Origin of the sequence: Azospirillum tabaci, assembly GCF_014596085.1 — a bacterium.
Lineage (GTDB): Bacteria > Pseudomonadota > Alphaproteobacteria > Azospirillales > Azospirillaceae > Azospirillum > Azospirillum tabaci.
Genome location: NZ_JACCJY010000040.1, coordinates 1 through 53,066, shown reverse-complemented (window position 1 = coordinate 53,066; position 53,066 = coordinate 1). Strand labels below are relative to the sequence as shown.

Below are 53,066 nucleotides of genomic sequence, written 5' to 3'. Positions count from 1 at the left end.
ACCGGCGGCGCCCGCTACATCGAGACCGTCTACGGACGCGGCTACAAGTTCGAAGCCCCGCCCGAGCATGAAGAGGCCGCTTCGGCCGCTGCACCCGCGACCGCCGCCCGCCGCTTTCCGGCCATCCCCTTCGCCGCGTCCGGCCTGCACCCCGGCTGTCTCGTCGCCGCGGAGTGACGGCGTCTTAATTTCAAAGTCCCCTTCGATTCGCAGTCCTGCCCGACGCTCTGCTTCCGACATTTGAAAGACGCCACGGCCGCAGCCCTTCGGGGCACGGCGGCTGAGCCGCCCTGTGCGGTCGCCGCATTTTTATAAAATGCGCGATTACTTTTAAAAGATACCCATCTTTGAAAGACGAATGCGCCACCTTGGAAATGCTGCGGTTTTTTACTCCGGTTTAAACGAGGTCGGTCACAGTCGAATGGTCGGTTGCGCGCCCATAAAAACCAAGTGGGAAGGCCCGCGCAGCCCGGCCCCAGCGTCAGAAAGGCGCTCTGCATCTCGCGAATGGAGATACACATGGCCTCGATCATGACCAACACCTCGGCGATGACCGCGCTGCAGACGCTGCGCCGTGTGACCGACGATCTGGCGACCACCCAGGATCGCATCTCGACCGGTCTGAAGGTCAACAACGCCAAGGACAACGCCGCCTACTGGTCGATTGCGACCACCATGCGCGCCGACGTCGCCGGCTTCAAGGCGGTGAAGGAATCGCTGGAGCTGGGCTCGGGCACGACCAACACCGCGTCGGTTGCCTCCAAGAACATCGTCGAGAACCTTCAGACGCTGAAGGCCCGCGTCATCGCCGGCCAGACCAACGGCGTCGACAAGTCGCTCATCCAGAACGACATCGACCAGCTCGTCAAGCTGGTGAAGGGTGCCGCCGCCGACGCCTCCTTCAACGGCGACAACCTGCTGCGCATCACCTACTCCAACGACGGCACGGCCAAGGACCAGAACGTCGACATCCTGGCGTCGCTGAGCCGCAGCGCCGGCACGGTCGATCCGAGCTACATCAGCTTCCAGCGCCAGGACATGCAGGTCACCTCGATCGTCGGCAAGGCCACGATCGAGCAGCAGGTGGACTCCACCAACGACCTGAAGGCCAGCGTCGGCATCGCCATCGGCGCGCCGGACACCACCTTCATCGACGGCCAGAACCTGGGCCTGGGCAACCTGACCCTGAACGTCACCAACGAGGCGGGCACGAAGACCGCCGTGACGGTGGACCTGTCGGCCATCGACTACACCACGGACCTGGCGACCACCCAGGGCCTGATCGAGACCGCGGTCAACGCGGCCCTGACCACGGCCGGCGGTGACTTCCAGGTGGCCTTCAACGGCGACAAGCTGGAGTTCACCGACCAGGACCTGAACACCGACGGCAACTTCACCGCCAAGGTGGACAGCCTGTGGGTCGGCTCGAAGGAAAGCGACGCCTTCGGCGGCCTGGCCGACCTGACGCAGATCGACGTGACCTCCAACGCCACCAAGTCGCTCGAGGTCATCAACGGCCTGCTCGACAAGGCCATCGGCAAGGCCGCGGTGATCGGTTCCATCGAGAACCGCGTGTCGGTGCAGAACGACTTCGTGTCGAAGCTGACCGACTCGATGAACAAGGGCATCGGCTCCCTGGTGGACGCCGACATGAACGAGGAATCGAGCCGCCTGCAGGCCCTCCAGGTCCAGCAGCAGCTCGCCACCCAGGCGCTGTCGATCGCCAACCAGGGTCCGCAGAACATTCTCTCGCTGTTCCGCTAACCCGGTCCGGCCGGCGCCCCTCTCCCGAGGGGGCGCCGGCCTCTTTCTCCTTTCCGATCCAGCCCAAGCCCCATTCCGGCGCCCCCGTGCGCGTTGCATAAGGTGCGACCATGAGCATCGCCGCCTACCAGCAGACGATGGCCGAGTGCGAAGACCCGCGCCGCATCGAATATCTGGTCTTCCTCCGCATCACCCTGGACCTGGAGGCCAACCGCGACGCCGGCTGGCGGTCGGCGGCGCTGAAGGACGCGCTGTGGCGCAACCTGGAACTCTGGAACACGCTGCGCGCCGACCTGCTGGAGGACGGCAACGCGCTGCCCGAGGCGCTGCGCGCCGGGCTGGTCTCGCTGTCCTTCTCGGTGGCCCGGCAGACCACCCAGGTGCTGCGCGGCGAGGCCGACGCGGGCACGCTGATCGACATCAACCGGTCGGTCATGCGCGGCCTGCAGGGCGTCGCCCGGACGGAGGCCCCCGCTCCGATGGAGGCCGCCCATGGCGCTTAAGCTCCGCCTCAAGCCCTGCGAGCGCGTGGTCATCAACGGCTGCGTCGTGCAGAACGAGAACCGCCGCTACACGCTGACCGTCAGCAATTTCGCCCAGATCATCCGCGGCAGCGACATCATGCAGGAGGACGAGGCCGACACCCCGGTCCGCCGCGCCTACTTCGTGATCCAGAGCATGCTGCTGGACCCCCAGGCCGCGGAGGAGTACGGCAGCGTCGTCGCCGGCATGATGGCGAAGCTCTACACGGCCTTCATGCATCCGGAGATGCAGGACCGCATCATGCAGGCGATGCGCAACGTCAGCGATCGCGACTACTACAAGGCGCTGGCCTGCCTGCGGCCCGTGATGGCCTATGAGGACGGGCTGCTGAACGCGCAGCGCCCCCCGCGGGAGGAGCGCGCTCCCGAGACTCGCGTGGAGGCGTGACCGCCATGCCCGCACCCATCCAGGGACTGACCGGCGGCGTGTCCGGCGTCAACGGCGAGCGCGGCACCGCCAGCGCCGACCTGATCGCCGAAGCCCGCCAGCGCCAGGCCGACCGGCTGCGCGCCGCCCAGGCCGAGGCCGCCAAGGCCACCGAGGTGGTCGAGGAAGCCCGCGCGTCGGCGGAATCCGACAACCGCCGCCAGCCCGACCCCATCCCGCCCTACCGCGTCAACCTCGACCCCGGCACGGGCCGCCTGTCCACCGAGGTGCTCGACACCCACACCGGCGAGGTGATCCTGCGCATCCCGCCCTCCTACGCCGACCCGGCGGAGGATGCGGCGGAGGAGAGCGGGCGGCCAAAGGCCCCGGAGGTGAAGGCATGAGCACGCTCCAGGACTATCGCCAGATCGTCCGCAACCAGGACCGCCACGACGCGATGATCCGCTCGCGGCCCGACGTGAAGCGCAACATCGCCTATTTCGAGGCCAACATCGGCAAGATATCCAGCGCCGAGGAACTGCTGAAGGACGACAAGCTCTACCGCTTCGTCATGGTGGCCTTCGACCTGGAAAGCCAGACCTACGCGCGCGCCCTCATCCGCAAGGTGCTGGACCAGGGGGTGCAGGACCCGGAGGCGCTGGCCAACCGCATGAACGACGCCAAGTTCAAGGAGATGGCCACCGTCCTGTCCTTCAAGGAGACGGGCGGCGCCACGCTGAAGGAGCCGGCGATCGTCAAGGCCATCGTGGACCGCTACGTCGACGTGTCGCTGGAGGTGAAGGCGGAGGAGAGCAATCCCGCCGTCCGTCTGGCGCTCTACTTCGACCGCAAGGCGCCGCGCATCACCAACTGGTATCAGGTGATGGCCGACCGCGCGCTCCAGAAGGTGGTCTTCACGGCGCTCGACATCCCCGAGCAGTCGGCGCTGGGCGACCTCGACCGGCTGGTCGACAAGCTGAAGAAGCGCTTCGACATCGCTGACTTCAAGGACCCGGCCAAGCTCGGGAAGTTCCTGGACCGCTTCTCGGCCATGTACGACCTGAAGAACGGCGCGCCCGCGGGAGCCTCGACAAACCTCCCCTACATCGGGCCGATCAGCAGCCGCGGACGCTCCTCGATCATCGCCATCGACCCGTCCATCACCATGTCGCTGCTGAACTTCCCGCGCTTCTGAGCGGCGGCGTTCCGGCAGGGCGAATTCCAGGAGACTGGCTGTGCAGCCGAGCCGACAGGCCAGGCCGCCGGGTGCCTGGCCGCACGTCGTGGCCCTGCTGCCCGGTCCGGACGACCGGGACGAGGACACCGCCCGCGACTCCCTTCATATCCTGCCGATGACCATCCTGCCGCTGGAGACTCCGGGCTTGCGCCGAGCGCGGCTGATCAAGAACGTCCGGCTCCAGACGGTGGTGGAGCTGTTCAACGACGTCCACGCCGGCAGCGGGCAGGTGATGCCCAGCCAGCTGCCGCTGCATTTCGGCAACCGCTCGCCCGAGCTGGACCGCGACCTGCTGATGATCGGGCAGATCGCCCAGGCCGCCAGCTTCGACGTCTATTCCCTGCGCATCGAGCTGCGCCGCCTGAAGATCGCGGTGGACGAGCACGCCGCCCTGCGCCTGTCGCAGCGCCGGAAGGACCAGCTCACCCGCTACATGCGCGTCTTCACCCGGCCGCTGATCGAAAGCGTCTACGGCAGCGACGACGTGCAGGTGCAGAATGTCGAGGACCTGATCCGCCTGTTCGCCGAGCCCGATCTGGCGGAGGTGCGTCGCCGGCTGACCATGATGGCCGACCGGCTGGACATCGCCATGGCCGACATCCCGGCTTTCCTAGAGGAATACGGCGACATCTTCCTGTCGCTGGCCTATTTCAAGCAGTGCCTGGACGAGATCGTGCCCGACGTGCAGGCCTTCCTGGCCTGGATGGACGCGGTGCGCGGCTTCAGCGAGGTCCGCCGCGACGCCCGCCACGCCCGGATGCTCGACGAGGTGGGGCGCGACCTGACGGAGATCGCCGCCTCGATCACCGGACGGTTCGAGAGCTTCGACAACCGCTCCAAGGACTTCTGGCGCAACATCAACGCCCAGAGCTTCCGCAGCATCCGCGACCTGATCACCAACCATCACGTCACCATCGGCGGGGTGCTGTGCGGGCTGGCGGTGAAGATGGCCCTGTGGAAGGCCCGTTTCTCCAGCGGCGGCGGCCCGGTGCGCCGGCTGGAGTTCATCCGCTCCGAGATCCTGCCGGGTCTGTCCCACATCCGCTCCCTGGAACGCTCGGCGCGGAGCGGGGGGCGCTGAGGCCCCCGGCATTCCACAGATCTCCTACCGGCGCCGCGCGGCGAGCTGGAGGGCGGTGGCCGCCGCGGCGACGGCGATGCCCAGGCCGGTCACCGCGGTCCAGCCCCCGGCGTTCCAGGCCAGCGTCGCAGCGCTCGACCCCAGCGCGCCGCCCAGGAACATGCCGCCCATGAAGATGGTGTTCAGCCGGGCGCGGGCCTCGGGGCGCAGGGCGTAGACGATGTGCTGGTTCGACACGAGGGCCGCCTGGACCGCGAAGTCGAGCAGGATCACCCCGGCGACCAGACCGGCGACCGACGTCCACAGCCCGAACAGCAGCCAGGAGGCGAGCGTCAGCAGCGTGCCCAGCAGGATCACCCGGTGCGGCCCGCTGCGGTCGGCGATCCGCCCGGCCATCGGGGCCGCCAGGATGCCGACTGCGCCGACGACGCCGAACAGCCCCGCCGCGTCGGCGCCCAGGCCGAAGCGCGGCTCGGCCAGACGCAGCGCCAGGATGGTCCAGAAGGTGGTGAAGGCGGCGAACAGCAGCCCCTGGGTGACGGCGGCCAGCCGCAAGGCCGGAAACTCCCGCCACAGATCGACCAGCGAGCGCATCAGCGCCGGGTAGCGCAAGGTGGCGTTCGGGTGGCTGCGCGGCAGCATGACGGCCATCAGCGCGGCCGCAGCCAGCGCCAGCGGCACGGCCAGCCAGAACATCGCGCGCCAGCCCTCGTGCGTCCCGACGAAGCCGGCCAGCGTGCGGCTGAGCAGGATGCCGGTCAGCACCCCCGACATGACGGTTCCCACCGCCGCCCCGCGCCGTTGCGGCGAGGCGAGATGGGCGGCGAAGGGGACGATCTGCTGCGCCACCGTGGCCGAGACGCCGAGCAGCAGCGAGGCGGCGACCAGCAGGGCGGGACCCTGCGCCAGCGCTGTCGCGACCAGCGCCGCGGCCAGGAGCAGGAACTGCCCGACAATCAGCCGCCGCCGCTCCACCAGATCACCCAGCGGCACCAGCAGAAGCAGGCCGGCGGCGTAGCCCAACTGCGTGGCGGTTGGGATCATGCCGGTCAGCGGGCCGGGCAGGTCACCCTCGATCAGGCCCAGCATGGGCTGGTTGTAGTAGATGTTCGCGACGGCCAGCCCCGCGGCGGTCGCCATCGCGAAGGTCAGCCCTCGGCCGAGCCGGGTCTGCTCCGGTGCGTGGGAGGAAACTGTGTCGGCGATGCTCATAATCCACAATCCTTTCCCAAGATCCCCTCTCCCCTCTGGGGAGAGGGTTAGGGTGAGGGGGTTGCGCGTGTTGGTGTGTTCGGCAAAAGCGCATCCCCCTCACCGGCCCTGCGGGCCACCCTCTCCCCGCTTTCGGCGGACCAAAGGTCCGCCTGTCGCGTCAGCGCAAACGAAGTTTGCGCGTGAGCAGAGGGGAGAGGGTTACGGAAGTCCAAGACGATGATTTCTGAAACAGACCCTATCGCACTTTCACAATCCGCATCAGTCATGCAGAATGAATGGCCTGTATGTCGGAATGTGAAGCAATGGACCTTGCCGGACTCGCCGTTCTGGTGGAAGCCGCCCAGGCGGGCAGCTTGGCCGGGGCCGCCCGGCGGCTGGGCATCTCGCCGCTGATGGCGACCCGGCGGCTGGCCGCGCTGGAGGAGGCCATGGGCGCGCGGCTGATGCAGCGGACCACCCGCTCCCTCGCCCTGACGCCGGAGGGGGAGGCGATGCTGCCCTTCGCCCAGGCGATGCTGGAGAACGAGGCGGCGGCGCGGGCCAGTGTCCGCCCGTCCTCCGCCGGGGCGTCGGGGCTGCTGCGGCTGACCGCCTCCGCCGCCTTCGGGCGCAAGGTGGTGGTGCCGGTGGTCGCGGACTTTCTGAAGGACAACCCGCAGGTTTCGGTCGATCTGCTGCTGACCGACACGGTGGTGGACATCGTCGGGCAGGGGATTGACCTCGCCATCCGCATCGCGAGTCTGAAGGACAGCGCGCTGATCGCGCGGCGGCTGGCCGACAACCCGCGGGGGCTCTACGCCACGCCCGGCTATCTGGCGGCGCGAGGGACGCCCGCCGCCGTCGCGGATCTGGTGGAGCACGAGTGCCTGTGCCTGTCCGGCGCGACCCACTGGAGCTTCGTGGGCGACGGGCGGGAGCGGCGCATCCGGGTGCGCGGCCGCTTCACCGCCAATTCCATCGAGGGGTTGCGGGACATCTGCCTCGCCGGGCTCGGCATCGCGGTGCTGTCCGAGTGGGACGTGCGGGAGGAGGTGGCGCGCGGCACGCTGGCAGCGCTCCGCCTGTCCGACGGAGCGTTGGAGCCGCTGGCGGTCTGGGGCGTCCACCCCTCCGCGCGCTTCGTGCCGCCGAAGGTGCGGCTGTTCATGGACGCGCTGGCGAGGGCGCTGCGCTGACCGGGGTCAGAGCCGGACGGCCGGGCGGTCCGCCGGCTGGGTGGCGTGCAGCTCATAGAGCTTCGCCAGGATTTGCGGGGCGGGCTGCTCGGCCTTGGGCACCGGTGCATCCGCCGTGGCGTCGGTGCTCGGCGTCTTGCGGGCGAGCGCTTCCGCCAGCACGGCGGGGGACGGGCGATGATCCGCCGTCGGCTCCTGCGCCGGACCGGCGAGGAAGGGCAGGGGCGGGGCGTTGGGAGGCGTCTCCTTCGCCGGGGCCTTCGTCTCCTCCGCGCCGCCCTCCGCCAGCGTGACGAGGTGGCCCAGCGGATCGTCGCCGGTCACCGCCTCGAAGGCGGCCATGGCGGCGCTGCCCAGCAGGCCGATGGGGCCGCCGAACAGAAAGCCGCCGGCCAGCCGCGCCGGCAGGCCGATCTCGTCGCCGGTGGCGTGGCGGTAGACCTGCGACACCCCCGGCAGGTGTTGAAGGGGATTCACCGCGTCCAGCAGGTCGCCGAAACCCAGGCTGAGGTCCGCCTCCGGCTTGGCGGCGGCGGGCTTGGCCGGAACGGTGGTCGGGGCAAGCGCGCGGGCGGCGAGCGTGGTGGCGTTGGTCATGGGACGACTCCGGTGGGGGCGGTGAGAATGCGGTCGAGGAGGCGGAAGGAGTCGAGGGACGGCGTGGCGTCGTCCTTGCCCTGGCGCAGGAACTCCTCCAGCGCCGGGTTCAGCGCGACGGCACCGTCCACCTCCGCGTCGGTGCCCTGCTTGTAGGCGCCGATGCGCACCAGCTCCCGCATGTTGTCGTAGGTGGCGGCGAGGCTCCGCGCGCGGCGCAGCAGGGCGTTCTGCTCCGCCGTGTGGCAGCCGGGCAGCAGGCGCGACACGCTGCGCAGCACGTTGACGGCGGGGTAGCGCCCCTGCTCGGCGATGCGGCGGTCCAGCACGACGTGGCCGTCGAGGATGCCGCGCACCGCGTCGGCGATCGGCTCGTCATGGTCGTCGCCGTCGACCAGCACGGTGAAGATGCCGGTGATGTCGCCCTGGCCCTCCCGTCCCGGCCCGGCGCGCTCCATCAGCTTGGGCAGTTCGGCGAAGACGCTGGGGGGGTAGCTCTTGGCGGTCGGCGGCTCCCCGGCGGCCAGCCCGATCTCGCGCTGGGCCATGGCGAAGCGCGTCACGCTGTCGATCAGGCAGAGGACGTGCAGGCCGCGGTCGCGCAACTCCTCCGCCACGGTCAGGCAGAGATAGGCGGCCTGCCGACGCATCAGCGGCGGCTCGTCCGATGTGGCGACCACGACGACGGAGCGGGCGAGGCCGTCCGCCCCCAGATCGTCCTGGATGAACTCCTGCACCTCGCGCCCACGCTCCCCGACCAGCCCGATCACGATGGCGTCGGCTCCAGCGTGGCGGGCGAACATGGACAGCAGCGTCGATTTGCCGACGCCCGACCCGGCGAAGACACCCATGCGCTGGCCGCGGCAGATCGGCGTGAAGACGTCGATGGCGCGCACGCCGGTGTCCATCTTCGCCCCGACCCGGCGGCGCGCGTAGGCCGGCGGCGGGGCGGCGCGCAGCGGGCGGGCGTGGTGGCCGTTGCGCAAGGGGCCATGCCCGTCGATCGGTTCGCCCAGCGCGTTGACGACGCGGCCCAGCCAGCCGGGGCCGGGGCGCAGCGTGAAGGCGGTGTCGTCGGTGACGGCGGCGCATCCCTCCGCCACGCCGTCCAGATTGTCGAAGGCCATCAGCAGCGTGCGGCCCTGGCGGAAGCCGATCGTCTCGCACAGCAGCCGCTGGCCGCGCGCCGTCTCCGCCCAGCATTTGTCGCCCACCGCCAGCACGCGGCGCAGCCCCTCCACCTCCAGCGTCATGCCGGTGGCGCTGCGGATCTCGCCGCGCCAGGATCGGGTCGGCATCCGCTCGATCTCGGACAGAAGGTTGGAAAGCACGCGCATTGCCGGGACGTCTCCGCCGTGTCGGAACGGCTCGATCCTGACACGAGGATTTTAAATCCGGTTTTAAACGCCGGGAGTCATCTTGGCCCTGCCTTGCTTTCCGGCTTCGCGATAAGGCCGTTCCAATGGATTTTAGCAATATTTCGGTGTTCCGGCTGACCGGTGCGCGCCTCGATTACTTGGCGGAGCGGCAGAAGCTGATCGCTGCCAACGTCGTGAACGCGAACACGCCCGGCTATCAGCCGAAGGACCTGAAGCCCTTCGCGGCGCTGATGGACGGCCAGCAAGCGGTGGCGCCCGCGCTCACCTCGCCCATGCACCTGACCGGCTTCAACCCGTCCGGCGCGGTGCAGGAGGCGCGCAAGCCCGAGCAGTGGGAAACCACGCCGGACGGCAACGCCGTGTCGCTTGAGCAGGAGATGACCAAGGGCAGCGAGACGCGCGACGCCTTCGCCCTGACCGCCGGCCTGTTCCAGCGCAACCTGCAAATCCTGCGCGCCGCCTGGCGCGCCGGCTGACGATATCCGGAGTCCTTCCCATGCTCACCGATCCCCTGGCCGCGACGATGCGGATCGCCAGTTCGGGCCTGCAGGCGCAGGGCACCCGGCTGCGCGTGGTCGCCGAGAACATCGCCAATTCCGATTCCACCGCCATGACGGCGGGCGGCGATCCCTACCGCCGCAAGACCGTCTCCTTCGCGACCACGATGGACCACGCCGCCGGCTCGGAACTCGTGAAGGTCAAGCAAATCGGGCGCGACCGCAGCGACTTCCAGCTCGTCTACGAGCCTTCGCACCCCGCCGCCGACGAGAAGGGCTACGTCAAGCGCCCGAACGTCCAACCGCTGATCGAGATGATGGACATGCGCGAGGCCAGCCGGTCCTTCGAGGCGAGCGTCAACGTCATCGAGCAGTCGCGCAGCATGATGAGCCGCATGATCGACCTTCTGCGCGGCTGAGGAGACCCAAGAGCATGATCGAACCCATCGGCCGCGCCGCCGCCGCCTACAACCTCCACCGCGCGCCCCTGGCCCAGCCGGCGCCCGCCGCCTCGCTCGCCACCCCGCCCACCGCGGCGGCTTCCGCGGCATCGCCGTCCGCCGAGACGGCGGCCTCAGCGTCGTCGGCGGCGGAGAGCAGCTTCGGCGCCTTTCTCGACCGTCAGGTGTTGCAGGCGGTGGAGACGCTGAACGAGGGCGAGCGCATGTCCGTCGCCGCCGTCGCCGGCAAGGCCGGCACGCACGAGGTCGTGCGCTCCGTGCTCGCCGCCGAGATGACCGTGCAGACGGTGGTGTCGATCCGCGACCGCATGGTGCAGGCCTATCAGGACGTCATGCGGATGGCGATTTGAGCGCATTCGTCGGGACGTATTGCCCCCACCCCGGCCCTCCCCCGCTGAGCGGGGGAGGGAAGGGGCCCGCGAAGCGGGAAGGGTGGGGGCAACCGCTCCCCAGGAGAACCCCCATGAACGAAGCCGACGTGCTGGAAGTCCTGCGCACGGGCATCTGGACGATGCTGCTGATCGCCGCCCCGCCGCTGGTCGTTGCGGTCCTGGTCGGCGTGGCGATCTCGCTGGTCCAGGCGCTGACCCAGGTGCAGGAGATGACGCTGACCTTCGTCCCGAAGATCGTCGCCATCCTGGTCACCACCGTGCTGGCGCTGCCCTTCATGTACGGTGCGCTCACCACCTACGCCGACCGGCTGGGCAGTCTGATCGTCTCGGTGCGGTGACATGCGCCGGCTGGCCGGACTGGCGATGCTGCTCTTGGCCGGGCTCCTGGCCGGAACCGCGACCGCCGCGGACGTGAAGCCGCCGGCCGCGCAGATCGGGACATGGTCCACCGCCCTCTACGCGCCGCGTGCCCTCCCTGCTCGCAGCCTGCCGCCGGAGGCCGCCTGCATCGACGCCATCCTGGCGGCGGAGCGCGAGGCGGGGGTGACCGACCACATGCTGCTCGCCATGGGTTTCACCGAGGCCGGGCGGATGACCACGGACCGCCTGTTCACCGTCTGGCCCTGGACCGTCAACACCGAAGGCGCCTCCCACTATTTTCCGACGCGGGAGGAGGCCATCGCCTTCGTGCGCGCCGCGCAGGCGCGGGGCACGCGCTCCATCGACGTCGGCTGTCTCCAGGTCAATCTGAAATGGCACCCCGACGCCTTCCCCGACCTGGAGACAGCCTTCGACCCGCGCGCCAACGCCCGCTACGCCGCGCGCTTCCTCGGCGACCTGCACCGCGCGCAGGGATCGCTGGACGCCGCCATCGCCCGCTACCACTCCGCCCAGTCGGAGCGCGGGGCGGCCTACCGCGAACGGGTCGGCGGCAACCGGCGCTGGGTGGCCGGTGCCATGGATTACCTGAAGGCGCTGGCCGCCGGTCCCCAGGCCGCCGCATCCCAGGCCGCCCCCGGCGCGCTGCCCGCCTGGGGCAAGGCCGAGCTTGGCCGCCTGTCCTTCCTGTCCAGCCTCTACGCCAACGCGGCGGTGCGGCCGCTGCTGCCAACAGCCGAGTAGCGCAGACTTAAAAGCCGGTTTTACCGCGGGGCGCTAGCGTACCAACGGTGCCGCACCCTGGAGTTCCCGCATGGCTTTCACGGACACCCTTCGGAACCGGATGACCAGCCTCGGCGATGCCGGGCTCGCGAACCGCGACGTGCTGTTCGCGCTGGGCATCCTGCTGGTGCTGGCCGTGCTGTTCCTGCCGGTGCCGACCTGGTTCCTCGACCTCGGGCTGACGCTGTCGCTGGCGGTCAGCGTGCTGATCCTGATGGTCTCGCTGTGGATCAGCAAGCCGCTGGACTTCTCCTCCTTCCCGACCGTGCTGCTGGTCGTCACGGTGCTGCGGCTGGCGCTGAACATCGCGTCCACCCGCCTGATCCTCAGCCACGGGCACACCGGCCCGTCCGCCGCCGGCCATGTGATCGAGGGCTTCAGCCAGTTCATCATGGGCGGCAACTTCGTGATCGGCGTGGTGATCTTCGCCATCCTGATCGTCATCAACTTCGTGGTCATCACCAAGGGCGCCACCCGCATCGCGGAGGTCGGCGCGCGCTTCACGCTGGACGCCATCCCAGGCAAGCAGATGGCCATCGATGCCGACCTGTCCGCCGGCATGATCGACGACGTCGAGGCCCGCCGCCGACGCAAGGAGCTGGAGGACGAGAGCACCTTCTTCGGCGCCATGGACGGCGCGTCGAAGTTCGTGCGCGGCGACGCGGTGGCCGGGCTGGTCATCACCGCCATCAACGTGCTGGGCGGCATGGCCATCGGAATGGCGCAGCAGGGCATGTCCTTCGAATCCGCGGCGTCGGTCTACACCATCCTGACGGTGGGCGACGGTCTGGCGACGCAGATCCCGGCGCTGGTCGTCTCGCTGGCCGCCGGCCTGCTGGTGACCAAGGGCGGCAACGTCGGTTCCGCCGATCAGGCGGTGCTCGCCCAACTCGGCGGCTATCCCAAGGCGCTGATGGTGGCGGGCGGGCTGCTCTGCACGCTGGGCGTGACGCCGGGCCTGCCGGCCGCCCCCTTCGTTCTGCTGGGCGGCGGCTTCGGCGCGGCGGGCTGGTACGCGATGCGCGGCAAGATGCGTCGCGCCGCGCTGGCCCGGCTGGAGGAAAGCCGCAAGGCGCCCACCGCCCCCGCCGAGGAGGCGGTGGAGGACATGCTGAAGGTGGACGAGGTGAAGGTGGAGGTCGGCAACCACCTCGTCCCGCTGATCCTCAACAAGAACGGGCCGCTGACCGGCAAGGTGAAGACGCTGCGCAAGCGCTTCGCCAAGGAGTTCGGCTTCATCCTGCCGTCGGTGCGCATCAAGGACAGCAGCTTCCTGCCGCCCAAGGGCTACGTCGTCAGCGTCATGGGCGTCGAGGTGGCGAGCGGCGAGGTGCGGCCCAAGCAGTTGCTCGCCATCGACCCGTCCGGCGGGGCGGCCCCCGACCTGCCCGGCGAGGCGACGCGGGAGCCGACCTTCAACCTCCAGGCCCGCTGGATCGACCCGGCGCGGCACGAGGAGGCCATCGCCAAGGGCTACACGGTCGTCGACCCGGAAAGCGTCATCACCACCCACCTGACCGAGGTCATCAAGGACCACCTCTCCACCCTGCTGACCTTCGCCGCCATGCAGAAGCTGCTGGACGGGCTGGGGCGGGAGTACCAGAAGCTGATCTCCGACATGGTGCCGTCGCGCATCACGCTGGTGGTGGTGCAGCGCGTGCTCCAGGCGCTGCTGGCGGAGCGGGTGTCGATCCGCAACCTGCCGGCCATCGTCGAGGCCATCGCCGAGGCGGTGAACTGGACGCGCAACATCACGCTGGTCACCGAGCATGTGCGGGCGCGGCTGGGCCAGCAGATCTGCCAGTCGCTGACGGCGCCCGACGGCTTCGTCCCGGTCATCGTCCTGACCCCGCGCTGGGAGCAGGCGCTCCAGCAGAGTGTCATCGCGGAGGGCGAGGACCGCCGCTTCGCCATGCCGCCGACCCAGGTGCAGGAGTTCCTGACCGCGCTGCGCATCACCATCCAGAAGCACGCCACGCCGCAGGTCTGGCCGGCGTTGCTGGTCGGGGCGGAGGTGCGGCCCTTCGTGCGCTCGCTGCTGGAGCGGGTCAGCCCGATGACCCCGGTGATCAGCCACGCCGAGCTGCACCGCAAGGTGTCCGTCAAGACGATCGACCAGGTCTGAAGGAGCGGTGATGGACACGCTCGCCGACCTGCTCAGCCTGGAGGTCTACCGCGCCTTCCTGGTCTTCGCCCGCGTCGCCGCGGCGGTCAGCCTGCTGCCGGGCTTCGGCGAGCTGGCGGTGCCGCCGCGCGTCCGGCTGTGCATCGCGATCCCGGTGGCGCTGGCGCTGACCCCGACGGTGCCCGGCCTGCCCGACCGGCTGCCACCGGACGCCGCGGTGATGCTGGAGCAGATCTTCGCCGAGACGGTGGCCGGCGCCTTCCTCGGGCTGGGGGCCAAGCTGTTCCTGGCGTCGCTCCAGGTCGCCGGCAACATCGCCGCGCAGGCGATGGGGCTCAGCAACCCTTTCGGGACCGACGCGGCGGGGTTCGAGAGCGGGTCCATCCTGTCGGGCACGCTGGTCATCGCCGGGCTGGCGCTGCTGTTCGCGCTCGACCTGCATTACCTGATGATCGACGCGCTGGTGCGCTCCTACGGAAGCTGGCCGGCGGCGACGCTGCCCGATCCCGGCATGGTGGCGGGGCGCTACGCCCAGCTCGTCGGCGTCACCTTCCGGCTGGGGGTGCAGATGGCCGCACCCTTCCTGGTCTTCGGCATGATCGCCAACATGGCGCTGGCCCTGGTCAACCGGGTGATGCCCTCCATGCCCGTCTATTTCGTCGCCACCCCGGCGATGGTCGGCGGCGGGATGCTGGTCTTCCTGGTGACGGCGGGGGCCATGGTCACCGCCACGCTGGCCGCGTTGGCCGGCTGGCTCGGCGGGCGGTGAGGGGGCGGCGATGTCCGACAGCCAGGACGAGGAACAGAAAACCGAGGAGCCGACCGAGAAACGGCTGCGCGAGGCGATGGAGAAGGGCGACGTCCCCCGCGCCCGCGACGTCGGTCTGGCCGCCACGATGGCGGCGGCTTGGCTGATCGCCGCGGCCGGCGGGCCGCTCGCCGCCTCGCGCATCGCCGAGGTGCTGCTGCCGCTGATCGAGAATCCGAACGACATCCGGCTCGACGGCGGTCCCTTCGACGTGATGAACAGCCTGCGCTGGCTGATCGGCGGGGTGGCGGTGGCGATGCTGCCGGTGCTGGGCCTGCTGGTCGGCGGGGCGGTGGTGTCGGCGGTGGGGCAGGGGCCGCTGTTGGCCGCCAGCGACCGCATCCGGCCCAAGCTGTCGCACCTGTCGCCGCTCAGCGGCTGGCGCCGCATCTTCGCGCGCCACGCGCTGGTCGAATTCGTGAAGAGTCTCGTGAAACTGGCGATCATCGCCTGCGCCGTCTGGTTCGCCGTGGCGCCCTACATCGATTGGACGGAGGGGATCGTGGGCATGGACGTTGCGGCGCTTCCCGACCTGCTGCGGGACCTGACCCTGCGGCTGCTGCTGGCCGTCCTCCTGGCGACGGTGGTGATGGCCGCGGTGGACGTGCTGTGGAACCGGCTGGAATGGCGGCGCCGCCTGCGCATGACCTTCCAGGAGTTGAAGGACGAGTTCAAGCAGACCGAGGGCGACCCTCATCTGAAGGCGAAGCTGCGCGAGATCCGGCGCGACCGCTCGAAGCGCCGCATGATGGCGAACGTGCCGCGCGCCACGGTGGTCATCGCCAATCCGACCCACTTCGCGGTGGCTCTGGAGTACGACCGCGCGAAGATGCCGGCGCCGGTCTGCCTCGCCAAGGGGGCCGACCTCGTGGCGCTGCGCATCCGCGCGGTGGCCGAGGAGAACGGCGTGCCGGTGATCGAGAACCCGCCGCTGGCCCGCGCCCTCTACGCCGCGTCGGAGGTCGATGCGGTGATCCCGCTCCAGCATTACCAGGCGGTGGCGGAGGTGATGATGTATGTGCTGCGCCTGAAGAACGGAGGGACCGCGCAACCGGCGCAACGGGCGTGATCGGGCGGGAGCCGGATGGTTTGGAATTTCGCTTAATGTCTTCTCAACGGGTTTGGCGGTAGACGAAGGAACTCACCACCTTCCGCGGCGCATCACGGCAATGAGTGACAGCGACGACCTGTTCGAGATGTACCGCTCCGACCGCGCCGCCTCCGGCGCGCCGAAGGGGGAGGCGCTGGCCAGCGCGCTGGCCGACAACGTGCGGCGCAGCTTCGCCGAGATGGACCGGCTGATCGCGGAGGTGACCCAGGCGCTGGCGCAGGCCCGCTACGCGTTGCGCCTCGCCCCCGCGGTGGTGGACCGCAGCGCCTACGTCCAGCACGACCGCTCGTCCGAGAGCTTCCGCGATTACCTGCGCCTGTGGAGCCACCGCCGCGCCGAGGCGGGCAGCGGCGGCATGCATTGGGAAGCGAAGATCCTGGTCACCGACAGCCGCCGCCGCACGGCGGAGATCGGGCTGGGCGTGGCCGTCGAATGGCCGACCGCGGATCGCGCGGCCGATTGCGCCTTCGTGGAGTTCTGGACGACCGGCCAGGGCGTCAACCTGCCCTCTGAGGGCCGCAACTTCCAGCGCGCCCTGGTCGCCTGCCTGCGGCGGCTGGAGGAAGCGGGGGAGATCACCCCCGCCGTGAGGCGCAGAAGGTCCTGAAGCGCCGACCAGGGGGACCCCCCCCCCCCCTCCGGGGAGAGGGCTAGGGTGAGGGGGTTGCGCGTGGCGCAACGTCCGGCAAAAGCCCAACCCCCTCACCGGCCCTTCGGGCCACCCTCTCCCCGGAGGGGAGAGGGTTATGACGGTCGAATATGAAGACCGTTCGTCACGAACGGACCAGCGCCTCGACCTCCTTGATCGCTGCGTCGGCGGGAATGCGCTCCATCTCGCGGCCGCCGAAGGCGGAGGCCGTCAGCACGGCTCCGCGCGTCACCTTGGGGCGCAGCTTCTCCGCGGTGGTCGGGCCGTAGAGGGTCAGCAGCGGCACGTCGGCAAGGCCGAACAGGTGGCTGGTCCCGCTGTCGTTGGCGACCGCCGCGGCGCAGCGCCGGGTCAGCGCGATGGTGCGGATCGGGGAATAACGCGGCTCCGCCAGCTCGGCGTCCTGGAGCGGGAACAGCGCCTGGGGCACGGCGGCGCGCAGCTCAGGCAGCCAATCCAGCTCCGCCGGGCCGAGGATGAAGACCGGCACCCGTCCGTCGGCGACCTGGGCGTGGGCCAGTTCCACGAAGCGGGCCAGCGGCCAGCATTTCACCCGCTTGCCTGCCCCCGGGGCGATGGCGACGTAGCCCGGCCCGTCGGGCAGCACGGCGCGCGCCTCGGCCTCGGCCTCGGCCGGGATCGGGACGGCCATGTCCAGCGGGGGACGCCGCCCGCCGGCCACCTCCAGCAGGTCGAAGAGGCGGTCCAGCACGTGCCGCGGCTCCTTGTAGCCGGGCGGCGGGCGGCGGTCCGACAGGCGGTAGCCGGCGCAGGCCGAGACGAACAGGTCGTGCTTCAGCCGCCGCGCCAGCAGCGTCCGCCAGGGCAGCGCCTGGGTGTCCAGCACCAGGGAGAAGCGGTCGCGGATGGGCATCGGCTTCAGCAGGCCGAGCGGGCTGCTCCCAATTCCGGTGTCGGCGCGGAACTCGTCGATCAGCCCGTCCATCATCGGGCGCAGCGTGGTCGCCAGATGGGTGCCTTCGGTGGTGATCCAGGTGATCCGGTGGTCCGGGAACAGCCCCCGCAGGGCGCGCACGAAGGGAATCTTGATGAGCGCGTCGCCGATCAGCTCGCCATGGGTGAAGACGGCGAGCGACGGGGGAGCGGCGCGGTCGGTTGCGGGCATGCGGAAGCCTCGGGAGGATGCGGCCAAGCGGACGGCGGACTATAGCGGCCCGCATCCGGCGGCGGAACCCTTGGCAAGGCCAGCGCCCTTCAATTCCCTCTCCCGCCCCGGGAGAGGGAACTCCACTTTGGCTGGGCCTACAGCTCCGCGTTCAGGCCCGACGCCGACAGCTCGACCGGGCGCACCGCATGGCCCGAGGGGGCGTAGAGGCCGTCGCTGGCCGCCTTCTCCAGGGCCACCAGCAGGCTGCGGTTGATCGACAGCACGGCCTTGCGCATGGCGACCAGCCCGGCCGCGTTGTCGTTGATGGCGCGGTCCAGCCGCTCCACCCGCTCCAGGATCATCGCGCGCAGATCGTCGTTCAGCCGCAGCGTGCCCGACTGCGCCTGGGTCATGATGCCGCCCAGACGGTCGGCCATCGCCTGCTTGCGCCGGGCATAGACCTCCAGCCCCTCCAGATCGCCGGCGGCGAGCGCCGCCGTCTCCTCGTCCAGCAGGACGCTCAGTTCCGCCACGGTGTCGAGGAATTCCGTCATGACGACGGCGGTCGGCCCGTCGGCCAGCGCGGGGATCTCGGGCTCCGGGGCGGCGACGGGGGCGGCGTCCGCCTCCGGCTTGGCATCGGGGGCGAATTCACGGATCAGGTCCTTGAAACGGCGGCTCATCCCTTGGTTCCTTCGCTCGTCTGGCCGTAGAGGCGGGCCACGTCGGCCTCGACCATGCGGCCGATTCCCAGCGTGCCGGCCTCCGCGATGGCCTTGCCATATTCCTGGAGCATGAAGCTGCGCCACGTCCGCTCGCCCTGGCCGCCGCCGAAGGCGCTGCCGGTATCCACGCCGGCGAACATGGATTCCAGCATCTGCCCGACCATCAGCGCCTCGAACTCCTGCCCGGCCTTCTCGGCGGCGCGGTTCGGAGCGGCGGGCTTCGCGGTGGGGGCGGTTGTGGAAAGGGGGGAGATGTCCATCGCGCTCTCGTCCGGCCGGAGTTGTCAGATGATTTCCAGGTCGGCGTGCAGGGCGCCCGCCGCCTTGATCGCCTGGAGGATGGCGACCATGTCGCGCGGTCCGACGCCCAGCGCGTTCAGCCCGTTGACGAGCTGCTGCAGGCTGACGTTGCCGCCGATGGTCACGAACTGGCGCCCGTTGCCCTCCTGCACCTGCACGTCGGTGCGCGGCACCACCACCGTCTGACCGTCGGAGAAGGGCTGCGGCTGCGACACCTGGGGCGTCTCCACCACGCGGACGGTCAGGTTGCCCTGGGTGATGGCGACGCGGCTGATGCGCACGTCGTCGCCGATGACCACAGTGCCGCTGCGCTCGTCCACCACCACCCGCGCGATGCCGTCCGGGCGCACGGTGAGCTGTTCGATGTCGCCGATCAGCCGGGCGACCGCGCCGGTGTAGCGGGGCGGGATGCGGACGTCGACGGTGGTCGCGTCGAGCACATGGACGGCGCTGCTGCCCAGCCGCACCGCCACCGCGTCGGCGATTCGGTTGGCGGTGGTGAAATCGGGGTTGCGCAGCGCCATGCGGACGCCGGTCACCTCGTCCAGCGCGAATTTCAGCTCGCGCTCCACGATGGCGCCGTTGGCGATGCGGGCGCTGGTCGGCACGCCCTTGGTCACGTTGGCGGCCACCCCGCCGGCCGAGAAGCCACTGACCGACAGCGACCCCTGGGCCACGGCGTAGGCCTGCCCGTCGGCGCCCAGCAGCGGCGTGACCAGCAGCGTGCCGCCGAGCAGGCTGGTGGCGTCGCCCAGAGCCGACACGGTGATGTCGATGGTCGTGCCCTGGCGGGCGAAGGGCGGCAGCGAGGCCGTGACCATCACCGCCGCGGCGTTGCGGGTGCGCAGTACCTCGTCGCGGGTGTTGATGCCCAGCCGCTCCAGCATGCCCTTCAGGCTCTGCTCGGTGAAGGGCGTGTTGATCAGCCGGTCGCCCGAGCCGTTCAGGCCGACCACGAGGCCGTACCCGATGAGCTGGTTGCGGCGCACCCCGTCGAAGGTGACGAGATCCTTCACCCGAGTCTGGGCCAGCCCATCGCCCGCCATGGCGGCGGCGCCCAGCAGGCAGGCCGCGGCCAGCGCTGCCACGCGGAGGGCTCGGCGGATCGGACCATGCTTCATCAAACCGTCTTTCATCATCCCGCGGGGAGGCCGTGCCGTCCTACAGGTAATTGGCGAGGCTCATCCGGGCGATGCGGGCGGTGGCCGCCGCGGTCGCCTCGATCTGCACCTCGAGCTGGTTCATGCGCAGGCTGGCCTCCGCCGGATCGACGCTTTCCATCGCGTCGAGCTGGTCGTTGAGGATGCGGAGCTGCGTGGTGTTCATCGCCGCGATGTCGTCGAGCTGCGCGCGGTGGATGCCCAACTGCGCGGTGGCGTCGCGCACTCCCTCGATGCCGCCCGACACCTTGGCGACCGCCGCCTCCATGTAGGGCTTGTAGGCGTCCAGCGGCAGTTGGCTGGTGTCGACGCTGGCCAGCATGTAGAGGCCCTGGAGCAGGTCCCGCATGGCCGGGTCGTTGCCCTGGATGCCGTAGGGGATTTCGGTCGTGCGGTCGAGGCGGGCGCTGAGGCGCGGCGCGGTCGCGGGCGCCCCCAGATAGAACCCGCCCTCGAAGCCGAGCGGCGCGGCCGAGGGTGCTGCGAACAGGTCGTCCAGGGCCGCCACGGCGGCGGCAGTCTCGGCCGGGGTCTGCGGCGACGCGGTGCCTCCCGTGGCCGCGGCGATGGTGTCCTGCACGATCTGGATGGGCGAGGGCAGGCCGGAATCGTCCCCCTGCACGGCGCGCATGGGGGCGGCCTTCACCTCCACTCCGCCGAACAGGTAGCCGTTGCCGGAGGAGGCGTTGAGCATGCCCACCACCTGCTCCAGCATGGCGCGCGCCCGCACCTGGAGCGAGCTGCCGGTGGGCGAGGGCTGGCCCAGCCCGACCGAGGCGGCGGCCAGAACGTCCTGCCCGGCGGACAGGATGTTGGTCAGCGCGCTGTCCATGGTGCCCAGCCGGCCTTGCAGCAGGGCGGTGGACTTCAGGGTCTGCTCGGTCTCGTCATACAGGTTGCGCAGCGCGATGGCCTGACCGGTGCGCGCACCCAGCGCCTTGGCGACGTCGAAATGCTTGCCGCTGGCGATCTCGTCGTTGTTGCGCAGCCGTTCGAGCTGAAGCTCGGTGTTGGCGGTCTGCAGGCGCTTGGAAAGGCCGAGGGTGGAGACGGCGTTGTAGAGCATGGCGTCAGTTCCGGATCTGGAGCAGCGTGTCGAGCATCCGCCCGGCGGCCTGGAGCACCTGGGCGCTGGCGCCGTAGCTCTGCTCGATCAGCAGCAGCTTCTGCATTTCGTCGTCGACGTTCACGCCGTCGCGGTTGAGACGCGCCGATTGCAGCGCGTCGGCGCTGATCTTGCGGGTCTTCATCTCGGACTCGGCGGTGGTGCGGTAGCCCTGCTGGGTGGAGACCAGGCCGGTGGCGTAGTCGCCCAGCGTGGCCGAGGAGGGCAGGTCCGGGTCGCCGAAGCTGCGGGCGGTGGCGAAGGCGTTCAGGAAGCGGTCGATCTGCGTGGTGTCGCCGGACGGCAGCGGCGCGCCCGCCTGGACGCCGCTCTGCACCATCCAGGGATTGCTCCGCACGCTGCCGTTGACGGCGATGCGCGAGGCCAGACCGTCCGTCGTGCCGTAGGCGGCGCCAGCGTCGGTGAACAGGCCGGGCTGGGTGGGGTCGGCCTCCGCCGCCTGGAACTGCTGCACGATGCCCGCCGCCAGCTCGTCGAGCTGGGCGAGTGCCCGCGGCATGTCCTGGTGGGCGGTCTGGACATAGCCCATGATGCGCCCGCTCTGGATGTCCTGGTCCGGGTTGTCGGAAATGATTTTGCCGCCGGCCACCAGATCGCCGCCGACGAGCTGGAGCGGCTGGGCGCCCGCCGGCAGTTCGCGGTCGAGCAGCGTCTGGCCGTTGCGGGTCATCACCACGACCTCCCCGCTCTCGCGGGTGTGGGTGCGGATGCCGATCTCGTTCGACACCTGATCGAGCAGCCGGTCGCGCTCGTCCATCAGGTCGCCGGTTTCGGCGCCCTTGGCCTTCTGGGTGGCGATGGCGCTGTTCAGCTCCCCGATGCGGACCAGCGAGCGGTTGACCTCGTCGACCGAGGACTGGAGCCGCGCCTTGGCGTCGTTCTGCACGGTGATGGCCGCGGTGGCGGTGTCGTGCAGGCGGCGCACCAGCGATTCCGCGGAATCCACCACGGCGGTGCGCGCCGCCTCGTTGTCCGCCTGGTTGCGGAGCTGGCTGAAGGACTGCTGGAGCTTCGCCAGGGCGGTGGAGACGGACCGCTCGTCCTGCGGCTGGCCCAGCGCCGTGGCGTAGTCGGCCAGCGCCGAGGCGCGGGTTTCCTGGGCGTTGTAGCGGCTCTGCTCGAACCGGGCGTCGCGGATCAGGAACTCGTCCACGCTGCGCAGCACGCCGTCGACGCGCACGCCCTGGCCGCGCCCGCCGCTGATCGCGGTGGAGACGGCCAGATCCTTGCGGACGAAGCCCGCGGTGGTGGCGTTGGTGAGGTTGTGCGAGACCAGCGCGGCTTGCTGCTGGGTCGCGCGCAGCCCGGACAGGGCGGCGCTGAGGGCCAGTTGGAGGCTCATGGCGGGCTATCCCCTTTCCCGTCCGTCAGCGCTTCAGACGGGTGGTCTCGTCCACCATCTCGTCGGCGGTGCGCACCAGCGTGGCGTTGGAGGAATAGGCGCGCTGCGTCTCGATCAGCGACACCAGCTCCTCCGCGATGTCGACGTTTGACTGCTCCAGCGCGTAGCCGGCGACCGAGCCGGCGGTGCCGCTGTTGCCGTTGCTCAGCGTCATCGTGCCGCTGTCGATGCCCAGCGTGTAAGTGTTGCCGTCCTGCGGGACCAGCCCGCCGGGGTTGACCACGTCGGCGACCGGCACCTGATAGAGCGGCTGGCGGGCGCCGTTGTCGTAGACCGCCCACAGCGTGCCCGCCTTGTCGACGTCCACCGTGCTGACGCGCCCGGCGCGGGCGCCGTCGCCCATGAACTGCGGCACGTAATCGCCGTTGAGCTGCGTCAGGTTGCCGACCGTGACGTTGACGGTGTCGGGCGTCGGGTTGGCCGGCGAGGTCAGCGTGATCTGCGGCAGGGCGCCCGCCGGCAGGCCAGCGTTGGCGCCCGTGGTGTCGAAGGTGACGGTGTTGGTGGACAGCGTCGCGGTGTAGCCGGCGGGCGGCGTGACCGACAGCGTCCATTCGTTCGGGTTGGCCGTCTTCGTCCAGGTCATCGTGACGTCGAGCGGGTTGCCGAGCCCGTCATAGAGCGAGGTGGAGGTGTCGAAGCTGGTGCCGTTCGTGGCCTGCGCCGGCAGGTTGCCGGCGAAGCTCATCTGCGACGTCTTGCTGCCGCCATAGGCCAGCCCGGCGATGGAGACGGCGCTCAGCCCGTCGAAGCTGCTGCGGTTCACCGCGGGCAGGCTGCCGTCCGGACCCAGCTTCCAGGCCTGGAGATACTGGCCGGCGCTGTTGCGCAGGAAGCCTTGGTCGTCGGGCAGGAAGCTGCCGGCGCGGGTCAGCGCGTAGCCGGGCGAGGTTCCGGTGTTGCCCGCGTTGTCGGCGACGACGAAGAAGCCGCGCCCCTCGATGGCCATGTCGGTGGCGGACTGGGTGCCCTGGATGGTCCCGTCCTTCAACACCTGATAATGCACGTTGGAGCGCACGCCGCCCGCGGCGTAGTTGCTCGTCGCACCGGAGGAAGTCATCAGCGTCGAGAAGTCGACCGCGGCGCGCTTGTAGCCGATGGTGGCGGAGTTGCTGATGTTGTCCGAAATGGCGGCCATCCGCGAGCTTTGCGCGGACATGCCGCTCACACCGGACCGCATGGCGCTGAACAGGCTCATCGGGAGATCCTCATCCTAAATCGGTTGGGCCGGAAGCGAGCCACGGGATTCTCCGCGATGGACTTCGGAAGGGAGAGTACAGGGCGGCTTTTAAAGCGGATTTAAAGAGCGTGTTCAGGCGTTTACTTAAAATTTTCCGCTCTTTTGCGGTGGCCGTCTTCTGGGCCGGCGGCGAGGCGCGCCCCTCCTTCCTAATGGAGAAGGGTGAAACCGAAGTGCGATTGCGGGGGCGGCGAACGGATGCCGCATTGCGCGGATCGACAAATCCGGTCACTGTTGGACCGGTTGTCCTCCATGCATCGAGTGTCCAGAGTGAGCGAAGAGCAAAAGCAGCAGGTTACGGCGGTCGTCAAATGGTACAAGGCCGACAAGGGCTTCGGCTTCGTCCGCTTCGCCGACGGAAGCGGTGAGGCGTTTCTGCATTCCCGGGTTCTCGCCTCGCTGGGCGAGGTGTCGCTGACCGAAGGCACCGGTCTCGTCTGCGACATCGCCGAAACCCCGAAGGGGCCGCAGGTCGTGGCCATCCATTCCATCACCCCCGCCGACCCGGCGGAGGCCAAGCCGGCCCGCGCACCGAAGCAGCGCCGGCAGCGCCAGCCCGAGGCCGGCGATCCCCAGGCCGCCCGCCCCGCCCCGGCCGCCATCCGCGAACCCAAGCCGCGGCGCGCCGAGCGGGCGGCCCCGGCCCTGATGCCGGTGCCCTCCGGTGAGATGATCTACGGCACCGTGCGCTGGTACAATCTGGACAGCCAGTCCGGCCTGATCGACCCGTGGGACGACGAGACGGGCATCGGCGTCTACTTCGACCGCGCGATCCTGCGCCAGTCCGGGCTGGAAGTGGTGGCCGACGGCGAGGATGTGCGTTTCGTCGCCGTGCCGGGCGACGGCGGTCCGACCGCGCTGCGCGTCGAACTGGTGTGAGCCAACGGGATCCGGGCGCTGTCGGGTTTTCACCCGGCGGCGCCTGGTTCAGACCGGGATCCCGGCTGACGCCGTCAGCGGGGGGTGAAGGACCGCGAGGGACGGCGTTCCACGACCACCGGCGGGCGCTGGTCCATGCCGCCCGAGGGGCGGGATGGGTAATGGCCGCGGGATTCGGAGGATTCGATCCGCCCGGCGGCCTCGCGCACCTCGAAGATGCGGCGTTCGACCGGCAGGCTTTCCGCCAGGACGATGACGGTGTTGAGCGAGATCCGGTCGATCGCCGGCTCCAGCCGGTCGGCGCGCAGCCGGCCCGCCTGCACATGCTCCTCCACCTCGGCTTCCGAGCACTTCAGCCAGGCCGCCGCCTCGGCGATGGAGAGTGACTGGTCGCGCATCGAAGTAGCTCCAAGACTGGGGTGGTGGACAGGAAACCGGGTTACAAATAGGGGTGTACCCGATTTCCGCGCCGAACAACAGGGTGGCGAAAGGGCGTTCCGCCACAAGGCACCCGGAATACGCCCCTTTTCACTCCTTCGTGACGGTCCGGCAGCGCTGCTGGAGCAGGGCGACGGCCTGTGCGGCCTCGTCGCCCTGCAGCGTGAAGGCCCGCTCGTCGAGCAGCCGCCCGTCGGCGTTGAAGGCGCGGACGAACAGGCCGTGCGCGGTGCTGGTCACCGCGGCGTCGACCACGGCGTCCGCCGTCTCGTCGCTCGCCACGTCGATGAAGGAGGCGAGTTCCGCCAGTTCGCCGCCGTCCGTCCAATCCGCCTCGGCGATCAGGTCGAGCAGGTCGTTGAGCCCGCCGGCCGGCTCGCAGCGCTGGACGCGCGGGTCGGCGCCCTGGATGGCCGCCGTGAAGCGGGCCAGCGCCTCGCGGATGCGGGTCTCCTCCGCGGGGTCGAGTTCGGGTTCGCCGTCCTCGCCGATGCGGGCCAGACCGAGGAAATCGGGAACGGCGTCCTCGCCGGCGGCCTCGACGGCTTCCGCCTCCTCCTCGATCAGCCCGACGACGCCGACCAGACGGGTGCCGGCGTCCGCCGGATCGGCCAGCAGGTCGCCCTCGCGGACGAAGCGCAGCGCCGCGTCGGTCGAGTCCAGCATGCGCAGCAGCAGGGTGCGGCGGTCGGCGGCCTCCAGATAGACCAGCGCTTCCGGCTCCAGCCAGACCGGCAGCAGGCGCGTGTCGGCGGCGGTTTCCAGCAGGCCGGTGGAATCCAGCGCCTCTTCGATGGTTTCCACGGCGGGCGGCTGCGACAGGTCGCCGGACACCTCCACCGCCAGCCAGAAGAGGGTGGCGATCATGTCGTCGCCCTGGGCATCGGTGCGGCGGACGGATTCCGCGATGGTCTCCACCTCGTCGAGGAATTCCGGCTGTTCCTCCTCGCGCAGCTTGTCCAGCGCGGCTTCCAGCACCGCTTGGCGGCCGGCGTCCAGCGTCTCGTCGAGCAGTTCGTCGAAGCGGCGGTCGCTGTTGCGCCAATAGCGGACCAGGCGCTCCGCCGGCGTGCCCGTGAAGGTTCCGGAGGCCGGCTTGCCCGCGCCGTTCCGCCCGTTGCCTGTCTTTGCCATGCTGCCTCTCCTGACTGGTCCGCCGGCGCCATCGGGCGCGGGGGTGACGATACGGGCAGTGACCGTAGTGGCCGAAGGGCGCGCTGGCAAGCCGCCTGTCAAGCCGCCTGTCAAGCCGTTGTCTTGCGCTTTCAGGGCACTCGACAGCGGCGCCCGTCCTGCGGCAGGCTGGGGCCCGCAATCAAAAGCCGGAGGGCAGGACCCGTGACGACGCGCGATGAGACCGAGGTCCTGCTGGCGGAGCTTCGCCAGGGCTTCGGCGTGGCCTCGAACAGTGAGCTTCTGCACCTGCTCGCCGCGCTGGGGCGGGTCGTGCTGGATGAGTCCAGCCGCGACGAGCGTGGGCGCCGCGTGCTGAAGATCATCGGCAAGGGCGGGCGCGAACGCCAGATCGTCATTTCGGAGTAGAAGGGAGGCGCCCTTCCCCACGACGGTGCGCGGGGAAGGGCGTTCTCGTCAGCTCGCGCGGACGCGCTGGAGGAAGCCGGACAGCTCGCGGTTGAGCGCGTTGGCGCCGTCGGCGAGGTCGTGGGCCTTGTCGAGGAGGGTGCGGGCGGCGGTGCCGCTGCGGTCGGCGGCGGCGTTGACGCCGGCGATGGTCTGCGTCACCTCGGTGGTGCCCAGCGCCGCCTGATGGACGTTGCGGGCGATCTCCTTGGTGGCGGCGCTCTGCTGCTCCACCGCCGCGGCGACGGTGGCTCCGATGGCGCCGACGCGGGTAACCACCTGGACGACCGCCTGGATCTCCTGCACGGCCTCGCCGGTGGCGCTCTGGATGCCGGCGGCCTGGGCGGCGATCTCGCCGGTGGCGCGGGCGGTCTGGGCGGCCAGCGCCTTCACCTCATTGGCGACGACGGCGAAGCCCTTGCCGGCCTCGCCGGCGCGGGCGGCCTCGATGGTGGCGTTGAGCGCCAGCAGGTTGGTCTGGCTGGCGATGTCGTTGATGAGGTCGACGACCCGCCCGATGCTCTGCACGGAGTCCGCCAGTCCGCCGATCTGCCCGTTGGCGCGCTCGGCCAGCGTCATCGCCTCACGGACGATGTTGGTGGATTCGGTGATCTGGCGGGTGATCTCCTCGATGGAGCTGGTGAGCTGCTCCGACGCGGCGGCGACCGTCTCCACGTTGGCCGAGGTCTGCTCGGTCGCGGCGGCGACGCTGGTGGCGAGGCGGTTGGTCTCCTCCGCCGTGGCCGACATGCTGCGGGCGCTCTCCTCCATCTCCGTGGATTCCGCCACGAAGCGGCTGACCACGCTGCCGACAGCCCCCTCGAAGCTGCTGGCGATCTCCTCAAGCGAGCGCTTGCGGTCCTCCTCGGCGCGGCGGGCGGACTCGATCTGCTCGGCCTCCAGCCGGCGCTTGGCGAGGGCGTTCTCGCGGAAGACCTCCACCGTGCGGGCCATGGCGGAGATTTCGTCGCGACCGCCGGACGGAACCGTCACGTCGAGGTCGCCGTCGGCGATGCGCTCCATCCCGCTCTGGAGGGTGAGCAGGCGGCGCACCACCATCCGACGCACGAAGACCAGGACGACCAGCGCCGACAGCAGCAGGCTGACCACGCCGACCCCGATCTGCAGGATCGTGCCGTTGGACAGGGCCTTCTCGCTGTCCTCGGCGGCGGTGGTGATCGCGCCCTCCTGCGTGTGCACGAGGTTCACGACCGCCATGGACAGCGTTTCGGACAGGCTGAGGTTGTTGGTCAGCAGGTCCCGCTGCGCCTTCAGGATCTCCAGCTCGGCCAGACGGGTGGGGATCAGCCCCTCCGGCTCGATTGAAAGGGTTTCGATTGCCTTCAGCGGTTCGGCCATCGCCTCGCGCGAGGCTTCGGGCAGCTGCCCGGAGTTGGCGGTCATCGTGGTCACGAGGATGCGCGTCTGCGCCTCGATGATCGACAGCCGGTTTTCGTCGGAACTGGCGGCGGCTTCGGTCAGCAGGCCGCGGACGGTGGTGGCGCCGTCGTCGATGCCGCGGACGATGGCGAGCTGCTCCTCGGTCTGGAGATACTCCTCGCCGGCCTTCAGCCGCTCCTCCGGCGGGCGGGTGTCGTCCCGGAAGGCGGCGCGCTGCATGTCCACGCCGCTGCCGTGGATCGACTTCCAGGGGGCCACGAGCTGGGACAGGCGCCGCGTCGCGATGACCACCTGCTCCAGCAGCTCGGAACGGCGGTCGCTCAGCCCGATCCGCTTGTCCGCCGCCTGGTCGAGCAGCGTGACGTTGGCGAGCAGGGCCTGGGCGGCGCTGCTGGCGGCGGCGGTTTCGGACGGACCGCCGGCGTGGGACGCGGCCTTGGCGCTGTTCTGCTCCAACTCGGTCAGATCGCGCAACTCGCGCTCGAAGTCGTGCCGTTCCATCGCGATGCGCGCCGCGAGATCCGCCTTCTCCTCCTTGCTGGTGACGGAGCGGAAGGCCGGAGCCAGCGCATCGATGCGGCCCGCGTGCTGGGCCGCCCGCAGGGCGCCGAGCGCGGACGGCACGGCCTCCGCGGTGATGACCTGCAGCGTCCGGCCGAAGCCGGCGTATCCGGTCAGCGCCACCCCGATGGCGACGAGCGTGCAGCACATCACGGCGCCGACACCGGTGAACAGGCGCCCCTGAACGCCTCCCAGCCGGCTTGGGCGCACCACCCTATCCTGGGCAATTCCTAACGGTTTGGACATGTCATCTCTTCCCCAACGGCGGTCTTGCTTCTCGTTGGCGCCGCCGCACGCCGTCCGCGGCGGGCCTTATCCCTTTTCTTCCCGTCAGCCGAGCCAGGCCGTGTGGGCCAGAACCTCGTTCGAGCCCCGCCAGACCATGTCGAGCGCAACATAAGTGATGATCGCAAGACCGATCCAACCAATCCAGCGATGTTTGTGCAGAACACGTGCAATTACGTTCGCGGCGGCGCCCATCAACGCCACCGAGAGCAGCAGGCCGAGCACAAGCACGGTCGGATGCTCCTTGGCAGCACCGGCCACCGCCAGCACATTGTCAAGTGACATCGACACATCGGCCACCACGATCTGCCAGACGGCGGCGCCCACGGTCGCGGCCCCTGCGGCGGCGACGGCCGTGCTGTTGGTGATCGAGGCCGTTCCGGGCAGGACGTCGGGGGCGTCCAGCGCCTCCTCCGGCGTGATCTCCTCCGCCCCGCCGGAGCGCAGCTCGCGGAACATCTTCCAGCAGACCCAGAGCAGGAGCACGCCGCCGGCCAGCGTCAGCCCGATGATGGCGAGAAGCTGCGTGGTCATCAGCGCGAAGATGATGCGCAGGACGATGGCGGCGCTGATGCCCCACAGGATGACCCGGCGCCGCTGCTCCGCAGGGACGGCGGCGGCGGCCATGCCAACCACGATAGCGTTGTCGCCGGCCAGAACGAGGTCGATGGCGACCACCTGCCCGAAAGCGACGAGTTGCGGCCAGAGTTCGGCGGTCATCATGATTCGTCTCCATTGCAGCGGGGCGCCCGATGATCGGAGCGCCCCGCGGTATCCTTGCTGTGCGGTTGGGGGCGCCCGGTCAGCGCATGAGAAGGTGGGGGAGCCAGAGGGAGAAGGTCGGGACGTAGGTGACGAGGAGGAGGGTGATGAAGAGGGCGCCGTAGAAGGGTGTGATGGAGCGCATGACCTGTCCGACGGAGACCTCGCCGATGGCGCAGCCGATGAACTGGGTGGTGCCGACCGGCGGGGTGTTGAGGCCGAGCGCGCAGTTGATCAGCATGACGATGCCGAACTGCACCGGGTCCATGCCGTACTGCATGGCGATGGGCAGGAAGATCGGCGTGCAGATCAGGATCGTGCTCGCCATGTCCATGAAGGTGCCGAGCAGGAACAGGATGATGTTGATCAGCAGGAAGATGACCAGCGGGTTGGTCGAGATGCCGGCCATCAGCTCGCCGGTGATCTCGGCCACCTGGTACAGCCCCATGATGTACTGGAACATCGTCGAGACGCCGATCAGCAGCAGGACCACGCCGGTCGTCTTGACCGTCTTGGCGGCCGCCGCCAGGAAGTGGTCCCAGGTCAGCGTGCGGTAGACGAAGGTGGTGAGCAGCAGCGCGTAGATCACCGCGATGGAGGCGGACTCGGTGGCGGTGAAGACGCCCGAGGTGATGCCGGCCAGGATGATCACGACGATGAGCAGGCCGGGTGCCGCGGCGGCGAAGGAGCGGCCCAGGATGGCCCAGCCGGGGAAGGTGCCGGCGGGGTAGCCGCGCTTGACCGCGACGTAGTAGGCCGCCCCCAGGTTGCAGGCCATCAGCAGCAGGGCGGGGACGATGCCCGCGGCGATCAGCGCGCCGATGGAGGCTTTGCCGCCGGCGGCCAGCGCGTAGATGATCATGTTGTGGCTGGTCGGCATCAGCGCGCCGACGAGGGCGGCGTGGGTGGTGACGTTGACGGCGTAGTCGGCGTGGTAGCCCTCGCGCTTCATCATCGGGATCATCACCGCGCCCATGGCCGAGACGTCGGCGACGGGGGAGCCGGCGACGCCGCCGAAGAGCGTGCAGGCGACGACGTTGGACATGCCGAGGCCGCCGCGGATGTGGCCGACCATGTTCTTGGCGGTGGCGACGATCTTGTCGGCGACGCCGCCGTGGAGCATCAGCTCGCCGGAGAAGACGAAGAAGGGGATGGCGAGGAAGGAGAAGACGTTCATGCCGGACATCATCTGCTGGAAGATGACGGCGACGGGGAGGCCCTCGTAGAGGATGGTGCAGAGCGCCGACAGGCCGATGGCGAAGGCGACCGGGATGCCCAGGACGAGGAAGCCGAAGAAGGTGACGGCGAGAATGGTCAGTTCCATGACGGCGCGACCTCCTCGCCGCGGATGATGGCGACGATGTGCTCGATCGAGAAGAGCACGATCAGGACGCCGGAGAGCACGAGCGGGATGTAGCGGACGGCTTCGGAGACGTGCAGGTTGGGGATGAAGTAGGGGGCGACGGAGGTGCCGAGCACCCAGCCGTTGTAGGCCATGCAGGCGCCGAAGACGCCGACGAGGGCGTAGATGACGATCTCGACCTTGCGGCGGATGGCGTCGGGCAGCATGACAAGGAAGGACTCCAGGCCGATGTGGCCGGCGTCGCGGACGCCGACGGCGGCGCCGATGAGGGTGACGTAGAGGACCAGCACGATGGCCAGGCTCTCCGCCCAGGTCGGCGAGTCGTTCAGCACGTAGCGGCCGAAGACCTGATAGAACACCACCCCGACGATGGCCATCAGGCCGACCATCGCCACGCACATCCCCGACCACGCCAGCCGCGCGTTCATCCGCGTCAACAAGCGCGGGGCGGCGAGGGGGCGGACCTCTTCCAATTCAAGTTCGATGCTCATGATGCCGTCCTTCCCGCGGGGGTGCGGCGCCGGCCGGAAATGGCCGGTGCCGCGACCGCGTGCCTTACGTCGTGTCCTGCCTATTTCGTGTCCTGGATGCGCTGGACGAGGCCTTGCAGCTTCGGCGTGTTCGCGAACTTGGCGAACACCGGCTTCATCGCGTCGATGAATTCCTGCTTGTTCTTCACGTCGCTGATCTGGGATCCCGCCTTCTCGACGATGGCGCGGGAGGCCTCCTCACGCTCAGCCCACAGCTTGCGCATGTAGGGGACGGAGTCCTTGGCGGCCTTGCGGATGGCGGCCTGGTCGTCCTTCGACAGGCGGTCCCACGAGACCTTGGAGAAGACCAGCACTTCCGGCGCCATCGCGTGCTCGGTGCGGGTGAAGTACTTGGCCGCCTCGAAGTGGCGCGAGGACTCGTAGGACGGGTAGTTGTTCTCCGCCGCGTCGATGATGCCGGTCTTCAGACCGGTGTAGACCTCGCCCATCGGCATCGGCGTCGGGTTGGCGCCCAGCGCCTCGATCATCGACACGAACAGGTCCGACTGCTGGACGCGGATCTTCATGCCCTTCAGGTCGGCCAGCGACGACACCGGTTTCTTGGAATAGAGCGAGCGCGAACCGCTGTCGTAGAAGGCCAGACCGATCAGCCCCTGGCTTTCCATGGCAGCGAGGATCTCGTCGCCGATCGGGCCGTCCAGAACGGCGTGCATGTGGTCGGTGTCGCGGAAGATGAAGGGCAGGGCGACGACCATCGTCTCCGGCACGACGTTGTTCAGCGGCGCGACGTTGATGCGCATCATGTCGAGCCCGCCGATCTTGATCTGCTCGATGGTGTCGCGCTCGTTGCCGAGCGCCCCGTTCGCGTAGACCTTGACGCCGAGCTTGCCGTTGCTGCGCTCGCTCAGCAGCTTGCCCATGTACTTGACCGCCTCGACGGTCGGGTAGTCGCCGGGGTGGATGTCGGCCGACCGGAAGTCGCGGGCCGACACCGGGGCGGCGAGCAGCGCGCCCGCGGCGCAAGCGGCCAGCAGCGCCATGCCGAGGCGACGGAAAGTGTTCTTCATGGACCGTACTCCTGCCTTAGGAGAATTGCCTGTTGGAGCGGAGGCGGGTCGTCGGCCCGCCGAAAATGGACAAACGAAATGTCCCTGCGTTCGGAAGAGACCCCTGGCTATTCGGCTGTGCGCTTCGAATAACAGCGCTGCGAAAGCGGGGGCAAAAAATAACCCCGAAGGGAATGACGGCGCGAAATCCCGGCGCCATCGGCGCATGCCGACGCGGATAAAGCTGAACGGTTCTTGTCCTTTGTTCCGAAGCACCCGCGGCGTTCTTCCGCGCGGCGTTGTTTTTGTTGTCCGATGAGCGGGCGGCGTCGGTTGTTCACGTCTCTGTCGCGTCCCGCTGGGCTAGTTATATTAATATATCAGATGTCCAGGCAAGCACAAAACAGGGGGCGGGAAGCATGACGCCAAAATGTCGCAAGCCGGGTGGGGATTAAAGCCGCGACGGCGACTGCCGCCCCGCGGCGGTGGGCACGGCGGTGGGCACGTCGGTGAAATAAAGCGGTGCGGCGGCGCGCAAATCGTCGATGGCCAGCCGCAATCCGTCGAGATGGGCGCCGAGGGCCTCGACGCTGGCCTCGCGGTCGTGGGCGGCGATGGCTTCCACGATGGCGTCGTGCTCGGCGATGACCTTCGCCATCTGGCCGGGAACGGGCAGGGTCAGGCGTCGGCAGCGGTCGACCTGCACCTTCACCTGTTCCACCAGCGCCCAGAAGCCGGGAAAACCACCCACCTCGGCCAGCAGGGCATGGAAGCTCTCGTCGGCCTCGTGGAAGCCGTCGCGGTCGCACGCGGCGCAGAGGTCGCGTTGCGCCTCCAGCGCCGCACGCAGCTGCGCGATGTCGCCGGCTGTGGCGCGGGCGGCGGCCATCCGCACGGTGGCCTCCTCCAGCGCCTTGCGGATCACTCCGGCCTCCGGCAGGGCGGCGACCGGGATCAGGGACACATAGGTGCCCGACTGCGGGAAGATGTCGATCAGCCCCTCGTCGGCCAGCCGCAGCACCGCCTCGTGCACGGGGGTGCGGCTGACGCCGTAGGCCGCGGCGATGCGGGCCTCGGCGATGGGCTCGCCGGGTCGTCGGCGCATCCCCAGGATGTCGTTCCGCAGGTCGCGGTAGATGGGAGAGGCGGAGCGCGGCGCGGGCCGGAGCGTTGCAAGCCGGCGCTGCCGCGGCAGGGCGGCGGTGAGGGTGTCCGATGGCATGAGCCACCTCGTCAGACGGGCGGGTCGCTCGGGCATGGGCCGGCGCCCCGGTGAACGTGTGAGAGCTAATATATTAGTGTTTGCGCCCGGTGCTGAGGGGCAAAGTTCGGGACAGGGCGGGCGAAGTGTCGCACGTCCCCGCTTCAGCCCGGCGGCGCGTCTCGCGGATCAGGATCAGCAGGCCGCTGGCGATGACGATGGCGGCCCCGGCCAGCACGTGGGCTCCCGGCCAGTCGCCCCAGAACAGCCAGCCGAACAGGCAGGCCCAGAGGATTCCGGCGTAGTTGAACGGGCTGATGACCGCAGCGGGGGCCAGGGAGTAGGCGCGGGTGGCGAAATACTGGGCGCCGCCGCCGACCAGCCCCATCGCCGCCATCAGCGCGAAGCCCTCCGCCGTCGGCATCGTCCAGACGAAGGGCAGGGCGAAGGCGCTGAGCAGCGTGGAGAAGGCGGTGAAGTAGAAGACGGTGGTGACCGGCGCCTCCGTCCGTCCCAGCTGCCGCATCGCCATCATGGCGAAGGCGTAGGCGACGGCGGCGCTCAGCCCGACCAGCGCGCCCGTGTTCAGCATGCCGCTTCCCGGCTGCACGATGACCAGCACCCCGGCGAAGCCCACCGCCACCGCCCCCCAGCGGTAGGGGCCGACCCGCTCCCCCAGCACCGGCACGGACAGCGCGGTCAGGAACAGCGGGGCGGAGAAGGACAGCGCCACCGCGTCGGCCATCGGCATCAGGTGATAGGACAGGAACAGCAGGACCATCGAGGTCAAGCCGATCGCCGCCCGCCAGAAATGGCCGCCGAGATGCTCCGTCCGCAGGCTGCGCCAGCCGCCGGCGCGGGCCAGCATGGCGGTGGCGGGCAGCAGGGCGAAGGCGTTGCGGAAGAAGGTCACCTCGGCCAGCGGATAATCCGCCGCGAGATGCTTCGCCAGCGCGTTCAGCACCGCGTAGAGGAACACCGCCAGCAGCATCGAGACGATGCCGCTGCGCGCTTGGAGATGGGTAGGAATGGGGTGGGCCATGGGTGCCCCGGGGGTGAAGGAACGGGTTGACCTTGCCCCCACCCCGGCCCTCCCCCGCTTCGCAGGGGAGGGAGGTGATCGCGAAGCGGCGGCAGTCCCCTCCCCTGCGAAGCGGGGGAGGGTTAGGGTGGGGGCAAGAGCCGGCGTCTAATGCGCCGTGCGGCGGCTCGGGCGGCGGTAGATGAACCAGTAGACGGCGCCGACCAGCACCGCTCCGCCGAACCAGTTGCCCAGCGTCACCGCGGCGAGGTTCAGCAGGAACTGCCCGACCGGGATCACCGGCGCGGCGCGGCCCAGGTCGGCCCAGAAGGAGGCGGGGGCGCCCCATTCGATCAGCAGTCCCAGCGGCACGAAATACATGTTGGCGACGCAGTGCTCGAAGCCGGCGGCGACGAAGGCGCTGACCGGAAAGACGATCGCCATGATCTTGTCGGTCACGCTGCGCGCACCGAGCGCCAGCCACACCGCCAGGCAGACCAGCACGTTGCACAGGATGCCCAGGAAGAAGGCCTGCCCGGCGGGCAAACCCGCCTTGGCGGTGGCGAAGTAGAGCGCCGAGGCGCCCACCGCCCCGTGGCCGAAGGCATATTGTCCGGACAGGAAGACCAGCAGCGCCGTGCCGGCGGCGCCGACGAAGTTGCCGAGCCACACCATGGTCCAGACCTGGAGCATCCGCCCGGTCTTCACCCGCCCGCTGGCCCAGGCCATGACCATCAGCGCGTCGCCGGTGAAGAGCTGCGCGCCGCCGACGATGACCAGGATCAGCCCCAGCGAGAAGACCAGCCCGCCGAGCAGCCGGGTCACCCCGTAGGGCAGCATGCCCTCCGCCCCCGACATGGCGACGGTGGCGAATAGACCGCCCAGCGCGATGAAGGCGCCGGCCAGGACGGCCAGGGCGAACAGCGTCGCACCGTCGTAGTTGGCCTTCTTGACGCCCAGATTCTCCGCCGCGAGCGCGATGGCGTCGGGCATCAGCGCGTCGAGAGAGGACGCGGGCGGGGCGGCAGGAGAGGCGCCCGGGGAGGCGTGTGCGGCGGCCTCCGGAAGGGAATGCGTGTCCATGGGATTGCTCCTCGTCTCGTGCGGCGTCTCACACGGCCTTCAGTCCATGCGTCCGGAAGATGCCGCGCACCCGCTCGGTCAGCTCCGGCGGGGGAGGTTCGGTGGTGGCCAGCGCGTAGGGCAGGCCGAGCTGCTTCCACTTGAACTCGCCCATCTTGTGGAAGGGCAGGACGTCCACCCGCTCCACCACCTCCAGGCCGGCGGCGAATTCCGCCAGCCCTTCGATCTCGTCGAGATGGTCGGTCAGGCCGGGGACCAGCACGTAGCGCAGCCAGATCGGCTTGCGCATCGCGGACAGCCGCTCGGCGAATTCCAGGGTCGGGCGCAGCGGCACGCCGGTCACCGCGCGGTAGGTGGCTTCCTTGAACGCCTTGATGTCCAGCAGCACCAGATCGACGTCGGCCAGCAGGTGGTCGTCGGCGTGGCTGCCGAGGAAACCCGAGGTGTCGAGCGCGGTGTGCAGGCCCAGTTCCTTGGCGCCGCGGTAGATGGCCGCGCAGAATTCCGGCTGGACCAGCGGCTCGCCGCCGCTGATGGTCAGGCCGCCATGGGCGCGGTGCAGGAAATCGGCGTAGGTGGCGATGTCGGCCAGCACGTCCGAGGACTGCGCCGGCGACCCGTCGTGCATGTGGCGGGTGTCGGGGTTGTGGCAGTATTGGCAGCGCAGCGGGCATCCGGCCAGGAAGAGGACGTAGCGCAAACCCGGCCCATCGACCGTGCCGCCCGTCTCCACCGAATGGACCCAGCCGCGGACCGATGCGCCCGTCCCGGCGGCGTGTGCGGGGTGGGGGGTAATCGGGCTGAGCATGAGGCACCTCGTGAATGGGCGCCGGTGTCCGCTTCATGCGGCACCGGCGCTGTGTGCCATCCTATGTCACGCCCCGGCGTCGGCCATGACCGGGGTCAATTGATCTGACCGGGCCTCCTGCGCGTTTTGCGTGTAACCGCCGGCCGGAAGGACGGGGCGTTCCACCCAGGCGATGCGCAGGATGTTGGTCGAGCCCGGCATGCCGAAAGGCACGCCCGCGGTGATGACCAGCCGCTGCCCGTCCTCCGCCAGGCCGTGGGCGTAGGCGATGCGGGTCGCCTTGTGCACCATGTCGGAGAAGTTCTGGATGTCCTCGGTCAGCACGCTGTGCACGCCGTAGGCCAGCACCAGACGGCGCGAGGCGGCGACGGTCGCGGTCAGGCAGAGGATCGGCACCTCCGGCCGTTCGCGGGCGGCGCGGAGCGTGGTGGAGCCGCTGGTGGTGTAGGTGACGATGGCCGCCGCGTGGATGGTGTGGGCGACCTGCCGCGCCGCCGCGGTGATGGCGTCGGCCGCCGTCTCCTGCGGGTCGGCGTGCTGGGCGTCCATCATGGTGCGGTAGAGGTCGTCATGCTCCACCCGGCGGGCGATGCGGTCCATCATCGACACCGCCTCCACCGGGTAGGCGCCCGACGCGGTCTCCGCCGACAGCATCACCGCGTCGGCACCGTCGAAGACGGCGGTGGCGACGTCCGACGCCTCGGCGCGAGTGGGGGCGGGGGCGCCGATCATCGATTCCAGCATCTGGGTGGCGACGATCACCGGCTTGCCGGCCTTGCGCGCCTCGCGGATGATCCGCTTCTGGATGCTCGGCACGTCCTCCGGCGGCATTTCCACGCCGAGGTCGCCGCGGGCGACCATCACACCGTCCGACAGCTCGACGATGCGCTCCAGATGCTGGATGGCCAGCGGCTTCTCCAGCTTGGACATCAGGGCGGCGCGCCCGGCGATCAGCTTGCGCGCCTCCGCCACGTCCTCGGGCCGCTGCACGAAGGACAGCGCCACCCAGTCCACCTCCTGGTCCAGCGCGAAGACGAGGTCGGCGCGGTCCTTGGCGGTCAGCGGCGACAGCGGCAGCAGCACGTCGGGCACGTTCACGCCCTTGCGGTCGGACAGCTTCGTGCCGGCCACGACGACAGTGTCGGCGTGGTCCGGGCTGCAAGCGGCGATGCGCAGCCGCACCTTGCCGTCGTCGAGCAGCAGGTCGGTGCCGGGGCGCAGGGCGGCGAAGATCTCCGGATGGGGCATGCCGACGCGGGTCGCGTCGCCCGGCTCGGTCGAGAGGTCGAGGCGGAAGGGCTGGCCCACCGTCAGTTCCACCGAACCGGTGGCGAAGCGGCCGAGCCGCAGCTTCGGCCCCTGGAGGTCGGCCATGATGGCGATGGGCCGCTCCAACTCGCGCTCCAGGGCGCGGATGGCGCGCACGCGGGCGCCGTGGTCGTCGTGGGAACCGTGGCTGAAGTTGAGGCGGAAGACGTCCACGCCCGCCTCGAACAGCGAGCGGATCATATCCGGCGAGGAGGAGGACGGACCCAGCGTGGCGACGATCTTGGTCTGCCGGAAGCGGCGGATCGGGGAAGTGGGGGCGGTCATATCGAAACGGGCTCCGCAAAAGAGGGCGGGGACGGCGGGCGCGGCGCGCGGGCGTTCATCGGTAAGGCCACCGCGCAAGAGCCGGCGTGACGGGTGCGGCGCGCGGCGGTCGGTGCGGGTCTTGAGGATGCGCTCGCGGCACGGGCGGGCATGAGCCGGCCGGGCTGCGCGTCTGTCCTTCGCTAAATAAAATACTAGTATATCAGATGGAAAGGCAAGCCCGTTCCGTGGGTCGGAACGTCCTTTCGGCCAAAATGTCGCAGATGTCCACCCGGTGGAACGACCGGTGGCGTAGGGCTTTTTGCCGAGAGGGGCGGCATTGGACCCGCTTCGAATTCAGATTATTTTAGGGACACGATGTGCTTTAAGACCGCTTCGGTGTGTTGGCGTGGAATAAGCCAAAGGATCGGCAAATCTTCGGCCCGTCCGGATGTACGGAACAAATTTGAGGAACGCCGGAACAATGACGATGGTGACCGAATGACGGGCGCGGTGCGGCAATGATCGGTGGCGTAGACTTGAGCAATTGCGACCGGGAGCCGATCCATCTCGTCGGGTCCATCCAACCGAGCGGATTTCTGATTGCGTTGTCGACGGACTGGATCGTCAAGCACGCCTCGTCCAACGTCGGGGCGTGGCTGGGGGTGGAGCCGGACGCGCTGCTGGGGCTTCCCCTGACCGAGGTGATGGAGGAGGAGGCGCTGCACGCCATCCGTGGGCGGCTTCAGCTCTCCCTGATCAACGGGTCGGTGGAGCGCGCCTTCCGGGTGAAGCTGTCGGCCAACGCGCTGCCCCTGGACATCGCGGTCCATCTGTCCGGCCAATCGATCATCGTCGAGGCGGAGCCGAGCGAGCCGGACAACGAGTTGGACGTCGGCTCCATGGTCCGCGCGATGATCGGACGGCTTCAGCGCGCCGCCGATTTCGACGCCTGCTGCCGGGAGGCGGCGCGGCAACTGCGGTCGCTGACCGGTTTCGACCGGGTGATGATCTACCGCTTCGATCGCGACGGCGCGGGGGAGGTGATCGCGGAATCCGCGGTGCGCGGCATGCCCTCCTATCTGGGGCTGCGCTACCCGGCGTCGGACATCCCCAAGCAGGCCCGCGCGCTGTACGAGCGGAGCTGGCTGCGCTGCATCAACGACGTGGACGCCCCGCCCGCGGCCATCCTGCCGCCGACCGGACCGGAAGGCGAACCGCTCGATCTGTCGATGAGCGTCCTGCGCAGCGTGTCGCCCATCCATTGCGAATATCTGCGCAACATGGGCGTCGCCGCCTCGCTGTCGGTGTCGATCCTGCGCCGCGGCAAGCTGTGGGGCCTGTTCGCCTGCCACAACATGGTGCCCCGGCGCCTGTCGCTGGAGCGGCGCACGGCGGCGGAACTGTACGGCCAGATGTTTTCCCTCCTTCTGGAAGGTGTGGAGCGCGACCGGGAGGAGGCCTACGAGGCCAAGGCGCGCCTGCTCCACACCCGCATCATGGCGGTGATGGCGGAGGGCGCCTCCTCCATGGAGAATCTGGAGCGGCTGCGCGGCGAGGTCGGCCACTACATCCGCAGCGACGGCTTCGCCATCGTGCTGGGCGGCCAGACCCTTGTGGACGGCAGCAGCCCGACGCCGGAGGAGCTGCTCGGTCTGGTGCGCATGCTCAACCGCACGCACGCCAGCCGTGTCTTTGCGACCAGCGAGATCGGGCAGGTCCACCAGCCGGCGCTGGATTTCGCCGAGCGCGCCGCCGGCATGCTGGCGATCCCGGTGTCGCGCAAACCGCGCGACTACATCATCTTCTTTCGCAAGGAATCGGTCCGCACCGTCACTTGGGCCGGCAACCCGGACAAACCCGTCGAATCCGGCCCCAACGGGCAGCGCCTGACCCCGCGCAAGAGCTTCGAGGCGTGGAAGGAGACGGTCCTCGGCCAGTCGGAACCCTGGACGGAGGCCGATCTGCGGATCGCCGACTCCCTGCGGATCACGCTGATGGAGGTGGTGCTGCGGCTGGCCGATCAGGCGGAGGAGGAGCGCCGGACGGCCCGCGAGCGGCAGGAGCTGCTGATCGCCGAGCTGAACCACCGCGTCCGCAACATCCTCAGCCTCGTCCGCGCCCTGCTGTCCCAGAGCCGGGCCGGGGTCACACGCGTGGAGGAGTTCGCGGAGATCGTCGGCGGGCGAATCCAGGCGCTGGCGCGGGCGCACGATCAGTTGACGGCGGAGAATTGGAAACCTTCCCCCCTGCGTCCGCTGATCGCGGCGGAGGTCGACGCCTATCTGGGCAACCGGGCGGAGCGGGTGGTCCTGTCGGGGCCGGAGGTGCTGCTGTCGCCGCCGGCCCTGTCCGTGATGGCGCTGATCATGCACGAACTGGTGACCAACGCCGCCAAATACGGCGCCTTCGCCGACAGCGGCGGCCGGGTGAAGGTCCATTGGAGCCTGGACGACCGGGACGCGTTGGAACTCTGTTGGGAGGAAAGCGGCGGCCCGCCGGTGCAGGCGCCGTCGCGCCAAGGCTTCGGCACGACCATCATCGAGCGTTCCGTCCCGCACGAGCTGAAGGGCGAGGCGACGGTGACCTACGCCCTGGCCGGGCTGAAGGCGCGCTTCACCATACCAGCCATCCATGTCAGCTTGGCGCCGGAACGCCCGGCGGCGGTGATCGAAGCGGCGGTGACGCCCTGCGCGGCGGCGGACATTCCCTTGGGCGGGACGGTGCTGCTTCTGGAAGACAACATGATCATCGCGATGAGCGCGGAGGACATGCTGCTGAAGCTGGGCGCCGACCGGGTGGAGACGGTGGCGAGCGTTCGCCAGGCGCTGGTCGCCATCGCCGACGATCCGCCGGACTTGGCGCTTCTCGACGTCAACTTGGGAACCGAGACCTCTTTCCCGGTGGCAGAGCGGCTGCGCGAGTTGGGCATCCCCTTCCTGTTCGCCACCGGCTACGGCGAGTCCGCGATCTTCCCGGAGGAGTTCCGCGACGTGCTGGTCCTGCGCAAGCCCTACGATTCGGAGCAGGTGCGGCGGGGGCTCCAAACGGTGCGGGGGACGTAACCGGCTGGCCGAAGTCCGGAATTCTCGGGGGCAACACTCGGGGGCAACAGGGGTTGCACGGATTTCGCGGATTTAAGCACGGATAAACCGAACTTTCTTTAATGCTTGCTCAGTGTTGGCGTCTCGAATGGCGATTCCTGAGCAAGCCAAAGAATAAAAAATCCGTGTCATCCGTGCCTAAATCCGCGAAATCCGTGTGGAATTTGTTGCCTCCAAACAGGCAACACCCTCCCCCTTTGCCGCGCCCACCTTGAACCGGGACGAGAACTCACGCGGCGGTGCCGGTCTGGCGGGTCAGGGCCTCCTGGAGCAGGCGGGCGGTGACCGGCTTGAACATCACGCCGATCCCGTGCCGCTCGGCTTCCTGCATCACGTCGGGGCCGGAATCGCCGGTCAGCAGGACGGCGGGAATCGCTTCCCCGGCCAGTTCGCGGATCTTCAGGATGGCTTCTGTGCCCACCTTGTGTTCCCGCAGGCGGTAGTCGGCGACCATCACGTCGGGCCGCCGCTCCGCCGCTCGAAGCCGGTCCAGCGCCTCCTCGGTGGAGGAGGCGACGATGGTGTCGTAGCCCCAATCCTGGAAGATCGAGCGCAGCCCCATCAGGACGATGGCGTCGTCGTCGATCAGGACGGCCAGCCGCCCGCGCTCCGGCTCTCGGGACGGAGGAGTTGGGGCCGGGCTTTCGGCGGCGTCGCCGAGGGGCACGGAGATGCGGAACACTGACCCCTTGCCGAGTTCGGAGCGCACCTCCACCGGGTGGCCGAGCAGCGCCGACAGCTTCTGCACGATGGCGAGGCCGAGGCCAAGCCCCTGGTTGCGGTCCCGCTCGGGGTTGCCGACCTGATAGAACTCCTCGAAGATCCAGGACATCTGCTCGCCGGAGATGCCGATTCCGGTGTCGCGCACCTGGATGCCGGCGTGGCCGTCCAGAGGGTGGCATTCCAGGCGGATCACCCCGCGCTCGGTGTAGCGGATGGCGTTCTCCACAAGATTGCGGACCATGCGCCCCAGCAGGTTGCGGTCGCTGCGCACGGTCAGGTCGTGGTGGTTCACCACCTGGAGATCCAGGCCCTTGGCGGCGGCGACCGGGGCGTAGGCGGACCCGATGTCGTCGAGCAGCGGCTTGACGGGGATGTCCTCGATTCGCGGTTCGATCACCCCGGCGTCCAGCTGCGAGACGTCCAGAAGGCTGTCCAGCAGGCCCTTCAGCGTCTCCATCCCGCGCTCCAGCATCGCCAGGGCGTCGCGCCCGCGCGGGGAATGGACGTGGCTGTGCAGCGCCTCGGCGAAGAAGAACATGGACTGCATGGGCTGGCGCAGATCATGGCTGGCGGCGGCCAGGAAGCGGCTCTTGGAGCGGTCGGCCTGCTCCGCCGCCTCGCGGGCCATGCGGCTGTCATGCACGTCCACCGCGGTGCCGACCCAGGCGATGACCTGACCGTTCTGGCGCATCGGGTTGATCCGGCAGACGTGCCAGCGGTAGGCCCCGTCATGACGCCGCATCCGCAGGTCGAAGCCGTAGGACTCACCCGCGGCGATGGCGCGCTCGCGGACGCTGCGCATCATGGGTTGGTCGGCGGGGTGGATGTGCGACCAGCGTTCGTCCTGTTCCATCCCCCGCCCGGTGTAGGCCCGCCATGCGGCGTTGTAGAATTCCCGCGCGCCGTCGGGGCGGTTGACCCACATCATCACCGGGGTGTTCTCGACCAGTTCGCGGAAGCGGGTTTCGCTCCGCCGCAGGGCCTCCTCACCGGCCTTGCGCTCGGAAATGTCGGTCAGGGTGACGACGGCCAGGGTGATGCAGCCGTCGGGGTCGCGCACCGGCTCGGCATCGGCCAGACAGGTGACGGGACCGGCGGGGGTGTCGCGGCGGAGTTCCTCCTGTTTCACCACCGTGCCGTCGCGCAGGGCGCGGACCAGCGGGAGTTCCGGCGGGTCATCCGGCGATTCGTCAGGCGGGCCGTCCGGGATGCGCGTGAAGGGGCGGGGGTAGTCCTCGATGCGGGCGATCCCGCCCAATGCCCGGCCGATCAACCGTTCCGCCGCGCTGTTGTGCAGGAGGACGCGGCCGGACGGCGCCTCGGCCACCACGACGCCGGAAGGGAGATGCTCCAGCACGGCCTTGAGCAGGGACCGCTCGGTTTCCCGAAGCCGGGTCAGGCGCCCGATGCCCCAGGCGGTCGCGATCAGGGAGAGCAGGAGGATGGCGGAGAAGGGGATCCAGGAGCGCAGTGCGGCAAGGTCGACGGCGCGCAGCACGGCGGCACGGTCGATGCCGACGGCGATGGCGATTCCGCTGCCGTTCGCACTGGGCGGGGAATAGGCGGCGATGCGCAGCACCCCGTCCATTCCCTTGGTCAACGCGGTTGCCGTTTCGCGGCCATTCAGAAGCAGGCCGAACCGTTCGGGGAGCGTCTGGCCGATCAGCTCCGGCATTTCCGGTACGCGCACAATGATGGTGCCGGCGCGGTCGGCCAGCAGGATCGTCGCGTTCGGCGGAAGGGGCTTGCGGGCCTGATACTGCCGCAGCCAGTCGAGGTCGAGCTGGGCGGTGACGATTGCCGGGTCGGTGTCACCCGCTGCCGGGCCGCTGCGCGTGTAGGGCAGGGCGAAGGGCAGGACATGGCGGCCCAACCCCTCCGCGACGACATACTCCCCCACCGAGAACAGGCCGGTGGACAGGGCTTGCCGGACCTCGGACCGGTCGCCGACGCCGGTCCCCAGACTTTGCCGGTCGGTGGCGCACAGGACGGTGCCGGACCGGTTCGCAAAGCCCAGCGTCAGGTAGCTCGGCAGGCGCAGCCTCAGCCGTTCCATCGTCTCCTGGCAGGTTGGGCCGGCGATATCCGCCTCCGCCAGCGTGACGAGGATGTGTTCGATGTCGCCGATGATCCGCTGCTGCTCGGTCTGGATCAGGTCGAGCAGGCGCAGCGCCTCCTGTCCGATCTCGGCCTCCCGCTCCACCCGCAGCCGGGCGTGGGAATAGACCTCGTACCCGATCAGCGGGGCCAGGGTGAAGACGAGCAGCAGAAGCCAGCGGACCATGGACACGATCGACCGTCCCGGCCCACGGGCCGTTGGAATGGATGCAACGATCGTGTGAACCCTAACATACCGAAGTATGTTGCGGTGCCTGTCCTTCGGTCCTAACGCTTTCCTTCGCCCTGGTGGGCTCTCAACGCCCCGGTGTCGGGCGGGCGCCCGACAGAAAGAGAGCGACGGCCCGTCCGACGTAACGCTCCACTTCCTCCATGGAGAGGGATTGTTCCGGCAGGATCAGGCGGCGCAGCAGGATGTTGCCGGTGATCATGCCGATGAAGCCGCGGGCGGCGGCCTCCGGCTCCGCGACGGTCAGGGCGCCGGCGGCGGTCTGGCGCGCCAGATAGTCGGCCAGCCGCCGGTGGGCGGTTTCCGGACCGATGCGGAAAAAGGCTTCGGCGATGTCGGGGATGCGCCCCCCCTCCGACACCAGCACGCGCACGATGGCCATCGTGCGGTCGTCGAACAGCGCCGCGACGAGGTGAAGGGCGAAGCGGGTCAGCCCATCCTCCGGCGCGGCCCGCTCGTCGGCCTGGATGGCGGCCAGTCCTTCCTGGATGCGGGCGCTGTTCTCCTCCATCATCGCGCGGAACAGCCCCTCCTTGTCGCCGAAATGCTCATAGAGGGTGGCGCGGGAGCCGCCGGCCCGGCCGATGATGTCGGTCAGCGTGGTCTTCTCGAATCCCTTTTCGACGAACAGCGCCGCCGCGGCGTCGAGCAGGGCCACCCGGCGCGCCCGACCGCGCGGGCCGACCGTCGGTGAGTCTTTGTCGATCAATTCCCTGGCGTTTCCCCGGTCCATCGGTTTTTTCCTTAGGCGCTGGCAGCCCTTGCCCCCACCCCGGCCCTCCCCCGCTGGGCGGGGGAGGGCCGGGGTGGGGGCAGCGCCGCAGCAAGCGCGCGCATCGTCGCGGGAGCTATGACCCTTGCCGCCCCCGCTGGCAAGACGGCAATACGCCGCTCTCCATCGTGGTCAGGGCCGCGTCCCCGCAAGGAACAACCGCACGGACTGACGGACGTAACGCTCCAACTCCTCCATCGAGACGGGCTCGTCCGGAAGGATCAGCCGCTTGGTCAGCAGGTCGCCGACCACCATGCCTATGAAAGCGTGGGCGGCCCCTTCCGGATCGTCGATGCGCAGGCGTCCGGCCTCCGCCAGATCGCGGAAGCAGCCGGCCAGCCAGCCGATGGTCTTCTCCGGGCCGACCTGGAAGAAGGCCCGGGCGATGTCGGGGATGCGCCCCCCCTCCGACACCAGGATGCGCAGGATGGCGGTGGTTTCCGGCATGGTCAGCGTGCCGGCGACGTGCAGCCCGACGCGGTAGAGATTTTCCTCCAGCTCCTCGGCCATCGCCGCCGGGCCGGCGGCGCGCATGGCCGACATCTCTTCCAGCACGCGGTCGCAGTGGCGCTCCATCACCGCGCGGAACAGCCCCTCCTTGTCGCCGAAATGCTCGTAGAGCGTGGTGCGCGACCCGCCGGCCTGCCGAAGGATGTCGGACAGCGAGGTCAGCGCGAATCCCTTCTCCACGAACAGCGTCGCCGCGGCGTCGAGCAGCGCCCGGCAGCGCGCCTGGCCGCGCGGGCCGCAGCCGGGCGTGTCAAAGCCGCCTGTGCCGAGTGCGGCGATGCCGCTCCCGGCGATTCCGCCCTGGAACGGTGTGGATGCCCCCTTGTCGGGCATTGCGGTTCCCCCTTGCGCGAACGGTCGTTCTGAATGTATCGTCCAGTACAGTGTACTGTATGAGACAGTACGAATAAAGGGGTCATTTCGCACCGTCCGCGCGCACCGGCCTTTTCCGCCGGTCCCGAAAGCCGGGCGGGACGTGGGACATCCCCAGGCTCATTAGGACATTTCATCGCCGCATCACGGCGTTTTCACGAGGAACGGATGTTCAACAGGAACGCATTTCTGTCTCTTGCCGTGGCGGCCTCCCTGACCGTGGTGCTGGGTGCCTGCCAGGACAAGAAGCACGCCGCCGGAGGCCAGCCGGCGCCCGGTCCGGCGGAGGTCGCGGTGGCGACCATCCAGCCGCAGAGCCTGTCCGTCACCACCGAGCTGCCGGGCCGCACCGCGGCCTTCCGCGTGGCGGAGATCCGCCCGCAGGTCAGCGGCATCGTGCTGAAGCGCTTCTTCACGGAGGGGAGCGACGTCAAGGCGGGCGACCAGCTCTACCAGATCGACCCGGCCACCTACGAGGCCAACCTCGCCGTCGCCCAGGCCGACATCCAGAAGGCGGAGGCCAACCTGCAGGCCGCGCGTAACAAGGCGGCCCGCTACAACGACCTCGTCAAGAACAGCGTCGTCAGCAAGCAGGACTACGACGACGCCATGGCCTCGCTGAAGCAGAACGAAGCGCAGCTCGCCGCCGCCAAGGCCGCCTACAATCTGGCGCGCATCAACCTGGACTACACCAAGGTCTTCGCCCCCATCTCCGGCCGCATCGGCAAGTCCGCCGTGACGGAAGGCGCGCTGGTCACCGCCAACCAGGCGACGGCGCTCGCCACCGTCCAGCAGCTCGACCCGATCTATGTGGACGTGACCCAGACCGCCTCGCAGCTCATGCAGCTCCGCCAGGACATGGAGAGCGGGCGCATCCGCCCGGCCGAGCCCGGCAAGATTCCCGTCTCGCTGTTCCTGCACGCGGCGGAGACCCCCTATCCCCAGCGCGGCGAGCTTCAGTTCTCCGACGTGTCGGTCGATCCGGGCACCAGCTCGGTCCAGCTCCGCGCGGTGTTCCCGAACCCGAACCAGGAGCTGCTGCCCGGCCTGTTCGTGCGCGCCCGCGTCGAGCAGGGCGTGGCCGAGAACGCGCTCGCCGTGCCGCAGGAGGCGGTCCAGCGCGGTCCGGACGGCTCGGCCCGCGTCTGGGTCGTCGGCGACGACAACAAGGTCAACCCGCGCACCATCAAGACCGAGCGGGCGATCAACAACGCCTGGCTGGTCTCCGACGGTCTGAAGGCGGGCGAGCGCATCGTGGTCGAGGGGCTTCAGAAGGTGAAGCCGGGGGGCGAGGTGAAGCCGGTGGCGGCGCAGAGCGCCGTGGCGGCCCTGCCCGGACCGCAGGCGCGCTGAGACCGAGGACCCATCCATGTCGAAATACTTCATCGACCGGCCCGTCTTCGCCTGGGTCATCGCCATCGTCATCATGCTGGCGGGCGGTCTGGCGATTCTGGGCCTGCCCGTCGAGCAATATCCGAAGATCGCTCCGCCGACGGTGTCCATCACCGCCAGCTACCCCGGCGCGTCCGCGAAGACGCTGGAGGACACGGTCACCCAGGTCATCGAACAGAAGATGACCGGGCTCGACCACTTCCGCTACATGTCCTCGAACAGCGATTCGTCGGGCAACGTCACCATCACCCTGACCTTCGAGCCGGAGGCCAACCCGGACATCGCCCAGGTCCAGGTGCAGAACAAGCTCCAGCTCGCCGTGCCGCTCCTGCCGCAGGAGGTGCAGCAGCGCGGCCTCCAGGTGTCGAAGGCCGGCAACGACTTTCTGATGGTCGCCGGCTTCGTGTCCAGCGACGGGCGGCTGAGCCAGGGCGACATCGCCGACTATGTGGCCTCCAACCTCCAGGACACGATCAGCCGCGTCGAGGGCGTGGGCGACATCACCGTGTTCGGCCCGCAGCACGCCATGCGGATCTGGCTGGACCCCGACGCGCTGAACAGCCACCAGCTCACCACCATCGACGTCACCAACGCCATCAAGGCGGAGAACGCGCAGGTCTCGGCGGGCCAGCTCGGCGGCGCCCCGGCGGTGCCCGGCCAGCGCATCAACGCCACCATCATGGCGCAGTCGCGCATGCAGACGCCGGAGGAGTTCGGAGCCATCCTGCTGCGCGTCAATCCCGACGGCGGGCAGGTGCGGCTGCGCGACGTCGCGCGGATCGAGATCGGGCAGGAAACCTACGAGATCACCGCCCGCTACAACGGCAAGCCGGCGGCGGGCCTGGGCGTCAAGCTGGCGACCGGGGCCAACGCGCTGGACACCGCCGCGGCGGTGAAGGCGCGCATCGCGGAGCTGTCGGCCTTCTTCCCGGAAGGGCTGGAGGTCATCTACCCCTACGACACGACGCCCTTCGTCGAGCTGTCGATCCATGAGGTCGTCAAGACGCTGATCGAGGCGATCATCCTCGTCTTCGTCGTGATGTACCTGTTCCTGCAGAATTTCCGGGCGACGCTGATCCCGACCATCGCGGTCCCCGTGGTGCTTTTGGGCACCTTCGGCGTGCTGTCGCTGTTCGGCTTCTCGATCAACACGCTGACCATGTTCGGCATGGTGCTGGCCATCGGCCTGCTGGTCGACGACGCCATCGTGGTGGTGGAGAACGTCGAGCGCGTGATGAGCGAGGACGGGCTGCCCCCGCGCGAGGCGACCCGTAAGTCGATGGGCCAGATCACTGGCGCGCTGATCGGCATCGCGCTGGTGCTGTCCGCCGTGTTCGTCCCGATGGCCTTCTTCGGCGGCTCCGCGGGGGCCATCTACCGTCAGTTCTCGCTGACCATCGTGTCGGCGATGGCGCTGTCGGTGCTGGTCGCCCTGGTGCTGACCCCGGCGCTCTGCGCCACCATCCTGAAGCCGGTGGCGAAGGGCCACGGCCACGCCAAGCGCGGGTTCTTCGGGCTGTTCAACCGCGGCTTTGACGCCAGCAGCCGGGTCTATCTGCGCGGCGTGCGCGGGGCGGTGTCGCGGCTCGGGCGCTACGGCATCGCCTACGCGCTGATCGTCGGCGGCCTGGCCTACCTGTTCCTCCAGATGCCCTCGTCCTTCCTGCCGCAGGAGGACCGCGGGACGATGTTCGTGCTGTGGTCGGCCCCGCCGAACGCTAGCATCGAGCGCACGATGGAGACCACCAAGCAAGTCGAGACCTATTTCCTGGAGAAGGAGAAGGACAGCGTCGAGGGCCTGTTCACCATCGCCGGCTTCAACTTCGCGGGCCGCGGCCAGAACGCCGGCATGGCCTTCGTCCGGCTGCGCGACTGGAGCGAGCGCGAGTCCGCCGACCGCAAGCCGACGGCCATCGCCGGCCGCGCCATGGGCGCCCTGTCGAAGGCCAAGGACGCGGTGGTCTTCGCCTTCATGCCGCCGTCGGTTCCGGGGCTCGGCAACGCCACCGGCTTCGACCTCCAGCTGGTCGACCGCGGCGGCGTCGGGCACGACCGGCTGATGCAGGCGCGCAACCAACTGCTGGGTCTGGCGGCGCAGAACCCCAAACTGGTCGGCGTCCGCCCGAACGGTCTGGAGGACACGCCGCAGTTCAAGCTGACGGTGGACCGCGAGAAGGCCAGCGCGCTCGGCCTGTCGCTGACCGACGTCAACACGACCCTGACGGCGGCCTGGGGCTCCTCCTACGTCAACGACTTCATCGACCGGGGGCGCGTGAAGCGCGTCTACCTCCAGGCGGACGCCCCCTACCGCATGCAGCCGAGCGACGTCGACCGCTGGTACGTGCGCAACGCCACCGGCCAGATGGTCCCCTTCTCCGCCTTCACCACGGCGCAATGGACCTACGGTTCGCCGAAGCTGGAGCGGTACAACGGCATGTCGTCGCTCAACATCCAGGGCTCCGCGGCGCCGGGCGTCAGCTCCGGCGAGGCGATGCAGGAGATGGAGGCGATGATGGCCAAGCTGCCGCCGGGCGTCGGTTATGAATGGACCGGCCTGTCCTACGAGGAGCGGTTGAGCGGGTCGCAGGCCCCGGCGCTCTACGCCCTGTCCATGCTGATCGTCTTCCTCTGCCTGGCCGCGCTCTACGAGAGCTGGTCGGTGCCGGTGTCGGTGATCCTGGTGGTGCCGCTGGGCGTCATTGGCGCCGTGCTCGCCGCCACGCTGCGCGGCCTGCCCAGCGACGTCTACTTCCAGGTGGGCCTGCTGACGACCATCGGCCTGTCGGCGAAGAACGCCATCCTGATCGTGGAGTTCGCCAAGGCGCTGTACGACGAGGGCATGGAGCTGAAGGACGCCGCCATCGAGGCGTGCCGTCAGCGCCTGCGCCCGATCATCATGACCTCGCTGGCCTTCGTGCTGGGCGTGCTGCCGCTGGCGACCAGCAGCGGCGCCGGTTCGGAAAGCCAGAACGCCATCGGCGTCGGCGTGATGGGCGGCATGATCTCCGCCACCGTGCTGGCGATCCTCTTCGTCCCGGTCTTCTTCGTCGCGGTCTACCGTCTGTTCGGCAGCAAACGCGCCGGTGCCCACCCCCTGCAGGGTGCCGAGCCGATGCACGCCGGAGACTGACGGTTCGGCTGCGGCTGGAAGCGGAAGGCCCGGTCCCGGAAACGGGGCCGGGCTTTTTGCTTTGGGATCTGCGGCAGAACGGCACAGGACGGGCGGAGCGCCTTGCTCTTAAACTAATATACTAGTATTTATTGCTCACGGGGATGACGGCTGAGCGCCTGCTTGTGGCGCTCCAGCCGCTCCCGCAGGGCGTCGCCTTTGCGCAGCGCCACGGCAATCGACAGTATGTCGCCGAGGACCAGATGGCTGATGCGCGACGTCATGGGCGAGTGGATGTCGAAGTCTTCCGCGACGTCGGCGAGCAGGCTGACCGTGGCGAGCTGCGCCAGCGGCGAGCCGGAGCGGGTGATGGCGACGACCGCGGCCCCGGACGACAGCGCGTTCTGCACGGCCTCCAGCATGTCGCGGGTGCCGCCCGAGCTGGACACGGCGACCACTGCGTCGCCGGGGGCGAGCGACAGGGCCGACACGAAATAGACGTGGGCGTCGCTGTAGGCCACTGTGGGGATGCCCAGCCGGAAGAAGCGGCGCTGGATGTCCTGCGCCACCGTGCCGGAGTTGCCGGAGCCGTAGAACTCGATCCGCCGCGCCCCGGCCAGCAGGTCGGCGGCGCGGTCCACCGCCTCCGCCGACAGGTTGTTGCGCACCTGCATGAGCGTCGCCAGGGTGCGGTCGAACACCTTGCCCGCGATGCCCGCGGCGCGGTCGTCCGGGCTGACCTCCTGGTCGATGAAGGGCATGCCGGCGGCGATGTCCTGCGCCAGCTTGATCTTGAACTCGCGGAAGCCGCTGCAGCCCAGCGCGGAGCAGAAGCGGGCGATGGTCGGCTCGCTGACCCCGGCGCGCCCGGCCATGTCGGCCATCGACAGGGTGATGACCTCGCCCGGCTGGGCCAGCACGCAGTCCGCCAGCTTCCGTTCCGAAGGACGGAGCCCGTCGCGCACCGCCATGATCCTCGCCAGCATCGGCCTGTTCCCCCGTTCCGTCCGTCCGCCACTGTAGCACGGATAGTAAAACTACATGACCCGATAGAAGGGAGCTATCGGCTGCGCTGTCCCACATACCGGGATCAGTGCGGATGCGGCGTTCCGTCACAGTAAGTTCATCAAAGAACGTGGAAAATCAACCGCTTTTGTCTTGCGCGCGCCGTGGTTCCGGTTTATGTAGCAAAACTACAGAATGACTTTTGGCCCTGCCGGCTTCACAGCCCGTTGCCATACCGCCGCTCCCGCCCTGATCGGGCTCCGGCGGTCTTCCGACCCCTCCACTGGGGGGCCTCCAGGGTCGATCAGCGACGCGGCGCGTGCCGCTCAGACGCCTTTTCGTGAGGAGACATCATGGACACCCTGCTGAGAGACGGACTCGTCGAGACCCCGGAACAGCAAGCCGAGCGCCCCTGGCGCCGCTTCGTTCCGGGCGTCTGGCAGCAAGAGGTCAACGTCCGCGACTTCATCGTCCGCAACGTCCATCCCTACGCCGGAGACTCGCGTTTCCTGACCGGCCCGACCGGGCGGACCAAGGCTTTGTGGAACAAGGTCACCGCCCTGCTGAAGGAGGAGCGCGCGGCCAAGGGCGGCGTGCTCGACGCCGACACGGAGGTCTTCGGCTCGATCACCGCCCACGCACCGGGCTACATCGACCGGGAGCTTGAACTCGTCGTCGGCCTGCAGACGGACAAGCCGTTGAAGCGCGCGATCATGCCCTTCGGCGGCTGGCGCATGGTCAAGAACGGGTTGGAGGCCTACGGCTTCACCCCCTCGCCCAAGCTGGAGGAGGTCTTCCCCGGTCTGCGCAAGTCGCACAACGACGGCGTCTTCGACGTCTACACCGAGGAGATGCTGCGCTGCCGCAAGTCGGGCGTCATCACCGGCCTGCCGGACGCCTATGGGCGCGGCCGCATCATCGGCGACTACCGCCGGCTGGCGCTTTACGGCGCGACCTTCCTGATCGAGGACAAGAAGGTCCAGTACAAGAGCCTTGAGCTGGACCGCATCGACGAGCACACGCTGCGCCTGCGCGAGGAGATCACCGAGCAGATCAAGGCGCTGAAGGAACTGGCCGCCATGGCCAAGTCCTACGGTTTCGACGTGTCGCGCCCGGCGGCCGACGCCCGCGAGGCGGTGCAGTGGACCTATCTGGCTTATCTGGCGGCGGTGAAGGAGGCCAACGGGGCGGCCATGTCGCTCGGCCGAGTCTCCAGCTTCCTCGACGTCTACGTCGAACGCGACCTGCGCGACGGTTTGCTGACCGAGGAGGAGGCGCAGGAGCTGATCGACCAGTTCGTGACCAAGCTGCGGATCGTCCGCTTCCTGCGCACGCCGGAGTACGACCAGCTCTTCTCGGGCGACCCGACCTGGGTGACCGAGTGCATCGGCGGCATGGCGCTCGACGGCCGCACGCTGGTGACCAAGAACAGCTTCCGCATGCTCCAGACCCTGAACAACCTCGGACCGGCGCCGGAGCCGAACCTGACGGTTCTGTGGTCGGAGAGCCTGCCGGAGGGCTTCAAGACGTTCTGTGCGGAGACGTCGATCAAGACCTGCTCGGTGCAGTACGAGAACGACGACCTGATGCGGCCCTACTGGGGCGACGACTACGGCAT

General features: G+C 69.2%; 48 protein-coding genes. 22 read left to right on the top strand and 26 right to left on the bottom strand.

Translation table 11 applies throughout. The features are described from left to right. Nucleotides 1–519 precede the first annotated feature (519 nt). From H0B54_RS30335 to H0B54_RS26460, 6 genes are all read left to right on the top strand, one after another. On the top strand, nt 520–1,764 hold the full coding sequence (locus H0B54_RS30335) for a flagellin N-terminal helical domain-containing protein (RefSeq protein ID WP_094306592.1): 1,245 nt from the start codon (nt 520–522) through the stop codon (nt 1,762–1,764). A gap of 110 nt (nt 1,765–1,874) precedes the next feature. Beyond that, nucleotides 1,875–2,267: a flagellar biosynthesis regulator FlaF gene (gene flaF / locus H0B54_RS26480; protein WP_119510515.1), complete on the top strand. Its 393-nt coding sequence runs from the start codon at nt 1,875–1,877 to the stop codon at nt 2,265–2,267. After that, nucleotides 2,257–2,694, top strand: a complete 438-nt coding sequence (locus H0B54_RS26475; RefSeq protein WP_188262808.1) for a flagellar biosynthesis repressor FlbT — start codon at nt 2,257–2,259, stop codon at nt 2,692–2,694. Before flaF ends, H0B54_RS26475 begins: the two co-directional genes overlap by 11 nt. A 5-nt stretch (nt 2,695–2,699) precedes the next feature. Further along, entirely contained in the window at nt 2,700–3,077 is a 378-nt protein-coding gene (locus H0B54_RS26470; RefSeq protein ID WP_188262807.1) for a FlaG family protein, read from the top strand. Beyond that, nucleotides 3,074–3,868 (top strand): DUF1217 domain-containing protein, encoded by a 795-nt coding sequence (locus H0B54_RS26465; RefSeq protein ID WP_188262806.1) that lies wholly within the window; start codon nt 3,074–3,076, stop codon nt 3,866–3,868. The genes H0B54_RS26470 and H0B54_RS26465 overlap by 4 nt, the downstream gene beginning before the upstream one ends. A gap of 88 nt (nt 3,869–3,956) precedes the next feature. Further along, complete coding sequence (locus H0B54_RS26460) at nt 3,957–4,991, top strand: hypothetical protein (RefSeq protein ID WP_014199647.1); 1,035 nt, start codon at nt 3,957–3,959, stop codon at nt 4,989–4,991. A gap of 24 nt (nt 4,992–5,015) precedes the next feature. On the opposite strand, the gene H0B54_RS26455 is transcribed toward H0B54_RS26460, so the two are convergent. Further along, on the bottom strand, nt 5,016–6,203 hold the full coding sequence (locus H0B54_RS26455) for an MFS transporter (RefSeq protein WP_188262805.1): 1,188 nt from the start codon (nt 6,201–6,203) through the stop codon (nt 5,016–5,018). A gap of 305 nt (nt 6,204–6,508) precedes the next feature. Between H0B54_RS26455 and H0B54_RS26450 the strand changes: the two genes are divergently transcribed. Next, nucleotides 6,509–7,381, top strand: coding sequence for a LysR family transcriptional regulator (locus H0B54_RS26450; RefSeq protein ID WP_188262804.1), 873 nt, complete (start codon nt 6,509–6,511; stop codon nt 7,379–7,381). 6 nt (nt 7,382–7,387) lie between these two features. Here H0B54_RS26450 and H0B54_RS26445 read toward each other — a convergent pair whose 3' ends face one another. Together H0B54_RS26445 and fliI are read right to left on the bottom strand one after the other, a co-directional pair. Beyond that, entirely contained in the window at nt 7,388–7,978 is a 591-nt protein-coding gene (locus tag H0B54_RS26445) for a hypothetical protein (protein ID WP_188262803.1), read from the bottom strand. Next, nucleotides 7,975–9,315 (bottom strand): flagellar protein export ATPase FliI, encoded by a 1,341-nt coding sequence (gene fliI, locus H0B54_RS26440; RefSeq protein ID WP_188262802.1) that lies wholly within the window; start codon nt 9,313–9,315, stop codon nt 7,975–7,977. The genes H0B54_RS26445 and fliI overlap by 4 nt, the downstream gene beginning before the upstream one ends. Nucleotides 9,316–9,440: 125 nt before the next feature. Between fliI and H0B54_RS26435 the strand changes: the two genes are divergently transcribed. The 9 genes from H0B54_RS26435 (at nt 9,441) to H0B54_RS26395 (ending at nt 16,519) form a co-directional block, all read left to right on the top strand. Beyond that, nucleotides 9,441–9,833, top strand: coding sequence for a flagellar basal body protein (locus H0B54_RS26435; RefSeq protein ID WP_211109570.1), 393 nt, complete (start codon nt 9,441–9,443; stop codon nt 9,831–9,833). Nucleotides 9,834–9,853: 20 nt separating this feature from the next. Further along, nucleotides 9,854–10,273, top strand: coding sequence for a flagellar basal body rod protein FlgC (gene flgC, locus H0B54_RS26430; RefSeq protein WP_188262801.1), 420 nt, complete (start codon nt 9,854–9,856; stop codon nt 10,271–10,273). A gap of 14 nt (nt 10,274–10,287) precedes the next feature. Next, nucleotides 10,288–10,665, top strand: coding sequence for a flagellar hook-basal body complex protein FliE (gene fliE / locus H0B54_RS26425; RefSeq protein WP_188262800.1), 378 nt, complete (start codon nt 10,288–10,290; stop codon nt 10,663–10,665). Between the two features lie 113 nt (nt 10,666–10,778). Continuing rightward, nucleotides 10,779–11,045, top strand: coding sequence for a flagellar biosynthesis protein FliQ (fliQ, locus tag H0B54_RS26420; RefSeq protein WP_035682228.1), 267 nt, complete (start codon nt 10,779–10,781; stop codon nt 11,043–11,045). Between the two features lies 1 nt (nt 11,046). Beyond that, nucleotides 11,047–11,829, top strand: a complete 783-nt coding sequence (locus H0B54_RS26415; RefSeq protein ID WP_188262799.1) for a lysozyme family protein — start codon at nt 11,047–11,049, stop codon at nt 11,827–11,829. A 70-nt stretch (nt 11,830–11,899) separates the two neighbouring features. Then, nucleotides 11,900–13,993: a flagellar biosynthesis protein FlhA gene (gene flhA / locus H0B54_RS26410; protein WP_137143055.1), complete on the top strand. Its 2,094-nt coding sequence runs from the start codon at nt 11,900–11,902 to the stop codon at nt 13,991–13,993. Between the two features lie 10 nt (nt 13,994–14,003). Continuing rightward, nucleotides 14,004–14,762, top strand: coding sequence for a flagellar biosynthetic protein FliR (locus tag H0B54_RS26405; protein WP_094306581.1), 759 nt, complete (start codon nt 14,004–14,006; stop codon nt 14,760–14,762). A gap of 10 nt (nt 14,763–14,772) precedes the next feature. Then, entirely contained in the window at nt 14,773–15,870 is a 1,098-nt protein-coding gene (gene flhB / locus H0B54_RS26400) for a flagellar biosynthesis protein FlhB (RefSeq protein WP_188262798.1), read from the top strand. A gap of 100 nt (nt 15,871–15,970) precedes the next feature. After that, the gene (locus H0B54_RS26395; RefSeq protein WP_188262797.1) at nt 15,971–16,519 is read left to right on the top strand and encodes a hypothetical protein; all 549 of its coding nucleotides are present in this window, start codon (nt 15,971–15,973) and stop codon (nt 16,517–16,519) included. A 166-nt stretch (nt 16,520–16,685) separates the two neighbouring features. On the opposite strand, the gene H0B54_RS26390 is transcribed toward H0B54_RS26395, so the two are convergent. The 7 genes from H0B54_RS26390 to H0B54_RS26360 form a co-directional block, all read right to left on the bottom strand. Then, nucleotides 16,686–17,687 (bottom strand): glycosyltransferase family 9 protein, encoded by a 1,002-nt coding sequence (locus H0B54_RS26390; RefSeq protein WP_188262796.1) that lies wholly within the window; start codon nt 17,685–17,687, stop codon nt 16,686–16,688. Between the two features lie 137 nt (nt 17,688–17,824). Next, on the bottom strand, nt 17,825–18,352 hold the full coding sequence (locus H0B54_RS26385) for a flagellar protein FlgN (protein ID WP_137143051.1): 528 nt from the start codon (nt 18,350–18,352) through the stop codon (nt 17,825–17,827). Then, nucleotides 18,349–18,654, bottom strand: a complete 306-nt coding sequence (locus tag H0B54_RS26380) for a rod-binding protein (protein ID WP_188262795.1) — start codon at nt 18,652–18,654, stop codon at nt 18,349–18,351. Before H0B54_RS26380 ends, H0B54_RS26385 begins: the two co-directional genes overlap by 4 nt. A 24-nt stretch (nt 18,655–18,678) precedes the next feature. Beyond that, a complete protein-coding gene (locus tag H0B54_RS26375; protein WP_188262794.1) occupies nt 18,679–19,815 on the bottom strand; it encodes a flagellar basal body P-ring protein FlgI in 1,137 nt (378 codons plus the stop codon). Between the two features lie 40 nt (nt 19,816–19,855). Further along, entirely contained in the window at nt 19,856–20,920 is a 1,065-nt protein-coding gene (locus tag H0B54_RS26370) for a flagellin (protein ID WP_188262793.1), read from the bottom strand. Nucleotides 20,921–20,924: 4 nt separating this feature from the next. Further along, the gene (gene flgK, locus H0B54_RS26365; RefSeq protein ID WP_188262792.1) at nt 20,925–22,322 is read right to left on the bottom strand and encodes a flagellar hook-associated protein FlgK; all 1,398 of its coding nucleotides are present in this window, start codon (nt 22,320–22,322) and stop codon (nt 20,925–20,927) included. A gap of 25 nt (nt 22,323–22,347) precedes the next feature. Beyond that, nucleotides 22,348–23,580 (bottom strand): flagellar hook protein FlgE, encoded by a 1,233-nt coding sequence (locus tag H0B54_RS26360; RefSeq protein WP_094306572.1) that lies wholly within the window; start codon nt 23,578–23,580, stop codon nt 22,348–22,350. A 312-nt stretch (nt 23,581–23,892) separates the two neighbouring features. Between H0B54_RS26360 and H0B54_RS26355 the strand changes: the two genes are divergently transcribed. Further along, nucleotides 23,893–24,501, top strand: a complete 609-nt coding sequence (locus tag H0B54_RS26355; protein ID WP_094306571.1) for a cold-shock protein — start codon at nt 23,893–23,895, stop codon at nt 24,499–24,501. A gap of 74 nt (nt 24,502–24,575) precedes the next feature. Here H0B54_RS26355 and H0B54_RS26350 read toward each other — a convergent pair whose 3' ends face one another. Both H0B54_RS26350 and H0B54_RS26345 read right to left on the bottom strand, forming a co-directional pair. Next, entirely contained in the window at nt 24,576–24,899 is a 324-nt protein-coding gene (locus H0B54_RS26350; protein WP_094306570.1) for a hypothetical protein, read from the bottom strand. A gap of 130 nt (nt 24,900–25,029) precedes the next feature. Then, a complete protein-coding gene (locus tag H0B54_RS26345; protein WP_188262791.1) occupies nt 25,030–26,073 on the bottom strand; it encodes a hypothetical protein in 1,044 nt (347 codons plus the stop codon). Nucleotides 26,074–26,277: 204 nt separating this feature from the next. On the opposite strand from H0B54_RS26345, the gene H0B54_RS26340 reads away from it, so the two are divergent. Continuing rightward, nucleotides 26,278–26,481 carry a hypothetical protein gene (locus tag H0B54_RS26340; protein WP_188262790.1) on the top strand — a complete coding sequence of 68 codons (204 nt, stop codon included), beginning with the start codon at nt 26,278–26,280 and terminating at the stop codon, nt 26,479–26,481. 48 nt (nt 26,482–26,529) lie between these two features. Here the strand turns inward: H0B54_RS26340 and H0B54_RS26335 are convergent, their stop codons facing one another. The 10 genes from H0B54_RS26335 to pyk form a co-directional block, all read right to left on the bottom strand. Further along, nucleotides 26,530–28,728: a methyl-accepting chemotaxis protein gene (locus tag H0B54_RS26335; RefSeq protein ID WP_188262789.1), complete on the bottom strand. Its 2,199-nt coding sequence runs from the start codon at nt 28,726–28,728 to the stop codon at nt 26,530–26,532. An 84-nt stretch (nt 28,729–28,812) separates the two neighbouring features. After that, complete coding sequence (locus H0B54_RS26330) at nt 28,813–29,490, bottom strand: TerC family protein (RefSeq protein WP_094306566.1); 678 nt, start codon at nt 29,488–29,490, stop codon at nt 28,813–28,815. 79 nt (nt 29,491–29,569) lie between these two features. Then, entirely contained in the window at nt 29,570–30,853 is a 1,284-nt protein-coding gene (locus tag H0B54_RS26325) for a TRAP transporter large permease (protein WP_188262788.1), read from the bottom strand. Further along, nucleotides 30,844–31,383, bottom strand: coding sequence for a TRAP transporter small permease (locus H0B54_RS26320; RefSeq protein WP_188262787.1), 540 nt, complete (start codon nt 31,381–31,383; stop codon nt 30,844–30,846). The genes H0B54_RS26325 and H0B54_RS26320 overlap by 10 nt, the downstream gene beginning before the upstream one ends. Nucleotides 31,384–31,463: 80 nt before the next feature. Then, on the bottom strand, nt 31,464–32,450 hold the full coding sequence (locus H0B54_RS26315) for a TRAP transporter substrate-binding protein (RefSeq protein ID WP_188262786.1): 987 nt from the start codon (nt 32,448–32,450) through the stop codon (nt 31,464–31,466). 430 nt (nt 32,451–32,880) lie between these two features. Next, a complete protein-coding gene (locus tag H0B54_RS26310) occupies nt 32,881–33,651 on the bottom strand; it encodes a GntR family transcriptional regulator (protein WP_188262785.1) in 771 nt (256 codons plus the stop codon). A gap of 73 nt (nt 33,652–33,724) precedes the next feature. Next, on the bottom strand, nt 33,725–34,672 hold the full coding sequence (locus H0B54_RS26305) for a DMT family transporter (RefSeq protein WP_188262784.1): 948 nt from the start codon (nt 34,670–34,672) through the stop codon (nt 33,725–33,727). Nucleotides 34,673–34,819: 147 nt separating this feature from the next. Beyond that, complete coding sequence (locus tag H0B54_RS26300) at nt 34,820–35,734, bottom strand: formate/nitrite transporter family protein (RefSeq protein WP_188262783.1); 915 nt, start codon at nt 35,732–35,734, stop codon at nt 34,820–34,822. A 28-nt stretch (nt 35,735–35,762) separates the two neighbouring features. Continuing rightward, nucleotides 35,763–36,542 (bottom strand): pyruvate formate-lyase-activating protein, encoded by a 780-nt coding sequence (pflA, locus tag H0B54_RS26295; RefSeq protein ID WP_188262782.1) that lies wholly within the window; start codon nt 36,540–36,542, stop codon nt 35,763–35,765. A gap of 66 nt (nt 36,543–36,608) precedes the next feature. Next, entirely contained in the window at nt 36,609–38,135 is a 1,527-nt protein-coding gene (pyk, locus tag H0B54_RS26290; protein ID WP_188262781.1) for a pyruvate kinase, read from the bottom strand. Nucleotides 38,136–38,653: 518 nt separating this feature from the next. Here pyk and H0B54_RS26285 point away from each other — a divergent pair. Beyond that, complete coding sequence (locus H0B54_RS26285; protein ID WP_246472832.1) at nt 38,654–41,179, top strand: HWE histidine kinase domain-containing protein; 2,526 nt, start codon at nt 38,654–38,656, stop codon at nt 41,177–41,179. A gap of 268 nt (nt 41,180–41,447) precedes the next feature. Here H0B54_RS26285 and H0B54_RS26280 read toward each other — a convergent pair whose 3' ends face one another. From H0B54_RS26280 to H0B54_RS26270, 3 genes are all read right to left on the bottom strand, one after another. Beyond that, on the bottom strand, nt 41,448–44,225 hold the full coding sequence (locus H0B54_RS26280; protein ID WP_188262809.1) for an ATP-binding protein: 2,778 nt from the start codon (nt 44,223–44,225) through the stop codon (nt 41,448–41,450). Nucleotides 44,226–44,355: 130 nt separating this feature from the next. Beyond that, nucleotides 44,356–45,021: a TetR/AcrR family transcriptional regulator gene (locus H0B54_RS26275; protein WP_188262779.1), complete on the bottom strand. Its 666-nt coding sequence runs from the start codon at nt 45,019–45,021 to the stop codon at nt 44,356–44,358. 171 nt (nt 45,022–45,192) lie between these two features. Next, a complete protein-coding gene (locus H0B54_RS26270; RefSeq protein ID WP_188262778.1) occupies nt 45,193–45,903 on the bottom strand; it encodes a TetR/AcrR family transcriptional regulator in 711 nt (236 codons plus the stop codon). A gap of 207 nt (nt 45,904–46,110) precedes the next feature. Between H0B54_RS26270 and H0B54_RS26265 the strand changes: the two genes are divergently transcribed. Together H0B54_RS26265 and H0B54_RS26260 are read left to right on the top strand one after the other, a co-directional pair. Beyond that, the gene (locus H0B54_RS26265) at nt 46,111–47,295 is read left to right on the top strand and encodes an efflux RND transporter periplasmic adaptor subunit (RefSeq protein WP_188262777.1); all 1,185 of its coding nucleotides are present in this window, start codon (nt 46,111–46,113) and stop codon (nt 47,293–47,295) included. A gap of 16 nt (nt 47,296–47,311) precedes the next feature. After that, a complete protein-coding gene (locus tag H0B54_RS26260; protein WP_188262776.1) occupies nt 47,312–50,464 on the top strand; it encodes an efflux RND transporter permease subunit in 3,153 nt (1,050 codons plus the stop codon). Between the two features lie 128 nt (nt 50,465–50,592). Here the strand turns inward: H0B54_RS26260 and H0B54_RS26255 are convergent, their stop codons facing one another. Beyond that, nucleotides 50,593–51,429, bottom strand: a complete 837-nt coding sequence (locus H0B54_RS26255) for a MurR/RpiR family transcriptional regulator (protein WP_188262775.1) — start codon at nt 51,427–51,429, stop codon at nt 50,593–50,595. A gap of 372 nt (nt 51,430–51,801) precedes the next feature. Here H0B54_RS26255 and H0B54_RS26250 point away from each other — a divergent pair. Further along, on the top strand, nt 51,802–53,066 hold a 1,265-nt coding region (locus H0B54_RS26250), incomplete at its 3' end, for a pyruvate formate lyase family protein (RefSeq protein ID WP_281390122.1).

What these genes read in the sequence shown, in the direction of transcription:
- H0B54_RS30335 (WP_094306592.1), top strand. Translation starts at nt 520, where the DNA reads ATGGCCTCGATCATGACCAACACCTCGGCGATGACCGCGCTGCAGACG.
- flaF (WP_119510515.1), top strand. Translation starts at nt 1,875, where the DNA reads ATGAGCATCGCCGCCTACCAGCAGACGATGGCCGAGTGCGAAGACCCG.
- H0B54_RS26475 (WP_188262808.1), top strand. Translation starts at nt 2,257, where the DNA reads ATGGCGCTTAAGCTCCGCCTCAAGCCCTGCGAGCGCGTGGTCATCAAC.
- H0B54_RS26470 (WP_188262807.1), top strand. Translation starts at nt 2,700, where the DNA reads ATGCCCGCACCCATCCAGGGACTGACCGGCGGCGTGTCCGGCGTCAAC.
- H0B54_RS26465 (WP_188262806.1), top strand. Translation starts at nt 3,074, where the DNA reads ATGAGCACGCTCCAGGACTATCGCCAGATCGTCCGCAACCAGGACCGC.
- H0B54_RS26455 (WP_188262805.1), bottom strand. Translation starts at nt 6,203, where the DNA reads ATGAGCATCGCCGACACAGTTTCCTCCCACGCACCGGAGCAGACCCGG.
- H0B54_RS26450 (WP_188262804.1), top strand. Translation starts at nt 6,509, where the DNA reads ATGGACCTTGCCGGACTCGCCGTTCTGGTGGAAGCCGCCCAGGCGGGC.
- H0B54_RS26445 (WP_188262803.1), bottom strand. Translation starts at nt 7,978, where the DNA reads ATGACCAACGCCACCACGCTCGCCGCCCGCGCGCTTGCCCCGACCACC.
- fliI (WP_188262802.1), bottom strand. Translation starts at nt 9,315, where the DNA reads ATGCGCGTGCTTTCCAACCTTCTGTCCGAGATCGAGCGGATGCCGACC.
- H0B54_RS26435 (WP_211109570.1), top strand. Translation starts at nt 9,441, where the DNA reads ATGGATTTTAGCAATATTTCGGTGTTCCGGCTGACCGGTGCGCGCCTC.
- flgC (WP_188262801.1), top strand. Translation starts at nt 9,854, where the DNA reads ATGCTCACCGATCCCCTGGCCGCGACGATGCGGATCGCCAGTTCGGGC.
- fliE (WP_188262800.1), top strand. Translation starts at nt 10,288, where the DNA reads ATGATCGAACCCATCGGCCGCGCCGCCGCCGCCTACAACCTCCACCGC.
- fliQ (WP_035682228.1), top strand. Translation starts at nt 10,779, where the DNA reads ATGAACGAAGCCGACGTGCTGGAAGTCCTGCGCACGGGCATCTGGACG.
- H0B54_RS26415 (WP_188262799.1), top strand. Translation starts at nt 11,047, where the DNA reads ATGCGCCGGCTGGCCGGACTGGCGATGCTGCTCTTGGCCGGGCTCCTG.
- flhA (WP_137143055.1), top strand. Translation starts at nt 11,900, where the DNA reads ATGGCTTTCACGGACACCCTTCGGAACCGGATGACCAGCCTCGGCGAT.
- H0B54_RS26405 (WP_094306581.1), top strand. Translation starts at nt 14,004, where the DNA reads ATGGACACGCTCGCCGACCTGCTCAGCCTGGAGGTCTACCGCGCCTTC.
- flhB (WP_188262798.1), top strand. Translation starts at nt 14,773, where the DNA reads ATGTCCGACAGCCAGGACGAGGAACAGAAAACCGAGGAGCCGACCGAG.
- H0B54_RS26395 (WP_188262797.1), top strand. Translation starts at nt 15,971, where the DNA reads ATGAGTGACAGCGACGACCTGTTCGAGATGTACCGCTCCGACCGCGCC.
- H0B54_RS26390 (WP_188262796.1), bottom strand. Translation starts at nt 17,687, where the DNA reads ATGCCCGCAACCGACCGCGCCGCTCCCCCGTCGCTCGCCGTCTTCACC.
- H0B54_RS26385 (WP_137143051.1), bottom strand. Translation starts at nt 18,352, where the DNA reads ATGAGCCGCCGTTTCAAGGACCTGATCCGTGAATTCGCCCCCGATGCC.
- H0B54_RS26380 (WP_188262795.1), bottom strand. Translation starts at nt 18,654, where the DNA reads ATGGACATCTCCCCCCTTTCCACAACCGCCCCCACCGCGAAGCCCGCC.
- H0B54_RS26375 (WP_188262794.1), bottom strand. Translation starts at nt 19,815, where the DNA reads ATGAAGCATGGTCCGATCCGCCGAGCCCTCCGCGTGGCAGCGCTGGCC.
- H0B54_RS26370 (WP_188262793.1), bottom strand. Translation starts at nt 20,920, where the DNA reads ATGCTCTACAACGCCGTCTCCACCCTCGGCCTTTCCAAGCGCCTGCAG.
- flgK (WP_188262792.1), bottom strand. Translation starts at nt 22,322, where the DNA reads ATGAGCCTCCAACTGGCCCTCAGCGCCGCCCTGTCCGGGCTGCGCGCG.
- H0B54_RS26360 (WP_094306572.1), bottom strand. Translation starts at nt 23,580, where the DNA reads ATGAGCCTGTTCAGCGCCATGCGGTCCGGTGTGAGCGGCATGTCCGCG.
- H0B54_RS26350 (WP_094306570.1), bottom strand. Translation starts at nt 24,899, where the DNA reads ATGCGCGACCAGTCACTCTCCATCGCCGAGGCGGCGGCCTGGCTGAAG.
- H0B54_RS26345 (WP_188262791.1), bottom strand. Translation starts at nt 26,073, where the DNA reads ATGGCAAAGACAGGCAACGGGCGGAACGGCGCGGGCAAGCCGGCCTCC.
- H0B54_RS26335 (WP_188262789.1), bottom strand. Translation starts at nt 28,728, where the DNA reads ATGTCCAAACCGTTAGGAATTGCCCAGGATAGGGTGGTGCGCCCAAGC.
- H0B54_RS26330 (WP_094306566.1), bottom strand. Translation starts at nt 29,490, where the DNA reads ATGATGACCGCCGAACTCTGGCCGCAACTCGTCGCTTTCGGGCAGGTG.
- H0B54_RS26325 (WP_188262788.1), bottom strand. Translation starts at nt 30,853, where the DNA reads ATGGAACTGACCATTCTCGCCGTCACCTTCTTCGGCTTCCTCGTCCTG.
- H0B54_RS26320 (WP_188262787.1), bottom strand. Translation starts at nt 31,383, where the DNA reads ATGAGCATCGAACTTGAATTGGAAGAGGTCCGCCCCCTCGCCGCCCCG.
- H0B54_RS26315 (WP_188262786.1), bottom strand. Translation starts at nt 32,450, where the DNA reads ATGAAGAACACTTTCCGTCGCCTCGGCATGGCGCTGCTGGCCGCTTGC.
- H0B54_RS26310 (WP_188262785.1), bottom strand. Translation starts at nt 33,651, where the DNA reads ATGCCATCGGACACCCTCACCGCCGCCCTGCCGCGGCAGCGCCGGCTT.
- H0B54_RS26305 (WP_188262784.1), bottom strand. Translation starts at nt 34,672, where the DNA reads ATGGCCCACCCCATTCCTACCCATCTCCAAGCGCGCAGCGGCATCGTC.
- H0B54_RS26300 (WP_188262783.1), bottom strand. Translation starts at nt 35,734, where the DNA reads ATGGACACGCATTCCCTTCCGGAGGCCGCCGCACACGCCTCCCCGGGC.
- pflA (WP_188262782.1), bottom strand. Translation starts at nt 36,542, where the DNA reads ATGCTCAGCCCGATTACCCCCCACCCCGCACACGCCGCCGGGACGGGC.
- pyk (WP_188262781.1), bottom strand. Translation starts at nt 38,135, where the DNA reads ATGACCGCCCCCACTTCCCCGATCCGCCGCTTCCGGCAGACCAAGATC.
- H0B54_RS26280 (WP_188262809.1), bottom strand. Translation starts at nt 44,225, where the DNA reads ATGGTCCGCTGGCTTCTGCTGCTCGTCTTCACCCTGGCCCCGCTGATC.
- H0B54_RS26275 (WP_188262779.1), bottom strand. Translation starts at nt 45,021, where the DNA reads ATGGACCGGGGAAACGCCAGGGAATTGATCGACAAAGACTCACCGACG.
- H0B54_RS26270 (WP_188262778.1), bottom strand. Translation starts at nt 45,903, where the DNA reads ATGCCCGACAAGGGGGCATCCACACCGTTCCAGGGCGGAATCGCCGGG.
- H0B54_RS26265 (WP_188262777.1), top strand. Translation starts at nt 46,111, where the DNA reads ATGTTCAACAGGAACGCATTTCTGTCTCTTGCCGTGGCGGCCTCCCTG.
- H0B54_RS26260 (WP_188262776.1), top strand. Translation starts at nt 47,312, where the DNA reads ATGTCGAAATACTTCATCGACCGGCCCGTCTTCGCCTGGGTCATCGCC.
- H0B54_RS26255 (WP_188262775.1), bottom strand. Translation starts at nt 51,429, where the DNA reads ATGCTGGCGAGGATCATGGCGGTGCGCGACGGGCTCCGTCCTTCGGAA.